This is a genomic window from uncultured Campylobacter sp., assembly GCF_963517995.1.
Classification (GTDB): domain Bacteria; phylum Campylobacterota; class Campylobacteria; order Campylobacterales; family Campylobacteraceae; genus Campylobacter_A.
This window is the reverse complement of the sequence record NZ_CAUQHQ010000002.1, coordinates 1-55785: the sequence shown is the minus strand read 5'-3', so window position 1 is coordinate 55785 and position 55785 is coordinate 1. Positions and strand designations below refer to the sequence as shown.

49 protein-coding genes, 1 tRNA gene and 1 pseudogene are annotated in these 55785 nt (G+C 46.7%); 8 read left to right on the top strand and 43 right to left on the bottom strand.

Annotated elements, in window-relative coordinates:
• The 31 genes and pseudogenes from RYL88_RS00625 to RYL88_RS00475 form a co-directional block, all read right to left on the bottom strand.
• Nucleotides 1-1260: hypothetical protein (locus RYL88_RS00625; RefSeq protein ID WP_314988516.1), on the bottom strand; the 1260-nt coding region annotated here is incomplete at its 3' end.
• A 97-nt stretch (nucleotides 1261-1357) separates the two neighbouring features.
• Nucleotides 1358-1633 (bottom strand): annotated as a pseudogene (locus RYL88_RS00620) (DNA-deoxyinosine glycosylase); the annotation flags it as partial.
• Between the two features lie 136 nt (nucleotides 1634-1769).
• Nucleotides 1770-2522, bottom strand: coding sequence for a DUF4198 domain-containing protein (locus RYL88_RS00615; protein WP_314988515.1), 753 nt, complete (start codon nucleotides 2520-2522; stop codon nucleotides 1770-1772).
• Nucleotides 2523-2874: 352 nt separating this feature from the next.
• Complete coding sequence (locus RYL88_RS00610; protein WP_314988514.1) at nucleotides 2875-3375, bottom strand: DNA-deoxyinosine glycosylase; 501 nt, start codon at nucleotides 3373-3375, stop codon at nucleotides 2875-2877.
• Nucleotides 3376-3508: 133 nt separating this feature from the next.
• Entirely contained in the window at nucleotides 3509-7111 is a 3603-nt protein-coding gene (gene nifJ / locus RYL88_RS00605; RefSeq protein WP_314988513.1) for a pyruvate:ferredoxin (flavodoxin) oxidoreductase, read from the bottom strand.
• Nucleotides 7112-7867: 756 nt separating this feature from the next.
• The gene (locus RYL88_RS00600; protein WP_314988512.1) at nucleotides 7868-8512 is read right to left on the bottom strand and encodes an HAD family hydrolase; all 645 of its coding nucleotides are present in this window, start codon (nucleotides 8510-8512) and stop codon (nucleotides 7868-7870) included.
• Between the two features lie 379 nt (nucleotides 8513-8891).
• Nucleotides 8892-9641 carry a mechanosensitive ion channel domain-containing protein gene (locus RYL88_RS00595; protein ID WP_314988517.1) on the bottom strand — a complete coding sequence of 250 codons (750 nt, stop codon included), beginning with the start codon at nucleotides 9639-9641 and terminating at the stop codon, nucleotides 8892-8894.
• 98 nt (nucleotides 9642-9739) lie between these two features.
• Nucleotides 9740-10741, bottom strand: coding sequence for an OmpA family protein (locus RYL88_RS00590; RefSeq protein ID WP_314988511.1), 1002 nt, complete (start codon nucleotides 10739-10741; stop codon nucleotides 9740-9742).
• 164 nt (nucleotides 10742-10905) lie between these two features.
• On the bottom strand, nucleotides 10906-11295 hold the full coding sequence (rpsI, locus tag RYL88_RS00585; protein ID WP_314398094.1) for a 30S ribosomal protein S9: 390 nt from the start codon (nucleotides 11293-11295) through the stop codon (nucleotides 10906-10908).
• A gap of 2 nt (nucleotides 11296-11297) precedes the next feature.
• Complete coding sequence (gene rplM, locus RYL88_RS00580) at nucleotides 11298-11726, bottom strand: 50S ribosomal protein L13 (protein WP_124851570.1); 429 nt, start codon at nucleotides 11724-11726, stop codon at nucleotides 11298-11300.
• Nucleotides 11727-11801: 75 nt separating this feature from the next.
• A complete protein-coding gene (locus tag RYL88_RS00575) occupies nucleotides 11802-14597 on the bottom strand; it encodes a RecB-like helicase (RefSeq protein WP_314988510.1) in 2796 nt (931 codons plus the stop codon).
• Nucleotides 14594-17188 carry a PD-(D/E)XK nuclease family protein gene (locus RYL88_RS00570; RefSeq protein ID WP_314988509.1) on the bottom strand — a complete coding sequence of 865 codons (2595 nt, stop codon included), beginning with the start codon at nucleotides 17186-17188 and terminating at the stop codon, nucleotides 14594-14596. Before RYL88_RS00570 ends, RYL88_RS00575 begins: the two co-directional genes overlap by 4 nt.
• 58 nt (nucleotides 17189-17246) lie before the next feature.
• Nucleotides 17247-17717, bottom strand: coding sequence for a FixH family protein (locus RYL88_RS00565; protein WP_314988508.1), 471 nt, complete (start codon nucleotides 17715-17717; stop codon nucleotides 17247-17249).
• Complete coding sequence (locus RYL88_RS00560; RefSeq protein WP_314988507.1) at nucleotides 17710-18375, bottom strand: hypothetical protein; 666 nt, start codon at nucleotides 18373-18375, stop codon at nucleotides 17710-17712. Before RYL88_RS00560 ends, RYL88_RS00565 begins: the two co-directional genes overlap by 8 nt.
• 175 nt (nucleotides 18376-18550) lie before the next feature.
• A complete protein-coding gene (locus RYL88_RS00555) occupies nucleotides 18551-18652 on the bottom strand; it encodes a hypothetical protein (RefSeq protein WP_231679342.1) in 102 nt (33 codons plus the stop codon).
• Between the two features lie 2 nt (nucleotides 18653-18654).
• Entirely contained in the window at nucleotides 18655-18864 is a 210-nt protein-coding gene (locus tag RYL88_RS00550) for a DUF4006 family protein (protein WP_314988506.1), read from the bottom strand.
• Complete coding sequence (locus RYL88_RS00545; RefSeq protein WP_314988505.1) at nucleotides 18865-19725, bottom strand: c-type cytochrome; 861 nt, start codon at nucleotides 19723-19725, stop codon at nucleotides 18865-18867.
• Nucleotides 19725-19946 carry a cytochrome c oxidase, cbb3-type, CcoQ subunit gene (locus RYL88_RS00540; RefSeq protein ID WP_002949110.1) on the bottom strand — a complete coding sequence of 74 codons (222 nt, stop codon included), beginning with the start codon at nucleotides 19944-19946 and terminating at the stop codon, nucleotides 19725-19727. The genes RYL88_RS00545 and RYL88_RS00540 overlap by 1 nt, the downstream gene beginning before the upstream one ends.
• Nucleotides 19947-19954: 8 nt before the next feature.
• A complete protein-coding gene (ccoO, locus tag RYL88_RS00535; protein WP_314988504.1) occupies nucleotides 19955-20620 on the bottom strand; it encodes a cytochrome-c oxidase, cbb3-type subunit II in 666 nt (221 codons plus the stop codon).
• Nucleotides 20613-22094, bottom strand: coding sequence for a cytochrome-c oxidase, cbb3-type subunit I (gene ccoN / locus RYL88_RS00530; protein ID WP_314988503.1), 1482 nt, complete (start codon nucleotides 22092-22094; stop codon nucleotides 20613-20615). The genes ccoO and ccoN overlap by 8 nt, the downstream gene beginning before the upstream one ends.
• Before the next feature lie 95 nt (nucleotides 22095-22189).
• Complete coding sequence (locus RYL88_RS00525) at nucleotides 22190-22867, bottom strand: response regulator transcription factor (protein WP_314988502.1); 678 nt, start codon at nucleotides 22865-22867, stop codon at nucleotides 22190-22192.
• Complete coding sequence (locus tag RYL88_RS00520) at nucleotides 22864-24081, bottom strand: PAS domain S-box protein (protein WP_314988501.1); 1218 nt, start codon at nucleotides 24079-24081, stop codon at nucleotides 22864-22866. The genes RYL88_RS00525 and RYL88_RS00520 overlap by 4 nt, the downstream gene beginning before the upstream one ends.
• Nucleotides 24074-24805, bottom strand: a complete 732-nt coding sequence (locus RYL88_RS00515) for a sulfite exporter TauE/SafE family protein (RefSeq protein WP_314988500.1) — start codon at nucleotides 24803-24805, stop codon at nucleotides 24074-24076. Before RYL88_RS00515 ends, RYL88_RS00520 begins: the two co-directional genes overlap by 8 nt.
• Nucleotides 24806-24851: 46 nt before the next feature.
• Nucleotides 24852-25970, bottom strand: coding sequence for a glutamine-hydrolyzing carbamoyl-phosphate synthase small subunit (carA, locus tag RYL88_RS00510; protein ID WP_314988499.1), 1119 nt, complete (start codon nucleotides 25968-25970; stop codon nucleotides 24852-24854).
• Complete coding sequence (locus tag RYL88_RS00505) at nucleotides 25967-26518, bottom strand: DUF507 family protein (RefSeq protein ID WP_295143973.1); 552 nt, start codon at nucleotides 26516-26518, stop codon at nucleotides 25967-25969. The genes carA and RYL88_RS00505 overlap by 4 nt, the downstream gene beginning before the upstream one ends.
• 260 nt (nucleotides 26519-26778) lie before the next feature.
• Nucleotides 26779-27408, bottom strand: coding sequence for a MotE family protein (locus RYL88_RS00500; RefSeq protein ID WP_314988498.1), 630 nt, complete (start codon nucleotides 27406-27408; stop codon nucleotides 26779-26781).
• Complete coding sequence (locus RYL88_RS00495) at nucleotides 27405-27833, bottom strand: flagellar export protein FliJ (protein WP_314988497.1); 429 nt, start codon at nucleotides 27831-27833, stop codon at nucleotides 27405-27407. Before RYL88_RS00495 ends, RYL88_RS00500 begins: the two co-directional genes overlap by 4 nt.
• Nucleotide 27834: 1 nt before the next feature.
• Complete coding sequence (locus RYL88_RS00490; protein WP_314988496.1) at nucleotides 27835-29085, bottom strand: adenylosuccinate synthase; 1251 nt, start codon at nucleotides 29083-29085, stop codon at nucleotides 27835-27837.
• On the bottom strand, nucleotides 29082-29951 hold the full coding sequence (locus RYL88_RS00485) for an ATP phosphoribosyltransferase regulatory subunit (protein WP_314988495.1): 870 nt from the start codon (nucleotides 29949-29951) through the stop codon (nucleotides 29082-29084). Before RYL88_RS00485 ends, RYL88_RS00490 begins: the two co-directional genes overlap by 4 nt.
• Entirely contained in the window at nucleotides 29938-32187 is a 2250-nt protein-coding gene (locus tag RYL88_RS00480) for a PAS domain S-box protein (RefSeq protein ID WP_314988494.1), read from the bottom strand. Before RYL88_RS00480 ends, RYL88_RS00485 begins: the two co-directional genes overlap by 14 nt.
• 82 nt (nucleotides 32188-32269) lie before the next feature.
• A tRNA-Sec gene (locus tag RYL88_RS00475) sits at nucleotides 32270-32367 on the bottom strand.
• Between the two features lie 92 nt (nucleotides 32368-32459).
• Here RYL88_RS00475 and RYL88_RS00470 point away from each other — a divergent pair.
• The gene (locus RYL88_RS00470; protein WP_295143985.1) at nucleotides 32460-33071 is read left to right on the top strand and encodes a BON domain-containing protein; all 612 of its coding nucleotides are present in this window, start codon (nucleotides 32460-32462) and stop codon (nucleotides 33069-33071) included.
• A gap of 752 nt (nucleotides 33072-33823) precedes the next feature.
• On the opposite strand, the gene RYL88_RS00465 is transcribed toward RYL88_RS00470, so the two are convergent.
• The 12 genes from RYL88_RS00465 to RYL88_RS00410 form a co-directional block, all read right to left on the bottom strand.
• Nucleotides 33824-33997: a hypothetical protein gene (locus RYL88_RS00465; protein ID WP_314988493.1), complete on the bottom strand. Its 174-nt coding sequence runs from the start codon at nucleotides 33995-33997 to the stop codon at nucleotides 33824-33826.
• Nucleotides 33998-34122: 125 nt separating this feature from the next.
• The gene (locus RYL88_RS00460; protein WP_295145292.1) at nucleotides 34123-34986 is read right to left on the bottom strand and encodes a formate/nitrite transporter family protein; all 864 of its coding nucleotides are present in this window, start codon (nucleotides 34984-34986) and stop codon (nucleotides 34123-34125) included.
• Nucleotides 34987-34995: 9 nt separating this feature from the next.
• Nucleotides 34996-35439, bottom strand: a complete 444-nt coding sequence (locus RYL88_RS00455; protein ID WP_314988492.1) for a hydrogenase 3 maturation endopeptidase HyCI — start codon at nucleotides 35437-35439, stop codon at nucleotides 34996-34998.
• A gap of 111 nt (nucleotides 35440-35550) precedes the next feature.
• Nucleotides 35551-35895 carry a formate hydrogenlyase maturation HycH family protein gene (locus RYL88_RS00450; protein WP_314398314.1) on the bottom strand — a complete coding sequence of 115 codons (345 nt, stop codon included), beginning with the start codon at nucleotides 35893-35895 and terminating at the stop codon, nucleotides 35551-35553.
• On the bottom strand, nucleotides 35892-36722 hold the full coding sequence (locus tag RYL88_RS00445; RefSeq protein WP_004322348.1) for an NADH-quinone oxidoreductase subunit B family protein: 831 nt from the start codon (nucleotides 36720-36722) through the stop codon (nucleotides 35892-35894). Before RYL88_RS00445 ends, RYL88_RS00450 begins: the two co-directional genes overlap by 4 nt.
• On the bottom strand, nucleotides 36719-37258 hold the full coding sequence (locus RYL88_RS00440) for a formate hydrogenlyase complex iron-sulfur subunit (protein WP_295145296.1): 540 nt from the start codon (nucleotides 37256-37258) through the stop codon (nucleotides 36719-36721). The genes RYL88_RS00445 and RYL88_RS00440 overlap by 4 nt, the downstream gene beginning before the upstream one ends.
• Complete coding sequence (locus tag RYL88_RS00435; RefSeq protein WP_298945274.1) at nucleotides 37255-38991, bottom strand: NADH-quinone oxidoreductase subunit C; 1737 nt, start codon at nucleotides 38989-38991, stop codon at nucleotides 37255-37257. Before RYL88_RS00435 ends, RYL88_RS00440 begins: the two co-directional genes overlap by 4 nt.
• Entirely contained in the window at nucleotides 38988-40469 is a 1482-nt protein-coding gene (locus RYL88_RS00430; RefSeq protein WP_314988490.1) for a hydrogenase 4 subunit F, read from the bottom strand. Before RYL88_RS00430 ends, RYL88_RS00435 begins: the two co-directional genes overlap by 4 nt.
• Nucleotides 40470-40471: 2 nt before the next feature.
• A complete protein-coding gene (gene hyfE, locus RYL88_RS00425; protein ID WP_295145302.1) occupies nucleotides 40472-41116 on the bottom strand; it encodes a hydrogenase 4 membrane subunit in 645 nt (214 codons plus the stop codon).
• A gap of 1 nt (nucleotide 41117) precedes the next feature.
• On the bottom strand, nucleotides 41118-42047 hold the full coding sequence (locus RYL88_RS00420) for a respiratory chain complex I subunit 1 family protein (protein WP_295145304.1): 930 nt from the start codon (nucleotides 42045-42047) through the stop codon (nucleotides 41118-41120).
• A 10-nt stretch (nucleotides 42048-42057) separates the two neighbouring features.
• On the bottom strand, nucleotides 42058-44025 hold the full coding sequence (locus tag RYL88_RS00415) for a proton-conducting transporter membrane subunit (protein WP_314988489.1): 1968 nt from the start codon (nucleotides 44023-44025) through the stop codon (nucleotides 42058-42060).
• On the bottom strand, nucleotides 44019-44765 hold the full coding sequence (locus RYL88_RS00410; protein ID WP_314988487.1) for a 4Fe-4S dicluster domain-containing protein: 747 nt from the start codon (nucleotides 44763-44765) through the stop codon (nucleotides 44019-44021). Before RYL88_RS00410 ends, RYL88_RS00415 begins: the two co-directional genes overlap by 7 nt.
• Nucleotides 44766-45267: 502 nt before the next feature.
• On the opposite strand from RYL88_RS00410, the gene mnmG reads away from it, so the two are divergent.
• From mnmG to RYL88_RS00375, 7 genes are all read left to right on the top strand, one after another.
• A complete protein-coding gene (mnmG, locus tag RYL88_RS00405; RefSeq protein ID WP_314988486.1) occupies nucleotides 45268-47130 on the top strand; it encodes a tRNA uridine-5-carboxymethylaminomethyl(34) synthesis enzyme MnmG in 1863 nt (620 codons plus the stop codon).
• A 719-nt stretch (nucleotides 47131-47849) separates the two neighbouring features.
• Nucleotides 47850-48353 (top strand): Rieske 2Fe-2S domain-containing protein, encoded by a 504-nt coding sequence (locus RYL88_RS00400; protein WP_295144623.1) that lies wholly within the window; start codon nucleotides 47850-47852, stop codon nucleotides 48351-48353.
• Between the two features lie 10 nt (nucleotides 48354-48363).
• On the top strand, nucleotides 48364-49626 hold the full coding sequence (locus RYL88_RS00395) for a cytochrome bc complex cytochrome b subunit (protein WP_314988485.1): 1263 nt from the start codon (nucleotides 48364-48366) through the stop codon (nucleotides 49624-49626).
• Nucleotides 49623-50651 (top strand): c-type cytochrome, encoded by a 1029-nt coding sequence (locus tag RYL88_RS00390; protein WP_314988484.1) that lies wholly within the window; start codon nucleotides 49623-49625, stop codon nucleotides 50649-50651. The genes RYL88_RS00395 and RYL88_RS00390 overlap by 4 nt, the downstream gene beginning before the upstream one ends.
• Before the next feature lie 217 nt (nucleotides 50652-50868).
• Nucleotides 50869-51831, top strand: coding sequence for a hypothetical protein (locus RYL88_RS00385; RefSeq protein WP_314988483.1), 963 nt, complete (start codon nucleotides 50869-50871; stop codon nucleotides 51829-51831).
• Nucleotides 51832-52144: 313 nt separating this feature from the next.
• Nucleotides 52145-53611 (top strand): hypothetical protein, encoded by a 1467-nt coding sequence (locus RYL88_RS00380; protein ID WP_314988482.1) that lies wholly within the window; start codon nucleotides 52145-52147, stop codon nucleotides 53609-53611.
• Nucleotides 53612-53694: 83 nt separating this feature from the next.
• Nucleotides 53695-55185: a hypothetical protein gene (locus RYL88_RS00375; RefSeq protein WP_314988481.1), complete on the top strand. Its 1491-nt coding sequence runs from the start codon at nucleotides 53695-53697 to the stop codon at nucleotides 55183-55185.
• Nucleotides 55186-55785: the final 600 nt, after the last annotated feature.

Sequence of the window (55785 nt, the reverse complement as noted above, 5' to 3'; positions counted from 1 at the left end):
CATTAATTTTGTAAGCAACTCTTGATTTTCCTCATTTAAATTTTTAATTTGCTCTTTATAGCTTTCATATGAGCTTGTAACTGCAACTTTATGAGTATATTCCTGCAAGAGTTTCATAGCTTCTTTTCGTCTATTCGAACAAAAAATAGCAAGCCAAATAAGAGGTAGCCCCATAGTTATTTTTGAAAAAAATCCGAAAAAGATAATATAAATTTTATTGCTTAGTAGAGTAGAAATATAGGGTGTGTTTATCGCATCCTTTGATTGTTCGAGTTGTGAAATTGCAGTTTTTACATCAAAGTTTAAAATTTCTTTTAAATCATAAAAAGACCAAAGTGCTACTAAAAATATAAATAAAATACATACGATAAAGGAAAAATTCCAAAATATAATCGTTTCGCTTATTGATTTTTTCTCTCTATCATAAGAAGCAGAAAGGCTTGCATTTGTAGCCTTTTCGTTTAAATCTTTAATGATTTTATCGTATTCATCAAAGCGTTGTTTCATGGTATTTTCATATTCATCTAAACTATTAAACATATTATCAAGTTTTTGTTCCAAACCTCCATTGCGAACATTATCATTTAGTTCACCGAAAATCTTTATATGAAATTTTCCTATTTCTTCTAATTTTTGCGAATTTTCGATAATTTTTTCTTTAGTTGCTTCCAGATCCTGGGTTATCTTATTTCTTGCATTTTCTATTTCTTGCTGTATTGATGTATCTTTATTTTCTTGTTTAACTACCAAATTGGTTCTAAAATTTTCTATCTCATTAAAGTATCCATAAATTTCATCTTTATCCTCGATAAACTTATTGTTAGCAATATTGAATTTTTGTATAGAATTTTCGACATCTGCTGTTTTATTTTTTATCTCATCTAATTTTAAATCATCCAGTGATGTCTTTATGGCCTCGTTGTATCCCGCAATCATCTCCATAATGATTGGTTTTGCCTGATTTTTTGGAATGTATATGGTTGAATATCTGGCTAATATTGTTAAAGCGTTGTCGATAATGGCAGTCAAATGCCACATACTTCTATCCCAATTGACAAAGCAGTTTTGAAAATCTCCGAAAAAGGCATTCGGCAGTAGATTTTCATCCAATAAATTTACATAGTTTTCTATATAAATTAACGCTTCTTTATTTCTGGCGAATTCCTGGGTTTCGTTTTCTGGTATAGATTTAATATCTAATGTATTAACCGCTTCTTTTAACTGCTCGAAACTATTTAAAGAATTACTGATTTTTGACATTTATTTTCCTTGTGATAATAGTTAAACTTAAAATTTTAGCACCATTTTAATTATACATCTCTTTTGGGACTGTACAAACTTAATAAATTTGCCAAAATTAAGTCATTTTTAATGCCTCCGCGACGACCTTCCACTCTTGCACGAGCCTTTCAAGGCTAAAATTTGCGTTTGCAGGGCTAGTCGAGGGTAGTTTGAGGGGCGGTTTGCCCGTTGCGTTTAAAATTTGAGTTTTTAGATATTTTTCGCAGATTTCGTGCGCCTTGCCGCCGTTTGAAAATACCTGCGCTATGCACGCGCTGTTAAAAATCGGCTCTAAATTTGCTGGCTTGACGGCAGTCATTTTAGCATCGCTCGAGCCCTTTATCTCGCACGATGTCGCCAGTATATTTGCGGATTTGCGTAGTAAAAACTAAATTTACTGGGGAAAATTTAATTTAAAATGCAAAGTAGTAGGGCGCATCTTGCTGCGCCCTTTAAGAAATTTGAGATGCAATCTTGCAAATTTTGATCTATTTTAGCTCAAACGCAAGCGTTGCCGCGATCGTCTCGTCATCGCAAATTTTCGAGTCGGCAAACGGCATTTTATGCACCACTTGTAGTAGCCACTTTCCAGGTTTAAGGGCTAACACCTCTATCGTGCCGTCTGGCTCAGTTTCGCCATGAAATGCACTTTTTTCTTTCAAAAAGCCGTCAAATGTTCCATTGAGCGTAGCGCTTTCTAGCGGTTTGCCTTCAAATAGAATTTTAACTTTAAACGGTACGCCAACTTTGAAATTTGCCGGATTTTCAAGCGGAACTATCTCTAAACGCTGATTGGAAGGCTTTGTTACAGAGTCGTCCTTCGCGTTTTTGTTTATGACGCCTTTTGCGCTCATGCTCGCTTTTTTGCAGTATTTGGCGTCTTTGATATCTCCTTTGGTTTTGCCCATGTGCCATGTGCCATCGCTAGCTTTTGTCCAAAATGTAGGCTTGTACTCGCCAGCTATAAGGTAAGAGCCGTCATCAAGCTTGCCTCTTTCGTAGTGGTAGTTTTCACCGCTTTGTTTTAGGCTAAGCTTTTCGCCATTTTTGGCTATGATGTACGGGGCTTCAAATAGTCCGGTCTTGTTGTCTGGTATCTTTTCAACTGTCGGAAAATCGTCCGCATAGCCGATTTCAACGCTAGTTACGTCTTTGCTGCTTCCAAATAGCCAAAACTCGTGAGCCAAAGAATGGCTGCTAAATGCCGCCAAAGCCAAAAGTGCAAATAAATGCTTGTTCATTACCTATCCTTTAGATTAAAATGTCTATTTTTTATGTTTCTAAATATATGTCGCAAAAATATTTTTAAATTTCTACATAACTAAATTTTGCTATTGCTTTAGCAAAATTTAGTAATCAAAACTGATTTTGTTCATTTAAATTTATAAAATAATACAAGTACTAAAAATACTTTAACCAGTGAAAAATTTAAATCAGTGGTGCAATTATATCAAAATAATAACCAATGTCAATATAAAAATAGTTTTTTATTTTTAAAAAATAGCATAGTTAGTTAAGTTACTCAAGAAGATAAATTTTACTAAAAGATTAATAGCATAGAAACGAAAGACGAAGCTGTTTTGAGTTTTTGACCTACTTTAAGGCCTCAGCTATCACCGACCATTCGCTTGCAAGTTTATCTATACTAAATTTGGCATTTGCAGGGCTGGTCGATGGTAGCTTTATCACCGCATTTTTGGTCGCTTTTAAAATCTCGTCTTCTAAATATTTTTTACAAATTTCATAAGCCTTGCCGCCGTTTGAAAATACCTGCGCTATGCGCGCTCCGCTAAAGATCGGCTCTAAATTTGCTGGCACGACGGCGGTCATTTTGGCATCACTCGAACCCTTTATCTCGCACGAGATCGCAGCGTCGTAGATAGCGATACGGTGAGCGAGTAGAAAATCTATCTTTTCATCCGTGCTTCCTGGTAACGGAGCGTTTAAAATCCCGGCCAGCACGCGCCAAAAGCGATTTTGCGGATTTGCGTAGTAAAAGCCAAATTTACGAGAAACTACGGAAGGAAAGGATCCGAGGATTAAAATTTTAGAGTTTTTATCAAAAATAGGTTTAAAAGGATGGGTTTGGCTCATTTTGCGCCTTTTAAATTTGCCGCGTTAAATTTAAAATTTCAAATTTGAAAGCAAATTTAACCGCCCAAACGAGCGGCTAAATTTACGGATATTTTCCCTCGCCCGTCAAATTTGAGCGAGAGAAATTTGCGCCTTATTCGGCTACGCTGCCGGCAGAGGCATCCTCGGCGCTCTCAGGCGCGCCAGACTCGATCTCATCGCTAAAGTCAGCCAAGCTTAGGCGTTTTAGTTGGCGGTAGCGTCTTTGCGCGTCGGCCTTGTTTTTAGCCAGCAGCTCGTCGGCGTGCTGCGGATTCGTCTTTTTGAGCGAGTTGTAGCGAACTTCGTTTAGCAAAAACTCCTCGTAAAGCGACCAATCCGGCTCTTTTGAGGTCATTTTGAGCGGGTTTTTGCCCTCTTTGATTAGGCGCGGGTCGTAGACGTAGGTCGGCCAGTAGCCGCACTTGGTCGCTAGCTCGCCTTGACCGCCGGAGTAGGCCATGCCGCCTTTTATACCATGCGCGATACACGGCGAATACGCTATCACGAGGCTAGGTCCGTCGTAGGCTTCGGCTGCGGCGATGGCTTTTATTGTGTTTGCTTGGCTCGCGTTTGAGTTGATCTGCGCGACGAAGATGTTTCCGTAGGTCATCGCGATGTAGCCTAGATCTTTTTTCTGCATAGGCTTGCCGCTAGCGGTAAACTGCGCTATGGAGCCAGCGCGGCTTGATTTTGAGCTTTGACCGCCGGTGTTTGAGTAGACCTCGGTGTCAAGCACCAGTACGTTTACGTTCTCTCCGCTAGCTAGCACGTGATCAAGTCCGCCAAAGCCGATGTCGTAGGCCCAGCCGTCTCCGCCGATGATCCACTGTGATTTTTTGACGAGGTATCTTTTTAGCTCTAAAATTTCTTTTACGCCCTCTACGTCTAAATTTTGCTCCAAAATCGGCGTTAAAATTTTAGTGATTTGCGTCGTTTTCTCGCCGTCGTTTTTATGCGCGATCCAGTCGGAGTATAGCGCGGCTAGGGCATTTGGCGCGGCGTCTTTGGTGCGTAGCATTACATCCTCGATGCGGTGGCGCAGCGTCTCTACCGCGACGTTCATACCCATGCCAAACTCCGCGTTATCTTCAAACAGCGAGTTCGCCCACGCTACGCCCTTGCCCTCTTTGTTCGTCGTATAAGGCGTCGAAGGCGCGCTGCCGCCGTAGATCGAGCTACATCCGGTGGCGTTTGCCACGATCATGCGGTCGCCAAACAGTCTTGTAACAAGCCCGATATAAGGCGTCTCGCCGCATCCCGGGCATGCGCCGTGAAACTCAAATAACGGCTGTGCAAATCCCACGCCCTTGACGCTATCTTTGCTCATTAGATCGTCTTTGTAGGTTACTTTTTTAAATAAATAATCGGCGTTTTCCTGCTCGTTTTTCTCCATCTCCTCGCCCAAAGGCACCATGACGAGCGATTTTTCCTTGCTCGGGCAAATTTGAGCGCACAGCTCGCAGCCCGTGCAGTCAAGCGGGCTAACTTGGATTTTGTATTTTAGCCCTTTTACCTCTTTGCCTTTGGCGTCTAGGACGTGATCTTGCACCGTTTGCGGCGCGGCGGCGAGCTCGTTTTCGTCGATGAGGAACGGCCTGATGACCGCGTGCGGGCAGACGAAGGCGCACTGGTTGCACTGGATGCAGTTGCCCTCGATCCACTTCGGCACCATCACGCCGATGCCGCGTTTTTCGTAGGCCGTGGTGCCTGATTTAAAGTGTCCGTCCTCAAAGCCAACAAAGGCCGAAACTGGCAAGCTATCGCCCCTGGCGGCGTTGATAGGCTTGACGATTTTTTCTATAAATTCGTCGCCGACGTATTTTTCCTCCGCGCTCGCGTCATCCGTCAAATTTGCCCAAGACGGATCAACCGCGACCTTAACCAGCCCGTCCGCTCCCATATCGATGGCCTTGTAGTTCATCTCCACGATCGCTTCGCCCTTTTTGGCGTAGGCTTTGTGCGCGTATTCTTTCATGTATTTTTGCGCGTCGGCAAATGGGATGATGTCTGCTAGCTTAAAAAACGCCGACTGCATGATGGTGTTCGTGCGGTTTTTTAGCCCGATCTCGCGAGCTAGCTTAGTGGCGTTGATGATGTAGAAATTTACCTTTTTAGCGGCCAAAATTTTCTTTACTTTATTCGGCAGTTTAGCGACCGTCTGCTCGGCGTCCCAGATCGAGTTTAGCAGGAACGTCCCGCCCTCGCGGATACCGTCTATCACGTCGTAAATTTCAAGATACGCCGCGACCGAGCAGGCTACGAAGTGCGGATTTGAGACGAGATAGGTCGAGCGGATCGGGTTTTTACCGAAACGCAGGTGCGAGCGCGTATAGCCGCCGGATTTTTTGCTGTCGTAGGCAAAATACGCCTGCGCGTAAAGATCGGTTTTGTCGCCGATGATTTTGATGGAGTTTTTATTCGCTCCCACGGTACCGTCCGCGCCAAGGCCGTAAAATAGGCACTCTTTCACGCTTGCGTCGCTTAGCGAAATTTTCTCGCCGACTTTTAGCGAGGTGAAGGTCACGTCGTCCTCGATACCGACGGTAAAGCCGTTTTTTGGCCCCTCTAAATTTAAATTTTCAAAGACGGCTAACATTTGCGCAGGATCGACGTCTTTTGAGCTTAGACCGTAGCGGCCGCCCACGATCACGGGCTGATTTTTGCGTCCGTAAAACGCCGCCTTGACGTCCAAATATAGCGGCTCGCCGAGGCTTCCGGGCTCTTTCGTGCGGTCTAGCACGGCGATCTTTTCTACCGTCTCAGGCATCACGTCAAAGAGGTATTTTAGGCTAAACGGACGATATAGATGTACCTTTAGCACGCCTACTTTTTCGCCTTTTGCGCGCAGGTGATCGACTACCTCTTCGAGAGTTTGCGTGACAGAGCCCATCGCGACCACGACGCGCGTAGCGTGCGGATCGCCGTAATAATTAAACGGTTTATAATCGCGTCCCGTGATTTTTGAAATTTCTTTTAGATACTCGGCCACGATATCAGGCACGGCGTCGTAGTAGCGGTTAGCTAGCTCGCGCGTCTGGAAGTAGATGTCGTCGTTTTGCGCCGTACCGCGAGTTTTCGGGTTTTCGGGGTTTAGCGCCTCGTCTCTAAATTTTTGTAGCGCCTCGCGGTCAAGAAGCCTATCAAAGTGCGCGTAGTCAAGCACCTCGATCTTTTGTATCTCGTGGCTCGTGCGAAATCCGTCAAAAAAGTGCAAAAACGGCACGCGACCCTTGATCGCCGCTAGATGCGCGACGCCCGCGATATCCATGACCTCTTGCACGGAGCCGCTTGCTAGCATAGCAAATCCCGTCTGGCGACAGGCATAAATGTCCTGATGATCGCCAAAGATAGAAAGCGCCTGGGCCGCGATAGAGCGCGCACTCACGTGGATGACGCCGGGTAGTAGCTGGCCTGCGATTTTGTACATGTTTGGGATTTTTAGCAAAAGTCCTTGCGAAGCCGTGTATGTGGTAGTCAGCGCGCCTACTTGCAGCGAACCGTGCACGGTGCCGGCGGCTCCGCCTTCGCTTTGCATTTCGACGACTTTAACGGGCATACCGAATAAATTTTTCTTGCCCTGAGCCGCCCACATATCGGTGTAATCGGCCATCGGCGAGCTAGGAGTGATCGGGTAGATGCCTGCAACCTCCGTAAATGCGTAAGCCGCGTGCGCCGCAGCCTCGTTTCCGTCCATAGTTTTCATTATTTTAGCCATTTTTCCGCCTTAAATTTTCTTACGATTTTTAAAAATCTTTTATTATAGAGCTAGTTTCCAAAATATCTAATTAATCAGCTAAGTTACATTTTCAAAAAAGCTCAAATTTAATAATCTAAAGCCCCAAATTTGACCTGGCGGCCGATTTTAAAAACTACTCAAATTTAGCAGATAAATTTAAAAAACGAAGAAGACGTGCGTCAGGTTTTTATCCGCGTTAGCCGCGATTTTCGTCTTATGCTTTTATGCCACAACGAATGAAAAATCACGAACGAAGCAAAATTTGCGGCAAGCAAGCGTAAGAAGACGGCCACCTATCATAGCCGTCTCGCGACATGATTTTATAATCATCGCCCAGAAGGCTTAAGGCTACTTCTAAAGACGGGTCAACAGAAAATGAGCCGCCGTTAGCTACATACGGGTAATCTCGGTCACGTACTCCGAATTGCTGTTTTACGGCCATTTGGGCGACGAGTCGCATAAAAATCTTGGGCGCGGGTTTTGACAGCCTTTATCTTAATGCAAACGATGCGTTGAGCCCTTTGAGAAAAAGGGAGCGCATCGGCAAGTCAAATTTGCCTCTTTGCCATGGTTCTTGCGACAAATTTGATTTAAATTTGACTCGCTATACTTGTCGCGGCGTTTTATAGATGGTTAAATTTAACAACTCAAACAAACACTTAAAATAGCCGTTTATCAAGCTAGCTATAGGTTTTTGATCGCTGCTAAAATCTAAATTTATCGGCAGCCTCATCTCTACGCTATAAATTTAACCGCCTCAAATGCGTTTTTAAAGATCAAATTTGAATGCTCGCGCAAATCAGCCTCATTGCCGTAGCCGCAAACCAGCCCGATACCCGCGATGCCCGCACGCTTCGCCGCCTCCAGATCCATCGTCGTATCGCCGATCATAAAGGCGCTCACCCTATCTTGCGCGTTTGTCTTGCCTAGGCGCTCAAGAGCCGCGTTTATGGGCTCGGGGTCGGGCTTTGGGCTTACGACGTCGTCTCTGCCGATCACGGTTTTGATAAATTTCATAACGCCCAAGTGCTCAAGCAAGATGACCGAAAATTTCGACGTTTTCGTCGTCACGACGCCCACGTCCGCAACCTCGCTAGCAAGCGCCAACGCGCCCGCCGCGCCCTCAAGCAAAGACGTTTGCTCCAAAAAAATCTGCTCGTAACGCGCCTTATATGCGGCGATATAATCAGGCACGAGCTGCGTCGGCGCGCCAAGTTCGGCAAACATGACGTCAAGGGGATGACCGACTAGGGTCTTGACCGCCTCGGGCTTTGGAGCAGGCTCGCCGTGAGCGCGAAACGCCGCGCCAAATCCATCAAGGATCGCGGGCGTCGAGTCGATAAGCGTACCATCTAGGTCAAAAAGTATGGTTTTTTTCATTTTGTTTCTTTCTTTTTTGATTGCGCTACCGCAAATTTGACGGCATTTTCGCGTCAAATTTATGTTTTAAAATACTTTGATTTTACTTTTTGTATTTTAAAACTTGCCTTAAGTCGGCTTTTTTAAATTTTAAATTTTCATCGTTTTGGGTTTTGATTTCGTTTTACCTTATTGTAGGCCAGGTACTAAAATCACGGTTTTCTTAAAATACCATGATGTCAAATTTAACTTTTATGTAAGGATACTGTTTAAAATATTGCAGGCAAAATTTCTAGCGCTTGTGCATTTATGCAAATTTATCAAAACTAGCTTGCGGATTAAATTTGACTTATCAACTATGCGAGCGCATAAATATAAAATACGCAAAAAAAACGCGTGATCAAATTTGCTCATCTTGCTTTTTATCTTGATATCGGATGCTAAGCTGCGGCGACGGTATAGAGATACCTTTAGCGTCAAATGCAAGCTTGACGCTTTCTAACATAGCAAACTGTACATCCGAAAAATCATCGCTCGCACACCAAAATCTAGCGGTCAAATTTACGCTATTTTCACCCAGGCTCCCGACCCCGACGAATGGCTTTGGCTCTTTTAGGATCTTTTTGTTTTCGTCAGCTAGGTTTAAAATGATCTCTTTTGCAAGCTTTAAATCATCTTTGTAATCTATGGAAAATGCGAGTTCGACTCGCCTGGTGCCCTCTTTTGAGAAGTTTATTATATTGCTACTTATGATACGTCCGTTTGGGATAATGATAGTTTTGTGATCGGTCGTTCGCAAAACGGTACTAAACATATTGATCTCTTTGACTGCGCCCTGTACGCCTGCGACTTCTATGTGGTCTTTGAGTTTAAACGGTCTAAAAAATATTATCAAAAACCCTGCGCCGATATTTGAAAAAGTATCCTTAAACGCCATACCGATAGCAAGGCCGATAGCGCCTAGCGCAGCAACAAACATAGAGGTCTCGACGCCCAAATTTGCGATAGCGGCTATGATTATGAAAGCCATAAGAAGCGTTTTGATGATATTTAGTAAAAAACTCGAAAGAGTTTCGTCAAGTCTAGAAGAAGTAACTAATTTTGATATAAGATTTGAGATTTTAGCTACTAGCCATTTGCCGATAAGCAAGATGGCGATAGAGCCTAAGATTTTTAAGGAATAGGACGAGATTAATGACCAAATAAGTTCAAATTTAATCTCGTCCATGCATTATTAAGCTAGGCTAATTATTTGTTAAATCTAGCTTCAACGCGTCTATTCTCAGCGCGTCCTTCTTTTGTTTTGTTTGAAGCGACAGGTTTAAGCTCGCCATATCCTACAGTTGTGATCTTGTCTGCACTTACGCCAAGTTCTTCAAGAGCTTTAGCAACTGCGTTTGCTCTTTTTTCAGATAGTTTTTGGTTATAAGCCTCAGCGCCAATGCTGTCTGTATGTCCGCTTAGAACTACACGGTAGCCTGGATTTTCACCCATGAAGTTAGCTACTTTTTTGATCTCTTCAAGATATTTTGGAGTTATTTTGTAGCTATCAAATGCGAAGTTTACGCCAATATCTCTAAGAACGATAACCTTCTCGCATCCAGTCTCGTCAACTACTACGCCTGCCGGTGTATTTGGGCATTGATCGACATCGTTTAAAACGCCGTCATTATCATCGTCAAGGCTTACAGGAGCTGAAACAGGCTCAGCTTTTGGCGCCTCCGCAACTACAGGAGCATTTTTAGCACCGAAGCCAACTGCAAAACCTAGCGTATAGAATAGGTTGTGATCTGCATGTTCAAATTTAATAGCATCTACGGCTTCAGCGCGTAGAGCAAAGTTATCGGTAATTTGATATCTCAAACCAAGGCCGTATTGACCGAAGCCGCCGTCATCGTTTTTGACGAATTTTTTTGAGACATCCTCATAACCTGCACCAAGCAAGCCGTAAAGAGATAGTTTTTCAGTTAGATCGAAGTCTTTAATAGCATTAACGAAATATCTAGTAGCCTTTCCGTCTACGCCATACTCTCTTATCTTGTTAGTGTGGCTAAGACCGAGTTCTACGTGATCTATAAAGAAATTTTCAAGGTTTCTTCCGATTCTTAAACCGATAGCCGATTGTTCATTTGTTCCCAAATTTCCTTCAGGATGAACGCCGCCTATTGTCGGAGTTAGTTCGTAATTGTAAGCTGAATCAGCGGCAAAAAGCGCAGTAGCAGCAACTAAAGCAAGAGCAATCTTTTTCATAAGTTATCCTTTCTTTTGTCCCGTTTTTTCACGAGACTATTTTTTGATTTTATCACTAATTTATAAATCTAAATTTAACATACAACTTGAGACATATCAGTCTTTCCAAACTATATACCTCATCTCCAAAATCTAAAAGCCGACGAAACGGCTTTAGCAAACTATTAGCGTTTAGAGAATTGCGGGCTTCTTCTAGCTTTTCTTCTACCGAATTTCTTACGCTCGACGACGCGCGAGTCGCGAGTTAGTAGGCCTTTTGGTTTTAGGGTTGCCCTAAAGTCGGCGTCAAATAGAGCCAATGCTCTTGATATACCGTGTCTTAGCGCCTCAGCCTGAGCAGAGTATCCGCCGCCTAGAGTAGTTGCGGTTACGTCTACAGAACCCTCTTGTTTTGTTAAAAGTAGAGGTTGAACCACTTTTAGCTTGATAGCCTCGTGTCCGCCTAGCCAAGTGTTTAGATCAAGTCCGTTTACTAAAATTTTACCGCTGCCTGGTTTTATCCAGACTTTTGCTACGGCAGTTTTTCTTTTACCGGTTGCATAAACTTTCGCCATGATTATTTTCCTTCTTTTTTAGCTATTTGAGCCGTGTGCGGATGCTCGCTGCCGGCGTAAACTTTTAGTTTTTTTATCATCTCTCTACCGAGTTTTGTTTTCGGAAGCATTCCGCGAACGGCTAGCTTGAACAGTTTTTCAGGTTTGCCCGCTAAAAGCTCGCCGAATTTCTCGCTCTTAGTGCTACCGAAATACCCTGAATGGCGGTGATAAAGCTTTTGCTCAGCTTTATTGTTGCCCGTAAATTCGGCTTTAGAAGCGTTGATTATGATAACGTAATCGCCGCAATCGACATTCGGAGTGAAATTTGGTTTATGCTTACCGCGAAGCAGCGTAGCCACCTCGGTTAGCAATCTACCAAAACGCTTGCCTGCCGCGTCAAGCACGATCCACTCGCGCTCCACTTCGTTTGGTTTTGTTATTTTCGTCATTTCTTACCCTTTAGATAATTTTAAGTCGTGATTGTATTCAAATGCACCTTACAAGTAGCTTAATTTAAGCTATATTTAAATATTAATACTTCGAATTTCGTCCCGCAAAGCGTAAAATATCGCCGCACTAACGCTCAAATTCGGATAAATTTGAGCCAATATTTTTTTGTACTCCTCAACCTGTGCGATATTTTCATCTATATTTTTATCGCTCGTTTTGTAGTCGATCACGCAGATTTCGGTTTCATCCAAGCAGAGCAGATCAAGCTGTTTTAGCGCGCCCTCAAAGCGCAAAGGTTGTTCTTTAAACACCCTCTTTGCCTGCGTCATTTGCTTAAATTTAGGCTCGTTTATCAAATTTAGCCCGCGCGCGTATATTTCATCCAGCTCGCCCTCGTCTAAAAATTTATGAAACGCGTTTCGCATCGAAATTTGCGCCGTTTTTAGCGAGTCCTCGTCAAATTTTTCCGCCATTTCTAGCAGATAGTGTAGCGCCAAGCCGAAATAAATCGCCTTTTGATTTTTGCCCTCGGTTTTAGGCGTTTCATCCACGATTTGCTTTGAAATTTGAGCTAATTTAATAGGCTCAAATTTGCCAACCGACGTCAAATTTCGCGCCTTGCTAGGAGTCGGTTCGCCGAAGCTAAAATCAACCAAATCAAGATACTCTATAACCTCGCCGTTACTCTCATACGCCCCAAAAAAGCTCGGGTTTCTGCCGTTTGCGCCCGTTTTTTTTACAATGATTAGCCCGCTGATCGCCCGCGTTAGCGCGACGTATAGCTTGTTCATATCCTCTTCGCGCTCGAGCCGCGCCGCCTTTTCTTTTAGCCTTGCAAAATCCTCGTCGATGCACTGTTTTTTGACGTTGTGTCGCACCTGCCAGGAGCCCGTACCCGAGTCGTATTCAGCGATGAAATTTGAGCCGCCCTGCCGTCCGGTGCTCATTTTATCGCACACGATCACGTTTTCAAACTCGAGCCCCTTTGACTTGTGGACGGTCATTATTTTCACGCCCTCGCCGATTTTTGCGCTCGCTTTTGCCTCAAATCTATCAAGATTATAGATAAACTCGGTCAAATTTGAATAAGGCTGCGCCAGTTCCAGCAGCCGCAAAACGTCCGCGTCGCTCATATCTACGCCAAGCTTGCCCGCCAGATAGTGCAGGCTCTCAAGCGCCGATTTTTGCGGATTTACGCTCAGTTTTACGGCGTTTACGTCTAGGATCGCCTCGGTATTTAGCTTGTAAATTTGCTCGTCAAATAGGCAAAATTTAGCGTATTCCGCTACTGCGCGCACGTTTTTGCTCGCTAGTAGCGCCGTCACGCCCTCGCTCACGCTTTTTACGCCCGCCTCGCTCAGCAAATTTGAGATTTTATTTATATCGTCGTTTTTCCAGCAAAGCACGGTGATATCGTCCTTGCTGACCCCTTTTTGCAGGAGAAATTTAACCTGCTGCACCGCCTCTACCGCCACATCATCGCCGCTAATTACCCGCACGAAGCCAAGATCGTCCTCCTGTGCCTCAAAGTACGGCATCTGCCCTACCAAATTTACTCGCTCGCCCTCTTTTTGGGGCGTTCTTTGCGGTTTAAAATTTTCGATTTTACCCGCAAATACGGCGTTCGTAAATCTAACCAGCGCCTTTTTGCTGCGGTAATTTACCTCCAAATTTTGCGCTTTGATCTGCGGAAAATCGCGCATCAGTTTGCCGAAAAGCTCCTTTTTACCACCGCGAAAACGATAAATACTCTGCTTTACGTCGCCGACGTAAAAAAAGCTGCCAAGCCCGTTTTGTCCGTATCCCGAGACGATTTCTTCGATGAGCGGTCGCATGATCTCGTACTGCGCGACGTTGGTGTCTTGAAACTCGTCGATGAGCAGGTGATTTATACGTCCGTCAAGCCTAAAATAAAGCATCTGCGCGTCCGTCTCGCCGCCCCTTAAAAGCTCGTAAACTAGGCGCGTCACGTCGCTAAAGGCGAGCGAATTTAGCCTTTTGTTTAACGAGATTTTGCACTCTTTATAGATTTTTAAAAATCTAGCGAGCTCGGCGATTTTATACTCCTCAAGCGCGTCAAAATAGCGCTTTAGCTGCGCTTTTAACTCAAAAAACATCCCATCAAGCTCCGGCGTATAAATTTTAGAAAACGTACGATAATCAAGGCTCGCGCGCGACATAAAAGAGCGAGCTAAAATTTCGCTTGGAGTCCCTTCTTTTACGGCGCTTTGCGCGTCTTTGCCGCCGCCTCTAGCTAGGACGTACTCACGCATATTTTTTAGCGCTTCCGCAACGCCGCTTTCGTTTGGAAACGCCGCATTTTCGCTGCTTTTTAGCTCGCCGAAATTTTCGTAAAACATCTCCAAGCTCTCAAAAAAGCTACTCTGACTGCGCTCGGCCGTCGCTATCAAATTTGCAAGCGCCTTTAGCAGTCGCATATCCTTACTCACGCTATCGACAAACTCGCCTCGCTGCAGCTCGTTTAAATTTTCGCTCACTTCAAAATCCGCGCTTAGCCCCAAATTTAAGCAAAAGCTGCGCAAGATACCGACGAAAAACGAGTCAAACGTGCCGATTTTTAGATCGCTTTCTAAAAAATGAGTCGCCCGCGCGTCGCGCAAGGCTAAAATTTCATCCCTGCCCGCGCCCAAAATTTGCTCCAGCTCGGCTAGCTCGGCGCCCTTTTCCTCGAGCCGCAAAAAGGTCTGTACGATGCGCTCTTTCATCTCGTTGGCGGCCTTTTTGGTAAAGGTTAGCGCCGTGATCTCGCGCGCGTCGGCGCCTGATAGCAAAATCGCGATAAAACGTACGCTAAGCGCAAAGGTCTTGCCGCTGCCCGCACTCGCCTCGAGGGCCAAAAACGGCTTCATAGTTTGCCTTTCACTAAAATTTTATAGTCTTCATATTCGCTCATCGCGCCCTTGGCCTCCCCAAAATTTATCGGCGTGTTGTTGATGGATTTTAGCTGCTCGATCGCCTCGCCCAGCGCGTCAGTACTAGCCTCGCCAGCTACCAAATTCATATTATCTTTGAGGTCATAGAAATACCCCTCGCAAGGCCTACCAACGAGCGCCTCGTAAAACGGCAGTTGCAAGGATTTGGCGTCAAATTTTCCGCTTTTATAGTCAATCACCGCTAGCTCGCCGCCGCACACGTCTATGCGGTCGATTTTGCCCGTTATGCGCACGCCTGCAAACACGCTTTCAAGCTCTTTTTCAAGCCCATGCACGCGCCATCCCGCCTCATATCTCGCGTCCTCTGCGGCCTTAAATTTTTCCATCTTTATCATCGTTATCTCGCGCTCTAGCGGCGGAGTGTTTAGCTCCCTTAGCACCGTTTCAAATTTAGCGAGGTCAAACCTCTCAAATTTGGAGTAATACTCAAAAAGCGCCCTGTGTAGCGAGTTACCGAAGTCCGCCGCGGACGCCGTTTGCGGCATCACGGGCGGCTTTACGTTCAAAATATATCTGTAATAATACCGCCGCGGACACTGCAAATAGGTGTTTAGCCTGCTAAAAGAGAGCGGGATGGCGAAAAAATCGTGCTTGACGATGATATCCTGCTCGAAAATTTTAGGTTTTGCGGGCGTTTTTCGAGTAAATTTTATAAAATTTAGCGCTCGCGGGTTTTGGCTCGGCGTTTTGTTCTGCGCGGCGTTTTCGTCAAATTTACTAACTAAATTTGCGTCCGAATTTAGCTCGCCCCCTGCTTCGTCAAATTCAAACAAACTCCGCTCTTTGGCGGTTTTTGCTTGTTTAGGTTTAGCCTCGCTCCTTTCGTCAAGATGCGGGTTCATCTCGGCCTCAAATTTCTGCTCGTCCGCAAAACCGGCCTTTGCGTCAAATTCGCCGTTAAACAGCGCTGCATAGCTCTCGTCGCTAAATCTCGCGTCCTCCACGGCGTTAAATTCGCCGAGAAATCTCGACGCGATTTTCTCCTCGTTTGCCGCGTAGCATATCGCCGCTTTTTTCGCGCCGCCGATTAGGCTCTCGTAGTAAAATCTCTGCAAATTTTCGCGGTCTACGTAGCCGATGAGCCCTGCCTTTTGGCGCACGCGCGAGCTTAAAAACATCTCGTTTACGCTGCGCTTTGGCACCAAATCGTCGTTAAAATCAAGCACTATGACGCCCTCAAATTTAAGCCCGCGACTCTCCAAAACGCCCATGACGCCGATCTTGCCGCCGCCTACGTGATCAAGCCTTAAGCGCGCTAGCTTTATCAAAAATATCTCGCAAATTTGACGCAGCGTAAAGCTAAAATACCTAGCCAAACTCTGCGCGTAAAATAGCTCCTCTCGCGCTTTTTGCGCGGCGGCGGGGTCGCTCTCAAGCGCCAAAATCTCCTCCATAAGCGCCCTAAAATCCTCAAACGAGCAAGGCGCTTCAAAACCGTTTTTAAATTTAGCAAATAGCTCGGAGCGGACGCCAAATTCGCGCAGATTAAACTCGAATTCGTTAAAATTCGCGTAGTTATCCTCGCTCAAATTTACGCGGATTTTGTCGTTTATCGCGGTTACTATGCACTTTAAAATTTGAAAAAAACGAGTTCGCGTGAAGCTCTCGCCCATCGCGAAGTTAAACATCTTGCCGCGGTCGTGCAGGCGCAATATCTCGGCAAAGCTCTCATCGGGCAGGATAACGGCGATATTTTCGGGTTTGATGCCATCAGCCACAAACTCGCTAGCCTTTGCCATCGCGTAGGCCGCCTGCAGGCTTCTAGCGCTAAAGCTTCTTTTTAAAACGAGCGGATTTTTGCGCAAGACGCCCGTTTTTTTTAGCTCGCGCGAGCTCAAATTTAGCTCAAATTCGCCGTATAGGCTAAACTCGCTCGCGTCAATGCCAGAGATTTCGGCTAGTTTTAGGATCAGTTTTTTGTTAAATTTACTGGTTTGAAAGATGATTTTTAGCGTCGTTAGCTTGGCGATCTCGCTAAACAACTCCCACTCAAATTCGCTCAAAAAGCCGTCTACTTCAAGATAAATCTCGCGAAATTCTCTGACGAATCCGCCGTTTAGCTCGTAAATTTCAGGCAGCGCGATGCCGTCGTATAGATTTTCGGCCGCGAGCAGCTCCTTATATCGCGCAAGCACCGCCTCGAGGATACCCAGATGCTCCTCGTAATCGGCGTAAATATCGCTAAATTTCAGATCCGCCACGCTCTTTTTGCTGATAGCAAGCTCCTTAAAAAAGCTAAAAAGATAGTCGTTGTTTTTCAAAAATGCAAAAAACTCGGACGGGATACGCAGCCTCTCGGAGGCCTCCCTCACGCTCGCGCAGGCTCGCTGCATCAGCACCAGCGCGTACGCCTCGTCCGCCTCAAAGCGCCCGGGCACTAGCACGGCCTTTTGCTCAAACTGCGCTATCGTCATGGCCTTTGGCACGAGTTCGTTTTGAAATTTCGCGTTAAATTCGCGGATCTTTCGCGAGTTGGTAAAGATATAAAGTTTGTCTAAATTTTGCATAGAAGCTCTTTGTTTTTTGGCAAAATGATAGCCCAGAGCGGCTGAAAATCAAAGAAAACTAGCGCGCCTCAAAGCTAAATTTATAAAAGCCCGTGTCATTTGCGTCGGATATTTTTAGCAAAATTTGCCATTTGCCTTTTTTGGGGAGCGTTACGGGCTGCGTTTTTAAAATTTGTCCGTCGAATTTGGCGTTTAAATTTTGATTTTGCTCGTTCGTCGCGGGTCTGGTTAGTAAAATATCGTACGTGAAATTTGGTGCTACCGAACCGTTTTTTGGTGCTACGGCGATCTTAAAATATCCGTTTAATCCGTCAAATTCCGGCTCAAATTTAAGAGCGTACTTGGCGTCAAATCTGCGCTGGTTAGCCTCGATCTCGTTTATATTTTCATCGACGTTTTGGTAGCACTCGAAGTAAAACTCGTCCATCTCCACGGGGTTTTTCACGGCCAGAATGATGGTCGCTACGCAGGAGGCGACTATCAAAATAAGCGAGCCGACGATAGCGTGAGGCCAGTAGTTTTTAGCCATTTTTCCTCCTAAATTTTCTAAACGCGGCGACGCAAACGACAAGCACGATAGAGCCGTAGATAAAAATCCTAAACGCATCTAGCGTCAGGCGGTTTTGGCTGCCGATAGCGTTTTGCAAGCTCACGCCCTTGCTCGCGGCGATCTGTTCGGCAAGATCCGCGTAGCCGTTTAGCACGGCGGCGTTAAAGATATCTTTGCCGTTTTTGGACGCTAAAATCGGCAAAATAGAGCCGGAGCTTGGATACGGGCTTAAAATTTTCTCTTTATCAAAAAGCTTAAGCGTCTCGGGGTCGGCGAAAATTTCCACCTTATGCTCCGCTTTAGCAAGCATCAAAAGCGCGTAAGGCGGAGTCAAATTTAGCTGCGCGGCCGCTTCTTTTAGCGTTTTGCCCCCTAGGCTCTCATAAACCGCAACTCCGGCAAACACACCGCTTTTGCTCGCTAGCTCCTCGCCTAAAACCGCGATTTTCTCGCTTACTGCGGGGCTTAATATATTTTGATTTACCAAGACTATCTCGCGAGGCAAATTTGAACCCTGCAAAGTCGCCGCGCCGTAAAAAATAAAAAGCAAAAAGATAAAAAAAGCGCGAGTTAAATTTGCAAATTTAAGCGCAGAAAAACGACGAAGTGCGCTCAAATTTAAATTTAGAAAGTTCATTGTAAATTTAACGCCTCGCAAAAAAGCGAGCGTAGTCAAATTTGAGCGAGTAGAATTTATAAGCTTCATCGGCCTAGTCGCGCTTTTTCGCGCAACAAGCAAGGTGCGCCGACCAAATTTAGGCATAAAATTTGAAAAGAGGCGGCCGAGTTTGCGCCTCTTGATTTATCAAATTTCATCCCACGAAAAGGTGATTTGGCGTTAGCACCGCCCACGCCGTAAATGCCGCCGCCGCGATGAGTCCCGCGACGATAAATTTCTCCAAAATCGCTTGCATATTTACTCCTTTACGCGCACTTGTTTGGCGTTATCCGCGCTTTTCATCTTTAGCTCGGAGACGTTTAGCGAGTAAGGCTTTTGCGCGACTTCTTGCTGCAGCTTGATCGCGTAGTACGTGAGCGCCGCCAGGATCGCTAGCAGTAGCCCGGTCGCGATGAGTAGCCCCGTCACGCCGTGTAGACCGAAAACGTTTCGATTCGTGTTTTCCATTTATTCTCCTTTAGAAAGCGAGATGACGTACTCGCCGACGGCTTTTTGTTGCAAGGCGTTTAGCCTGCCGTCGCTAAATTTAGGCATCGTACCGATAGCGCCCTTTTTACCGTGCTGTAATACGTCCTCAACAAACTCGGCCGTGCCGTATTTAGATAGATCGGGAGAGTTGCCATCCATACCCTTGCCGTCCTCGCCGTGGCAGGCTGCGCAGGTAGCAAAAAGCTCCTTGCCCGTTTCTACCAAATTTTCGTTTTTGGTCTTTTTTATACCGGAAATTTCTTTAGCGATGTAGGCCGCGATCGCCTTTGCGCCCTCCTCGTCCGCCATACCCGCAGGCATCTCGCCCATCGGGTACTCAAGGCCTTTTGAGCCGTTCATTATCGTATCAAATATCCCCTCTTCGCTACCCCATTTAGAAAGGTCTGCGGCTTTGCCGTTTATACCGTCGCCGGTTATGCCGTGGCAGGAGGAACACTGCACTAAAAACACGCTCTCGCCCATCGCGTGAAGCGTCTTAGCGTCCACATTTGCGAAGCGTTTTTCAAATTTAGCGTTTGCGGCGGCGACTTCTTCGTTGTATTCGCCGATTTGCGAGTAGGAGTTTACCGGATAGCCGGCGATCATATACCACAAGGCCCAGATGATGCATATAGCATAAACTATCGCCCAGCCCAGCGGTACGGGATTTTTGTACTCGCCTATGCCGTCCCAGCTATGCTCGCTAAGCTCGGCCTTAGGTTTTGCTACCTTCATCTGCCCGACCAAGCGACTCACGACGAAAACCGTGGCTAAAACGATAGCAATAGCTCCGATAAGCCCCAGTAAATTTACGTTATCTTCTAAATTAAACCATTGCATTATTTTTCCTTTTTAGCGTTTTGCTCTATGGACGCAGACTCTAAAATTTCCTCGTCGATACCGTCTTTTAGGGCAAGATCGGAGTATCTTTCGTAGTTTCGCCTGCCGCTCTTTTCGGATCTATAAAGATGAAAATAGTATCCGTAAAGAAGCGCGGCGCACACGGCTAGAAAGATAAAAGCTCCGTATCCTTGGATATCTCTTAGAGTCTGCGCATCCATAAATTTGCCTATTTTAAGCTATTTAGATAGGCGATGAGCGCCACTATCTCGCGGATCTCTCCGCGCTCGAAGGCCTTTTTAACCTCTTCGTCCTTCATCTCTTCAACTATAGCGGCGGCTTCTTCTTTGGCGGCTACTTGCGCCTCCTCGTAGGTGCCGAGTTTTGGCATGCCCTCTACGTCGTACGGTACGCCAAATACCTTTTTCGTCGTTACCGCCTCGCCGTATGCCGTCTCGATGTCGGCGTTGTTGCTAAAGTGATGCTTATAAGCAGGCATTATAGAACCGGGCACCACGGAGGTCGGCTCTTTCATATGATTTTCGTGCCAGTCGGTGGTGCGGTAGTTACCCACGCGCCAAAGATCCGGGCCGGTTCTCTTTGATCCCCAAAGATGCGGGCGGTCAAACGCATACTCGCCGCTAAGCGAATACATGCCGTATCTATCGGTCTCGGCCTTAAAAGGGCGAATTTGCTGCGTGTGGCAGGCGTTACAGCTATCTTTCATATATACGTGTTTGCCAGCAAGCTGTAAAACCGTCGGCGGCTTGGTTCCCTCAAGCGGCCTAGCTCTGTTGGCAAAATCAGGCAAAATCTCGATCACGCCCGCATAGGCGATAAATATAAAAACCATAACCGCGAAAAAGAAGGGATTTTTCTCTAACCAACTAAACATTAGCAACCTCCTTTACGCCCGCAGGACTCGCGCTTAGCGGCTCTTTTTCGAGCGCTTTGGCACCAAAACTCTTGTAGATATTATAAACAAATATAAAAAATCCAAGCAGATAGAGTAGTCCGCCTACGGCTCTGATCCAGTAGTACGGTACGATATTTATCACCGTATCGATAAACGAGTAGGCTAAATTTCCGTATTCGTCCGTCGCTCTCCACATCATACCCTGAGTGATGCCCGCGATCCACATCGACGAAAAGTAAAGCACTATGCCGATAGTCTGTATCCAAAACTGGATTTCCATCAAGGATTTTGAGTAAATTTCGCGTTTAAATACGCGAGGCGTCATGTGATAAAGCGCCGCCATCGTCATAAAGCCGACCCAGCCTAGCGTACCGTCGTGCACGTGACCCGGCACCCAGTCGGTAAAGTGGGCTAGAGCATTTACGGACTTGATCGCTAAAATCGGCCCTTCAAGGGTAGAAAACATATAAAACGTCGAGCCTAAAATCATAAATTTGATAAGAGGATTTTCTCTAAGCTGCTGCCACTCGCCGCGCATCGTTAGAAGCATATTTATCGCAGATCCCCAGGACGGTAGTATCAAAACCACCGAAAATACAGAACCCATCGTCTGCATCCAGTCAGGCACCGCAGAGTAGATCAGATGGTGTCCGCCCGCCCAAAGATAAAGGAACATGAGGCTCCAAAACGAGAAAATAGAAAGCTTGTAAGAAAATATCGGCTGACCGCTCTCTTTAGGGAGGAAGTAGTAAATTTGAGCGATTATCGGAACGGTAAATACAAACGCCACGGCGTTATGCCCGTACCACCACTGCACTAGCGCGTCGTTGGCTCCGGCATACATCGAGACCGAGTGCCACCAGTTGCCGTATCCCGAAACCAGCTTGGTCGGCACGGCCATGTTGTTAAACAAATAAAGCATCGCGATGCCAAGAAACGTCGCTATAAAATACCAAACCGAGATGTAAAGCGTCCTCTCGCGGCGGATACCGATAAGGCCGAATATACTAACGCCCCAAAGCACCCAAAGCACGACCACGCCGATATCTAGAGGCCACTCTAGCTCGGCGTACTCTTTTGACGTGCTAACGCCGGCAAGTAGGCTAAATACGCCGCCTGCCATAACCAGCATATATATCCAAAAGTGCAGCTTGCCTACCGTCATCAAAAACGGCGACTCGCTCATCGAGACCTTTAAAACCCTCTGTCCGATGTAGTACCATGTCGCAAATACGCCCGAAAGCATAAATCCAAATATCACGCCCGCCGTGTGTAGCGGTCTTAGGCGGCTAAAGGTGCCGTATTCGCCCGCGAGATAGTTTAAGTCCGGATACGCCATCTGAAACGCTATGAAAACGCCGACGCTCATACCGACTATCCCAAACAGTATCGTCGCGAACATAAAATACTTGGCGACCGTGTAGTCGTAGCTTAGCGCCCTGTCTAGTCGCATCGATATCCTCCTTTGTTTATTTTGTTATTAGATTGTTATTTTATTAGATTTTTAGTGTAAAATCGCTTAACCGGTCTAAATTTGCGTTTCAAATTTTACTTTTTCAGCTCGATTTTATAGCCAAGACCCGGCGAGTTTTTGATGAGTCCGGCGCCCACTTTATCGCGTATTCGCTTGATAAATGTTCTAACGGCGGGATCGTTTACCTTTTCGCCAAACCACACCACGTTTCTGATCTCCTCGGTTAAAACAAGCGTACCTATGCGTTTAACTAAAAGCGAGATAAAGGCCAGCTCTTTTTTTGTTAGCGCGATCTCGACGCCGTTTTTTACGAGCACTTTTTTGGTTTGATTAAACGAATATCCGCCCGAAATCTCGATGATATCGGCGCCTATGATTTTGGTTTTTACGATCTGCTCTAGCAGGGTGAAAAGCTCGTCCATGTCGATAGGCTTGATCACGTATTTATCGATGCCCACGTCGATAGCTTTTAACAGTTTTTCCTTTTCGCTATATGCGCTTAGGATCACTACTGGCGTGTTTTTTGAGAACTCTTTTATCTGCCTTGACATCTCAAGTCCGTCCATGATAGGCATCATGATATCGGCTATCACGATATCGGGGCTAAATTTTTTAAATTTCTTAAGACCTTCGTCGCCGTTTGAGGCCGAAATAACTTTTTGAAATACGCCGCCGAAAACCTCTTGCATCGACTCCCTTATACTATCCTCGTCCTCGACTAGCAGTAGCGTTAGCTCTTTAAAATTTTTCATTTTTCATCCTTTAGCGGCAGCTTTATCTCAAATTCCGCTCCAAATTTTACGTTTTTAGCGCCGGCGCTTCCGCCGTGATTTTTAGCTATGCTTTTTAGCATGTATAATCCGATGCCCGTGCCTAAGCTCGGGTGCTTGGTAGTAAAATACGGCTCAAAAATCTTGTCCATTATCTCCTCTTTTATGCCGCCTGCGTTATCCGTTACTCTTATGATAACAAATTTATCCTTTGTTTCTAGGCTTAGCGTTACTTTTTTATCGCTTTTTTTATTTGCCAGCGCATCTTTGGCGTTAGAAAGCAGTATGATCACTGCCTGACAAAGCTGCGACTCAAAACCGTAAATTCGCCCCTCGCTTCTTAGCTCCAAATTTACGTCTATGCCCTCTTTTTCGTAGGTTCCCTGCACCATCTTTAGCGCGTTTTCTATCGCGGCCGAGGGCAAGAAAGTCTCCTTCTCGCGCTCGACGTTAAAAAAGTTCCTAAAATCCTCGATCGTCTGCGACATGCCCTTTATCACGCGCTTTGCGTGCTCGTAGCCAGCCTCGAATTTCTCGTTTGTTTTGACGCCCTCTTTTAGTTTAAAAAGCGTGATACTAAGCTCGTTTAGCGGTTGGCGCCACTGGTGAGCGATGTTTGCGATCATCTCGCCCATCGAGGCTAGACGCGACTGTAAAAAGAGCATTTTAGTTTTTTCCTCGTTTTTTTTAATCTCGGCTTTTACCAAATTTTCTAGATTTTGGTTTAAATTTACGAGCTTGGCCGTCTGCTCGGCGACTCTGTTTTCGAGATTTTCATTTAAATTTAACAGCTCTTTTTTCGTCTTTTCAAGCTCATTGTTTAGGTTTATCACGTCCGTCACGTCATGCCTGATCGCAAGAAACTCCTCGATCTGCCCGCTTAAATTTAAAATCGGGATGATGGTCGTGTTTAGATAGACGTCGCGGCCGTCTTTGGTGCGGTTTCTTATCGTGCCTTTGTGCACTTTTTTAGCTAAAATCGTCTCCCAAAGCCGCGCATAAACGTCCTTTGGCACCTCGGGATGGCGCACGATGTTGTGATTTGCGCCGATTAACTCTTCGCGCATAAAGCCCGACATCTTACAAAACTCGTCGTTTACGAAGGTAATAGTGCCGTTAGTATCGGTCTTTGAGACGATGTTGCTAGCCTCGATAGCCTCTTGATACTGTCTAAATCTTGCTTTGATGTTATCCATTGCTCGCCGTAAATCCTATAAAAGCCAGGTAAATTCCATAAATTATTATCGCCGCGCCGCTTAAATTTAGCGCGTGTTTTTTAAATTTTTCGCTGGCGGCTTTTAAAACCAGCGCGTAAAAACTCATCGCAAAAAAGCTAACCGCACCAAAAGTCGCTGCAATGGCTGCGCCCTTTGCCCCGCTGCCGCTAGCTACAGCCAAAGCTAAAAAATAATAAACCACTCCGCACGGCAGCAGTCCGTTTAAAAACCCGAGCGTCAAAAACCCAAGCACGCTATTTTTCGCGATCGCGGCTTTCATTTTTTCGTTTAAAATTTTGGATAAAAATGCGTTTTTCTCGATGAAATTAAGTAGCGCTCCGCGCCTAATGAGCGCCACGCCCAAAACCGCCATAAAAACGCCGACGGCGAAAAACAAGTAGCCTCGCGCCGCAAGAGATAGCGTAAATACGCCACCAAACGACCCGAAAATAAAGCCAAGTAGCATATAAGCGCAAATTCTAGCCAGGTTATATCCCGCTATCATCGCTGCGCTAAAAAATTTACCTTTGCCGCTCAAAAACCGCGCGAGCAAGATAGCAAAACCGCCGCACATACCCACGCAGTGGCCTACCGAGCTAAGTGCCGCGACGCTCAATACCCCAACAAACTCCGCGCCGCTCATCAAATTTGACCGTAAAATTTCATTTGCGAATTTTAGCCGTGCTAGAGTTAAATTTGACACGCAAATTTAACTCTAAATTTTGCTCAAATTTAACCGCGACTAGCAACTATAAAATTTCTAAAAATTGTTTAAAGATATATTTGCTCTCGCTCGGCCCGCCGCTAGCTTCGGGGTGATGCTGCACCGAAAATACCGGATAATCCTTGTATCTCACGCCCTCGATCGTGCCGTCGAAAAGATTTCTGTGCGTGATCTCGGCGACCTGCGCGATCTCCTCAGGAACGTTGTAGTTGTGGTTTTGCGCCGTTATCTCGACTGCTTTGGTTTGCAAATTTAAAACCGGGTGATTTGCGCCGTGCTGACCGAATTTTAGTTTGTACGTCTCAAAGCCGAATGCATTGCTAAGCAGCTGATGGCCGAGGCAAATGCCAAAAATCGGCACTCTAGCCTCGATCAGTTTTTTTATCTGCGCGATCTCGTTTTTTAGGGCTTTGGGTTCGCCAGGGCCGTTTGAGAGAAACACGCCGTTTATCTCGCCTTTGTTAAATTTAGCGATGAGCTCGTCTGCTTGCACGTCGTGAGGATAAATTTGCGTCTCAAGGCCGGTTTCGCAAAGCTCGTTTAGGATGTTTCGCTTCACGCCGTAGTCGATGACGGCGATCCTTTTGCCGTTTGGTTTTAGCGCGGAGTAGGCTTTGCTCGCGTGATCCCAGGCGCCGTTTTCGTGAGCGTAAATTTGCTCCGTACTTACCTTTGCGACGTAGTTTATCTCTGAGATTTTGGGCGAGTTTTCGAGTAGTTTTTTTAGCTCTTTTTCGTCTAAAATTTCAGTCGAGATAACTGCGTGAAGCGCGCCGTTATCGCGTAGCATCTTGGTTAAAAATCTAGTGTCGATATCGTAAACGCCAAATTTCCCTTGCTCTTTGAAAAATTCTTCCAAGCTTTTTTGCGAGCGGAAATTTGACGGTGTAGAGTTAAAATCCCTCATCAAAACGCCGCTAGCGTGGATTTTGGCGCTCTCCATATCGTCTTCGTTTATGCCTACTATGCCGATTTCTGGCATCGTAAAGACGATAAACTGCCCCGCATAACTAGGATCGCTCATGATCTCCTGATAGCCGGTTAGACTCGTGTTAAAGACCATTTCGCCGCTAGCCGTACCGCCCGCGCCAAAGGCCTTCGCCTGCAAAAAAACGCCGTTTTCAAGGTAGATATAAGCTCTCACAGCATGCCTCGTTTTCTTAGCTCGTCCTCGTAGAGCCGCTCAAATACGATGTCGTACTCCTCGGTGCCCGGGATCAGCTTGCGCTTGTAGCCGTCGATCTTGTCGATGACCACGTCTTGTAAAATTTCATACGTTTTTAGATACTCTTCGATCGAGCCGTAGATGATGTTTTTGATACGGTTTTCGGAGACCGAGTAGTCGATGAGTCCCTTTTTCCAAGCATTTTGTAGCACGAGATGAGCAACATTGCTAAAGCGGTCTTCGTAAGAAAGGATGACGCCGTACTCTTTGGCCAGCTTTTTTTTCACGAGCCAAAACATATTTTTTCTATCGACCTGCATGCTCTCCATATCGTCTTCGTTTTGGGCTAGCACCTCGTTTACGCGCTCTTCAAGCGCTTTTTCTTTTTGTAAATCGTCATCTAAAATTTCTTTCGCGCATGCCGCTACCGGCTCCACTCCGCGCGTTAAATTTACGAATCCGGACTTTAATAAATCAATAGCGATTTTGTGCGCGATGTAGGGTGTGTGTGGGAGTTTTATACGCATTTTTACCTCTCTTTTTGGGCTTGATTTTAACCAAAATTTGGTAAGAAATACCTAAAATCTCACGGCGTTTTTGTTTTGGCGGGCGTTTGTTTTTAGTAAAACTTAAATCCAAATTTGATGTGCGGATAAAAGCGATTTTGACGTTTTTAAGACCGGATGTTAGTTAAATTTAGGCTTTAGCGTTAAATTTGACCGCAGTAAATTTGAGGTCAAATTTAGACGCGAACTAAGATAAATTTAGAGCGGCTAAGGCTCTAAATTTACAAATTTAGCAGATTTCCCGCAGGGCCGTCTGGCGAGGTCGGAGAGACCTCTTGCGTTACGTTTTTTTCAGCCTTTATAAAGGGCGGTCCTTGCTTGATCAAAAGCGTGATTTCAGACGCTGCGGTAGGCTCCATTTTAGCCATTATCGCAGAGATTTTTTTAGGGCTTAGCGAGTACATGATGCTAGCCGCGTCCGCCCTATCCATCGCGCTTAGCACGTCGGCGGCGGCTTGGTCTTTCATCTTGCCGTAGGTCTCGCCGACCTTGTCGCTAGTCATCGTTTTTAGCTCTTTTAGGATCTCGTCGTTTTTCTTTATCAGCTGCTCGGTCTGCTTTTTTTCCTCTTGCGCGCGGGCTAGAGTCGCGTTTATCTCGGCCTCTTTGGCGGCTAGTTTGGCGTTTCGCTCCTCAAAAAGCGCCGCCGAACTCGCCCTAAAAGCCTCCAAAGCCTGCCTTGCCTCGTCTATTTTGGCAAGCTCTCTTTTTAGCTCGTCTTTTTTGGTTTCGAATATCGAAACGCAGTCCACCGGGATCTTAAAGCCACTTTGCGCCGGGCTTTGAACATTTGTACCGATTGAGCCCCAAACGCATAAATTTAAAGTTAGTAAAATCAAAAATTTTTTCAAGCCTTCGCCTCTTTTTGCCTAGTAAAATTCATCGTCGCAAACTCGTCCAGAGCCGCCGCTTCGGCCTTTTTTATCTTTTCTATTTGCGCGCTAAAGTCCTGCGTTTGCAGGTATTTCATCTTTTCGTACTCTAGATTGGCCGCTTTGTACTGCCGCTCGAGGTGCGCGATGTTTTTTTTCGTTAGCTCCAGCCGCTCGGTTAGCAGATTTTTCTCTCGCCGCATAGCGCCCAGAAGCTCCAGCGAACCGCGCAGATCGGCCGCAGAGCCGCTTGATGGCATTTCAAATTTTGAAATTTGCTCGGCAGCCTGCGCTATGAAGCCCTCTATCATCGCCGCTTCGTTTCTAGCTCTTGCCAAATTTAGCTCGATTTTGTCTAAATTTCGCTTTTTTATATTTACGATTTGCGTAAATTTGCTTTTCATCTTAACGAACTATCGTGTCTTCGCGCTCCGGGCTAGTAGATACTATGCCGACCTTTACGCCCGTGATCTCCTCGATGCGTTTGATAAAGGCCTTTGCATTTGCGGGTAGATCGTCAAATTTACGCGCCCCTTCTACCTTATCCCAGCCGTCAAGCTCCTCATAGACCGGCTTTACGCCCTCCAAATCGCTTGGGAAATACTCGATTATCTTGCCGTTTTTCTCGTAGGCTTTGCAGATTTTTACCTTTTTAAAGCCGTCTAAAACGTCAAGCTTCATCAGCGCAAATTTATCCACGCCGTCAAGCCTCGCCGCATATCTCACGCCGACTGCGTCAAACCAGCCTGTGCGGCGCGGCCTGCCCGTCGTAGCGCCGTATTCGCGTCCGATATCGCGTATCTTTTCGCCGTCTTCGCCCATATCTTCGGTCGGGAAAGCGCCGTTACCGACTCTAGTCGTGTAGGCCTTGATGATGCCGATTACCTCGCCGACGTTTTTAGGACTTAGCCCGATACCGCTGCAGCTGCCTGCGGTTACGGTGTTTGAGCTAGTTACGAAAGGATACGTACCGTGATCGATGTCTAGCAGCGTTCCCTGTGCGCCCTCGAGCAAGATTTTCTTATCCGCGTCTATCGCATCCCACACCATATGCGTGGTATCTACGATAAATTTACCCAGCGCAGCCTCGTAGCTCTTTAGCTCGCCCAAAAGCTCCTCGCGAGCAGGCGCTTTTACGCCTAAAACGTCTAAAAACGCTTTATTTGCCGCAAAATCCGCCAAAATCGCGTCGCAAAGCTTTTCGGGATTTTTTAGCTCCCCTACGCGGTGTCCGCTGCGGCTGATTTTGTCGCTATACGCAGGCCCTATGCCCTTGCCAGTCGTGCCGATAGCGTGTGCGCCTTTGGCCTTTTCTTTGGCTTGGTCTATTTGCGCGTGATAGGGCAAATTTAAATGCGCCTTGTCGCTGATAAATAGCCGCCCCCAAACGTCTCCAAACTGCTTTAGTTCTTCGATTATCTCGGCCGGGCAGAGCACGACGCCGTTGCCGATGATGTTGATTATATTTTTATGAAGTATGCCCGAAGGAACCTGATGCAGCGCGATTTTCTTGCCTTCTACGACGATCGTGTGGCCCGCGTTGTGCCCGCCTTGACACCTACACACCATATCGTAACCGCCGCTTAGCAGATCTACGATCTTGCCCTTGCCTTCGTCTCCCCACTGCACGCCCACTATCACGTCAGCCTTGCTCATACTCTCTCCTTTTGATCTAAATTTTCGATTAACGCGTCGGTATATACGCCAAATCCGCTGCTTTTGATACCTTCCATCTCGTAGTTTCCGCCGCCGCTTAGCACGGCGTTGCCGTCTAAAAATCTAAAAAACAGCTTATCGTAATACCTCATCTTTGAATAATATAACGGAACAATTCTTAAATTTTCATATTTTACCGCCTGCGCCAGCTCTTTTATCTCAAGTAGCGCGGTTTTTATCTCGTTTGGAACCAGCGGCAAAATCTCGTCGATGTCGCCCACCGTATTTACGAAGGCTAGCCTTTTTAGCCACTCTTCGTTTTGATTTAGGATTTTTTCGATCTCGCCGTGCTCAAATATCGAAATAGGCAAATTTAAGAGCCTGCACACGATCTGCGGGATCGCGATGTGGCTGATTTGTAGCACGGGCGCTAGATCAAACGACTCAAAAAGCTCCTTTGCGATCTTGACGCTAGTAGCCAGATCGCTCTCGCCGATTAGCTCGGCGCCGATTTGATAAATTTCGGCGCTGGGGTACTTAAAAACGGGCTGGATGTAAAACCAGCGTTTAGGCTCGGTGTCTTTTAGGCGCCTAAGCACGATACGCACGACGTCCACGGTACTATCGGCGCGCAGACTGATTTGATGATTTTCGTGATCGCTAAAGCGCACCAGAGCCGTGGGCTGCACGCTTAGATGCTGATGATACGAGAAAAACGGCGTCACGATCTCGTGAAATCCATTTTTTTCTAAAATTTCGCTCGCCGCGCGCTCGATCTTTCTTTTTAGTTTCGCGCTTTGCCCGAAATACAGCCTCGTGCCGCTCGGTATCTCGTGCTCATAAACGTTTGCGTCAAATTCGCTCACTCTTGCTCCTTTGCTTTTGATTCGTTTCGGTCGTTCCAGGCTCTCTCCACGGTAGCTCGTGAAACGCCGCGACGAAATACGCGGGCTTGCCGCCCTCAAAAATCGTAACGATGCTAAGCCGCTCTAGATAAATTTCGCCGTTTTTGCGCTTATTATAAACCTCTCCGCTATAAAAGCCGTTTTTTAGCAGGCTTTGCCACATATTTTCGTAAAATTTAGCGTCGTGTACGCCGGACTTTAATAAATTCGACGGCTTGCCGACGGCCTCGCTCTTCTCGTATCCGGATACTTTACAAAAAGCGTCGTTTACGCCGGCAAAAGTCCCGTCTAGCAAGACCGTAGCCACGCCCTCGCTAGAGTTTGCCAAAAGGCGCAAAATCGCCTCGCCGCGCAAGCCTTGTCCGCTTGATAAACTAGACGCCGCGCCTTGTAGCGAGATTAGATTTCGCGACAACTCGCATTCGATAAAATATCCGATCGCCTCGTCGATATTTTTGCCGTCTTGCGAGATAAATTTGACGAAAATATCGCACTTTACGCTCTCTAAATTTTTCCTCATCAGCCTGCAAGGCTGCAAGCTCTCAAACTCCTTTTTGCGCAAATTCGCGCCGTAGAGCCTAAATTTGATATTAAATTCGTTTAAAAATTTATCCAAATCATCCGGATGAATGATGTTTTTAAAGTCAAAATCCGCAGCAAGCATCTCTGCTGGTTTATAGCCCAAAACGCGCTTGACGCTATGCGAGACGCCCGATACCGCGCCTACTAGCCCGCCTTTCCACGCGACGCTAAATGCCGGCGAATGCTCGCTCATCAAATCTTCCTTCACCGCGTTTTTCTTTAAAGCGTCGCTTTGCGTGATATCTTCTATCACGCAAAAGCCGATCTTTTCGCCGCAGCTAAGCTCGTAGTTTTGTTTGCGGATGCGTATTTGTCTAGTCTGGCCGTCCGCCGCGATACGGCTCGTTTCGTAAATTTGCGCGCCGTCTTCTTGCAAAATTTTAATTTGAGCTAAATCCGGCGCGTTTAGCAGGGTTAAATTTTTACCCTTTATCTCCTCCGCGCTAAGTCCGTAAAATTCGCAAGCCTTCGCGCTAGCTTCCAGTATCTCGCCGCTTTTTGCGTCGATTAAAAGCAAGATAAAAGGCCCTTTTTCAAACAAAAATCCAAACTTACTCGAGTATCTCTCAAGAGCCGCCTTGCTCGCCTCGCGCTCGTCAAAAAGGCTCTTTACGTCGCTTGCTATCTGCTCAAAATCATCTATCTCGCCGAATTTTAAATACCCGCTTATCTCCTCGCCGCGCCTTGCTTTTCGCGTTAGATTTTTGATGACGTAGATGGGCTTTACGACGTTTTGTTTCATAAATTTAGCGTAAAATAGCGTAAAGAGCGAACCAGCACCCAAAAATACGCCGCAAACTAGCAGAAAAATTAAATTTTCGCGCACGAGCTTGCTTAACGGATAATAAGACACGGCCGCAACGCCTTCGTTAGGCACTTTTGCCGCGAGATAAACGTCTTTTTGCGGCGAATTTAGCGCAAATTTTATCCCTCCGTCCAGGTAATCAGCAGGCGCGCCATATACGTCAAATATCTTTTTACGCTCCAAAACCAGCTCAGTATCACCGTGAAAAAGTATCTCGCCGTCGTCTGAGACGACGAAGGATTTCGCGCCGCCAAAGCCGCGGTTGTTGGTTAATTCATCATAAATGAAAGAATAATTTATCAGTACTGCTAAAATCTCTCCGCCACTCATCTTTATCGCGGTAAATCTCGATGCGGAGTCGCTTTTATCAAGGGCGAATTTAGAGCGAAGCGTCTCGCCAGCTTCCGCGTCCGCCCAAGGCTTAGACGCGAAAAAACCTTTATATTTCGCGCCTAGTTTCTCATCGGTCGTAAATTTTATCTCGCCGTTTTTATCGGCTATAAAAAACGCGACGTATTCCGGGCTATTATTTAAAGAAAATTCAAATACCGTCTTAACGTCGGCGGCATTTGCGGCGAGGTATTTTTCTATCAGCCTTAGCTCCGAATCGGCAGCCGCGAAACGCTCGGACAAAAAGTTGCTAAAATAGGCGTTCTGGGCGTAAATTTCGCCTTTTACGTCTTCAAATTTCAAATTTACGCCAAAGCCGGCCACGCAAATTAATGCGGCGATAACGATAAAATTTACCATATATATCTTGCTTAAAACGGCGTAAGAAAGGGCGTTTTTATCGAGATTAGACTTAGCCAAAAGAAAAACCTTAAATTAATTTTACATAAACGGCTTATTGTAGCTGAATTTTGCTTGTTTTAAGATAATAAACGTAGAAGTTTGGCGAGAGGATGAGAGAATCGAACTCCCCGCGAAGCGGTCAACCGCCCCGCCATCGGATTTGAAGTCCGCGGACGCCACCAGGTCGCCTTATCCTCCGCATTTTTAGATGACGAGCGCGATTATAGCCAAATTTATATAAATTTTAGTTTGATTTTTATAGTATTTAGGCAAAATTTTATAGGCTCGCGATGGATTTTAGGCTCTTTTTAAGGCAAATTTTACGTGCTCTCGCGTTTTTGGCTCCCGCTATTTTTTTGGGCGGATGCTTAGAGTATTTCACCACCGTGACGCCGCTAACGGGCATAAACGTATACGACGCCTATCAAGTGAGCCAAGACGAGCGGGGCATCTACTCCATAGCCAAAGATAAAATCGTAAAAACCAAAATTCAGACTAAAATTTTTGGCACGAGCGGCCTTAGCAACCTAAACGTGGACGTGGAGAGCTTTTACGGCGACGTCTACCTCATCGGCGTCGTACCGGACGCCGAGCACAAAGAAAAACTCGTGGAATTAGCCAAAAATACAAGCGGCGTAAATAAAATCTACACGTATATACGCTTCCCCAAAGACGGCGGCGAATGCGAAGGCAACCTCGCCATAATGCTAAATTTAAAAAATAATCTTTTTAAAGACAGCATAATAAGCGGTACGAGCGTGAGAGTGAGCGTTGTGCAGTGCAACGTCGTATTTACGGGCATCATAACCGACATCGAGCAGGAAAAACACGCGATATGGTACGCCAAGCACATTAATGGCGTGCGCGACGTTTACTCATTTTTGAAGATTTTTAAGGATTAAATTCGCCGCTTTAAAGCGCTAAATTTCGTATCTGCGGGCGCAGGCGAAGTTTGCGGGCGCAGATACGCTCTAAAGCTTAGCGAGCCGGCAAAGCCGCAAAAAGCGTTGTAAGCGGTAGATACGCGGTAAGGCTCTAGCAAATACTGCACACTCTTGACACCCGGCAAATTTTGCGCGCTAATTCGCCCGTTTTAACCGCGGTTTTTGGCTGCGGCGGCTAAATTTAGACAGCCGTTTAGTTATCAAACCAAGCTAGACTAAATTTGCTTTTAAATTTAAAGGTTTTAACTCGCGCGCCGTAAGCATAAAATTTGACGTTTAAATTTAAGTTTTAAACAGCCAAAATAAGCAACCGACTCGCGCGTACGTTTAATAAATTTTAGCCGAATTTGCCTAGCTAAACTAGGCTAGAGGCAAACGAGAAGCCGAGCAGAAGCGCTACGGCGCGGTTGATGAGCAGCCGAAAACCGCAGAGTCTGGCGGGCTAAATTTATTTTACGAGGCAAGACAAATCTTTATGGCGTCAAATTCGGTTTTTAAATTTGACGCCATGCATTTAAATTTCTTTAAACGAAATCATTGCTTGAAATCATCTTGCTTTTTTGTTAAAGGGGAAGGGGCTTGAATACGCTCTGCTAGCAGCTCTCAAAGAGAGTGCGTCCTAACAGTAGCAAACGAAGTGCGGCTAAGTACAAGGCGAGGCAAAGTCGAAGCAAAAGAGCCCCTTTTTTTCGGGAGAGGAAGGGGGGGTTCTACTTACGAAGCGTCGCCCCTTCCTCTCCCAAGCCCTCTCCAACCCCACTGCACGTGAGAGGTGGCGACACTGCTTTGCTAACGCAAAGCGTCGCAAATTTAAATTTAGTGTTTTCAGGGTACGGGTCTTGGCAAGTAAAATTTACGAATTTATCAAGATATGAGATAAACATTCCAGACGGATTGTATGTAGTTTAAATAGTTTGCGGCGGATACGACGGGAGCGGACCGGTCGTCCGTGACCCGAGTATCCTAGCCGAAAATTATTTGAAATCCAGCCGAGCCGGGGAATTAAAAATTACTTCTTTTTCATATCAAATTTATTCGCCATAAATCCAACTAGTCCCACAAAGAAAAGTCCGCCGCAGATATTGCCTAGCGTAACGGGAACTAGGTTTTTACCGATGAAATTTCCCCAGTTTAGCATTTCTAGTTTTTCAGCCGTGATGCCGTGCCCTAGAGCCGTAGCCGCAGCGGTGATATCTCCGCCGTTTGCCGCGATATAGTGAGCTTTAGCGATGATGGCTTCTGTTATGATAAACATATTTGCCACGCAGTGCTCCATCGAGCATGCGACAAACGCGCCGATCATCCACATAATGGCAAAAAATTTGCCCGCTAAATTGCTCTCGCTGGTCGCAGTCCAGATAGACATACAAACAAACACGTTACAAAAGATACCGCGAATAAATAGCTCGTGAAACGGCGCGGTAACCTTGCCTATACCTGAGGGTATAAAGTGCTGCAAGATATAGCCGTCGTATTTTAGCGGTAAGCCGGAGTAGTAATACATATAAGCAATTAGCGCGCCGCCGACGAAGTTAAAAACCCAAACGATCGCCCAGTAGCTAAAGGTTTTGCCTAAATTTAGCTTGCCTTCATACGCACTAACGCCGCTTAAAACCGAGCTCGTAAATAGATGTCCGCCGTAGAAAACGACCATCATAAGTCCGCAGCTAAAGGTGATGCCGCCGATAAAATTTGCAAGACCGATGGACTGTTTTTCAGCCATGCCCACGGTCGAGTGCGCCCAGAAAATATCGCCCATAGCAATCGCCGCACCCGCCATGATAGCTAGAAAAATAATGCTTACTAACGGAGTATGCGCCTTATGCTCCATCGAATTTGACACCGCTTGCGCGGTTTCTGCAGGATTTAACATGTCCTTCTCCTATTTTAAATTTTTATCTATCTCCAAAATGCGCTCGTAAGCTTTTTGCGCGCTTTTTTTCGCATTTTCGCTTAAGCCCTCTTTAAAATCAAGCACGTTTTCAAGCAAAACGCTAATGCCTAAAAATAGCGTTTTGGGGCAAATTTTACGCAGGTAGCTTAAAAGTACGGGCGTGGGCAAGTTGTGCGTCGAGTAGATATAGTCGCGCTCGTTGCTCAGATCAAAAAACTCGATCGCGCCGTCTTTAAACCCGCTCATGGCATCTACCACGACGATGATACCAGGCGCAAATTCGCGAAGCGCGCCAAACTCGTTTTCAGGTACGTCCTGTCCGTAAAATACCCGCCAATCTTTCAAATTCGCCTCGACGATCCGCCCCGTTTCGTTGCCTACATCATCGTCGCCGCGCATGGGATTGCCGATGCAAAGTAAAGCCTTTTTCATCTCTTTTCCTTTCTCTTTTGAGCGCCTTTAAATGAGCTTGAAAATTTTAGCCTGCGATGGACTACATGTCCTATCTCGGCTAAAATTTTCTGCACAACATTTAAATTCATCTCAAAAGTCCTTCCTAAGCACCAGATATCCCTCGCGCAGATTTTCAAGCTCTTTTTTTAGCTCGCATTCGCAAAGCTCGGGGATGAGCTTTGCCGCATGCTCTCTAAATATCTCCACTTCAAAATACTTGCTTAAATTTCCCAGCTTAAATTTGACGTATTCGCCGCCGCTAGCTACGATACGCTCAAACTCCTCGTCGGGTATTTCAAGCGTTTTTTCGCTAAAGTCCACCGTCCCCACGCCGTGTCCGACGCAGACGGAAAATAGCTTGATATCTTTTAGCTCTTTTGGCATCTTTTCGTTTTCGTCCATGTGGCGACGGGCGAGTTTATAGACTCGTATCATCGTTTATCCCAAATTTCTTTTTTAACGTCGATGGCGTTTTGCGTATCGCGTTTTGCTTTGGCGTATTTTAGATAGACGTCGTTGTAAAGTAGCCCCATACACTCGGCGTATCTAGGGTCTTCTTCTTTATGGATAGCCTCTAGCATTACTTTTTTAGTAGCCGCTACGTCGTGGATATTAGGAGAAGTTTTGGCCGCGTCCATATATTTAGCAAACAGCGTCCTGCCGAAGATATAGCTCATCAGCCTCTTTGCCTCGGCCTCCAAATCGCGCTCGAAAAGTATATCGCCTATGATAGACTCTTTTACGGCGGGGGCTTTGCAGTCGTCTTGTTCGAAGCTTCTTTTTTGCAGCTTTTGATCTATGATGCCAAGAGCCATACCAAGGCCGTATATGACGCTAGCAGGATGCGGAGGACAGCCCGGGATATAGACGTCTACGGGGATAATCTTATCTATGCCGCCCCAAACGCTATAAGCGTCGTAAAAGATACCGCCCGTGCTGCCGCATGCGCCAAAGGCCACCACGATCTTTGGATCTGGCGCGGCCTCGTAGGCGCGAAGCAACGGATAATACATCTGGCGCGTAACCGGGCCGGTGCAGAGCAAAATGTCTGCGTGGCGAGGATTGGCTACGAGCTTAAAACCGAAGCGCTCAGGGTCCCACATCGGCGTGATGGCGGCGAAAATTTCTATCTCGCAGCCGTTGCAGCTGCCGCAGTCGATGCGGTAAACGCTAAAGCTTCGTTTGATATTTTTTAGATGTTCTAACTTTGCGGTTAGGTCGTTTGCCGTTTTTATATTTTCGGGAACTTGATAAAGGCTCATTTTATCCCCTCCTCTACGTCTTTAGTTATGCGCTCTACGGCTTGGGCTTTTTTGCACTCCGGGCAGATATATAGATAGTCTTTGGCCTCTTCTAGTCTGCCGGGGAGTAAATTTGCCGTGCTAAGCTTTGAAAAAGTATAGTTGATAAGGCGAACGGGCGTATAGGGTTTGCCGCAGCATTTGCACTTTTGCATCTCTAGCTCGCCGCGCTGGATTAGCGCGCTTTTGTCGAATTTAACCGCAAGCTCGAAACCCTGGCTTAAACGCACGCCGCCCGTCGGACAAACCTCGTCGCAGCGTCCGCAAAATATGCATCGTCCGCAGTCAAACTGCCATACGAGCTTGTCTTGCTTTTCGTTCATCTTTAGCTCTATGGCGTTGCTAGGGCACGCTACGCCGCACGCCGCGCAGCCTATGCAAAGCTCGTAGGTGTAAAACGGCTGCCCGCGGAAATTTTCGGGCACCTTATAAGGCTCAAACGGATAGGCGTAGGTCGCCTTTCCGTATTTTTCGGTTACGTCAAATAACTTCATCATCTTAAATCCTTTTTGCTAATTTTGCCCGTTTGGCAAAATTTCTTAAGGTCTTTTTCGGTTAAAATTTTGCTCTTTTTGGTATTTACGTCCACTACGGTAACGCGGTCGGTGCAAGAGTAGCACGGATCTAGCGAGCAGACGATAAGCGCCGCGTCTGAAATGTTGTTTCCGCGGAACTGATAGCGAAGGCTAGGCCAGTTGTTATACGTAGCCGCGCGGCATCTCCAGCGGAAAACCTTTTGCGCGCTACCTTGCATGATCCAGTGGACGTTTTCGCCGCGAGGAGCTTCTACGTGTCCGAGGGCGAAATTTTCAGGCTTTATCATCGTTTTTGGATCGATTGATATCGGCGTTTGAGGCATTAGCTCCAAACACTGCCTGATGATATGTATGGACTCTTTTAGCTCGTTATATCTAACGACTTCGCGACTAAATACGTCTCCGCCGTGTTCTACGTAGACTTTAAATTCGATATTTTTAAAGAAATCGTAAGGGTGGTCGTAGCGGTTGTCGCGCTTTAGACCAGAGCCTCGCATATTAGGACCTACGGGGCTAAAGTCTCTTGCTACTTGCTTATCTAGCACGCCTACGCCTTTCCAGCGCGCGATTTGGCGTTTATCGTCCATAACCGCGTCCCAAATTTCAGAAATTTGAACGTCGAGCTTGTTTATCATCTCGATGCCCTTTTTTATCTCGTTATCGGTCATATCGCGGCGAAGTCCGCCCATGATGACGTTGCCGTAGGTTTTACGGCCGCCCGTTACTAGCTGGGCTAACTCCATAGAGTACTCGCGCACCCTAAAGATATGCATAAAAGCGTTATAGTTACCCGTTACCTCGCAAGCTAGACCGATGTTTAAAAGATGGCTGTGAAGGCGCTCGATCTCAAGGCAAATCACGCGGATAGCCTGCGCTCTTAGCGGAACTTCAAGCCTGATAGCTTTTTCGGCCGCTTCTATACAAGCAATCGCGTGAGCGTAGCCGCAAATTCCGCAGACGCGCTCTGCAAGGTAGCCCATCTGATCGTAGTTCATACGGTTTTCGGCTAGCTTTTCCATACCGCGGTGCTGATAAAAGAGGCGGTAGTCCGCATCTATAATCTCGTCGCCATCGCAAAATAACCTAAAGTGTCCCGGTTCGTCGCTAGTTACGTGCAAAGGCCCAAGCGGCACGTCGATGACGCTATCGCCTTTTGGAAATAAAAACTCGGTGTCGGGCTCATCTTGGTGAGCGACGGGATCTGGGCGGTAGCGGTAGTCCATCGCGTCTTTTCTAAGCGGATAAAGGCCGTCCGGCCAATCGTCGCTTAGCACCAATCTACGCTTATCTGGCAAGCCCTCGGCTACTAGGCCGAACATATCGTAGGCTTCTCTTTCGTACCAAACGCAAGCAGGCACTAGCGGCGTAACGGACGGAAAAGTCGGATCGACGCCGGGGATTAGCGTTTTAACGGTGATAAAGCACTTATCCTCAGCGGCAAAGTCGTCTTCTTCCGTCATCTTGCCGCCCTCCATAGACAAAGCGTAGTAAAGCGCAAAACAGCCGTTTATAGTCCTCTCGTCGCTAGGTATCATCGTAGAGATGAAACCGCCGATATCGTAGTAAAGGGTCTTAACCGCAAGCGGAAGGTCGTTTCTATCGACTAAAACCGTGATTTGGTCGTCGGCTTGGCGGGTTACTTCTAGAACCTTTACCTTTGTTTTTAAAATTTCAACGAATTTATCGCCTCTCATAATAGTTCTCCAGTTATTATCTTAACGCCGTTTTCAACCAGCGTATAAAAGTTATCCACGTGCCAAACGCCAAAGATTATAATCAAAGCGCAAAGCAGGATAAGCGGTAAATTTTCTAATATACTCATCTCTTTATTGTGAACGACCGCGGCTTTAGGTTCGCCAAAGCTTGCTAAGTTAAAGTGCGAGAAGTCTGCGATAAAGATGATGGCAAGAGCTATCGCAAATAAAGCGACGCTAAAGTATTGACCGCTATTTACGGCACCGACGAAGACGTTAAATTCGCTAACGAATATCGCAAACGCAGGCACGCCTACCAGCGAGCAAACCGCAGCGCCAAACATCATCGTAGTTACGGGAGCTATCTTTATCATACCGCCCATTTTGCTCATATCTTTGTGTCCGTAAATTCTAGCGATATTGCCCGTCGAGCAAAACGCGAGAGCCTTGGTAAAGCTGTGAGCTAGGCAGTGGAAAATAGCCGCAAATAGCCCGAAAAATCCACCTACTCCCAAAGCAAAAGCTATAACGCCCATATGCACGATAGAGTGGTAGGCGAACATCCTTTTTACGTCGTGTTGCCTGATTAGGAAAATTCCGCCCACAAATAGCGTAATAAGACCAGAAACTATCATCACGCTTTGAACGAACTCCATACCCGTAGCTTGAGCCGCGATAGCGTAGTATCTAAATAAAGCTAACATCGCGCACTTTAGCAAAACGCCAGAAAGCAGAGCCGAAATAGGCGCAGGACCTTGGGCGTGAACGTCGGGAAGCCAGGTGTGCGTAGGAGCAAGGCCGGCTTTCGTACCAAATCCGATAAGCGCAAAGACAAAGATTAGCTTTGCGACGTCGGGGCTTAAATTTTTAGCGTTTGCCATTATGCCAGTCCATAGCATCGCGGTTTCGCCGTCTTTTATCTCCGCAAAGGTCGCAGAGTAAAGAAGCACGGTCGCATAAAGCGCGAACGCTAGGCCGATAGAGCAAAGGACTATGTATTTATAACCGCTCTCGGTTGATTTTTGATCTTTCAGGATCGCGACTAGAAACACCGATGAAAGCGTAGTAGCCTCGATCGCGGCCCACATGAAGGCGACGTTGTTACAGATGACGCTTAAGCTCATCGTAAAGATAAACACGTGGCTAAGCGCGTAGTATTTTTTAAGCGCGCTTAAATTTATATGTCCCTCTTCAAGCTCCCATCTCATATAGTGGGTCGCGTATAAATTTACTAGTAGGCCCGTAACCGCGATAAGTATCAAAAATACGCAGCCAAGGCTGTCTAAAAACAAAAATTTATCGTGCGCGTAAAACGTACCGCCCGTTAAAACCTTGCTTACGTTAAATAGCAAGGCTAAAGACGTAACCGCGCTAACTGCTACGTGAAGCAAACTCAAAAAAGCGTAATTTTTCGGAGAGAAAAATAGCAATATCGCTCCAAGAAGCGGTAAAATTAATATCAAAGTTAAACTATCCATCTCTATCCCCTTAAATTCGTAGCCTTAGATGTATCAAGGCTGCCGTATGCTTTATAAAATCTAATCGCTAAAACGCTCATAATGATAACCGCAAAAATCGCGTCGGTTAAAATTCCAAGCTCGACGAGCTCGTTTGAGTTGTAAGCCATGAGCGCTAGGCTTAGATGTATGCCGTTTTCAAAAAGGCAATAAGCTAAAATTTGCTTGATAAACGAGTTTCTAAGCATAAAGCCGAAAACCCCCATCATAAATACGCAAACCGCGGCTAGTAGCATTATCTTTTCTTTAATAAGCGAAAACTCCAAAAATATTGGATTAATACTCATCGCCAAAGCCAAACTAAAACCCATAGCTATAACTGGGCTAACGAAAAAGCCGCCTACAGGCTCGTCTTCGTGTACGACGCCAAGATTTTTAATAAGCCAAAGCAAGATAGCCGGCACGAATAAAACCTTCGTAAAAAACGCCACGACCGCCCACGTAGATAGTTGCTCGGCGTTAAATTTAGACGACAACGTAAAAAATATCCCGACTAATAGTAGCGTCTGGACTCCGTAAACTATGACGGATAGCTTTAGGCTTCTTAGCCCGAAAACCGCCAAAGACGTTACCATCATACAGATAGCTAAAGTATCTAAAATATTCATCTCACACCCCCACGACGTAAAGCGTCAAAGCCGCAAAAGATATAGCTAGAGCAGCTAGAGCGTTTTTACGTAAGCTCGAAGTCATCTGGAATCTAGGTCCAAAGTTATCTATAAACACGGCCGCTACGTAAAACACTCCCGTTTTTAAGACGAAGATTATCACGGCTAAAAACGGATTGCTAAAATTCCACGGCTCGAAAATCGAAAGGAAAAGTCCGATCATCGCAAATTGTTTTAAGATAAGCGAAGCTTGAACTAGGCCTAAATCAGAGCCCGCGTATTCGCCCAGCAAGCCTTCTTGCAACTCTTGCTCGGCTTCTGCTAGGTCAAAAGGCTTTCTGCCAGTTTCAACGTATATGCACCACAAAAACGCTATCGAAGCAACCGCAAAGCTTGGGATCTGATATCCGATTTGGCCGCTTTTTACCATTGATTGGATTTCTACTAAATTTGACGTTCCGGCTGCAAGCATAACGACGATTAGGCACATTATCATAACGGGCTCTACGTAGACGGCTAGCATCTGCTCTCTACCGCCGCCGGTGGCCGCAAACGGGTTGCCGCTATCCATAGAAGCAGCGCCGAAAACAAAGCGAAGTAGCGCGCCTAGGTAAAGAATCACGAATATATCCGAATACGCTCCAAAAATCGTGCTTTTACTATAAGTGATAGGAATAGCCGCCAGTATCGCCGCCGAAGTAGCAAACAAGAAAAACGGAGCCTGCCTAAATACCCAATGAGAGCATGCAGGCACGGTTCTACCGCGTCTAAAAAGCTTTATGATGTCGCGATACGTCTGGAAAAAATCGCTACCTTGTTTTGATTGCAGTTTGGCTCTTAGTTTCCTAGCCATACCGTCAAACAAGGGCGCAACCAAGACGATGACGACTACTTGAAATATCATCAAAAGTATAGTCTGTAAAATTTCCATCTCACGCCCCCTATATCAAAAAGTAGCTAACCGCTAGTATCGCGCAAAGATATATGAGGATATATAGCGCGTAAACATTGGTGTAGCCGCTTTGCATTATGCCTATTTTTTCAGCGACCTTTTCGGTAAATTTAATCACCGGCTCATAAAATAGCCCCCACCAGATATCTTTTGGATGGTTGTGATACTCAACCGGGTTAAAATAGCCTTTAGTCACGACCTTTCTCTCGCCTTTAAATAGCCAGTTCATTATGCGTCTTAGATCGCCCGTAAAAGGACCGCCCGTCATTTGCATGCGAGAGCTGTACTTAAATCCGCAAGCCCAAGGATCGGTCTCGCGAGGTTTCTCGCGGTTTGCTTTCATCACGGCTAAAATCGCAAAAGGCAAAACCATAGTAGAACACAAGATGATAGCTATAAGCGGAGTGGAAACCACGCTGCCTAAATTTGAGGTTAAATTTATACCGTGGCTAGCTACGTAACCGCCCGCGCCGCCTATGGAATTTACGGCCGTTTGGATGTAGCCGACGACTACGTTAGCTCCGATACCAAAGCCTATACAGCCGATCATTAGCACTATCATGCCAAGCACCATAAATATCGGGCTTTCTTTGGCGTTTTCCCAAATTTTCTGATCTCTTGGAGTTCCCGCAAAGATTACGGCGTAAAGCTTAAGGTGCATGCCGACTAACACGCCCGTAAGCGCTAGCGCAACGACTGAAAGCGTAAAGGCGTATCTAGTAAAGATGCCCTGCTCTAGCGCGCCTTGAAGCATACCTTGATATGTAAACCACTCGGATACGAAGCCGTTAACTGGAGGCAATGCCGCGATACCCATGATACCGATAAACATACCAACGGAAGTCCAAGGCATCTTTTTAGCTAGGCCGCCTAGCACGTCCATATCGCGAGTGTGCGTAGCGTGCAAAACCGAACCCGCGCAAAGAAACAATAGTCCTTTAAATATCGCGTGGTTAACCACGTGGTAGCATCCTGCTAAAAATCCGATCGCGGCAAGAGTCGTATTTCCGGCGGCTAGTCCGTATAGGCCGGTGCCAAGACCGAGCAAGATGATGCCGATGTTTTCAACTGAGTGATAGGCAAGAAGCGCTTTGTAGTCGTGCTGACAAAGAGCGTAAAGAACGCCAAAAAGCGAGCTAGCGGCACCCAAAATCAAAACCGTCAAGCCAAAGTAAATGCTTAAAGGCAAGAAAAGCGTAAATTTAACTAGAGTAAATAACGCAACCTTTATCATTACGCCGCTCATTAAAGCAGAGACGTTTGAAGGAGCGGCCGGGTGAGCCATCGGTAGCCATACGTGAAACGGCCACATACCCGCTTTACTACCAAATCCTACTAAGAATAATATAAACACGACGACGCTAGCCGCAGTCGGCATATTTAGGTGGGCAAATTTGCTAAACTCGGCGCTGCCGGCGTAGTGAGCCATTATTAGCAGTCCACAAGTGATACAAAATGCGCCGACTTGAGCTATGCCAAGATACACCATCACCGCTTTTAGCGTGCCTTTGCCGTCGTTTACGAGGATGAGGAAAGACGAAATAAGCGTCATAAGCTCCCACAAAACGACGAAGCAAAATACGTTATTTGCGCTGATAACTAGAAGCATCGAAAGGATGAAAAGGTTAAACAAACAGGCAAAAACGCCTACGCTTGCTTTTTTTATGTATTCCTCCGCATAGCTCATACCGTAGACGCTGCTGGCAAAGCCGATAAAGACGACTACGAAGCTAAAGAAATTTCCAAGCGGAGTTAGCTCGAATTTTGGCGTATACAAAAAATCGCCGCCAAGAGCGAAGCCCTGTATCGTCCCCATATGCGCCACAAAGTAGCAAAGCGCGTAAAAACAGCTGATCGCGCTTAATCCAAAGCCGATTTTTACGGCTGATTTTTGAGCGCCGTAGAGCAGGATGCTAACGGCGGCGCTAACTAAGAAAAGCAGATACACGCCTACCATCTCGCACCCCCTTTTGCGCCGCTATTTTCGTCGTTCATAGCGCGCGAATTCGACGCCGCTTGCTCTCTTGCCTGCTCGCTAGGAGTTTTGTCAAGCTCCTTGATGACGATGACGTCGCCCTCGCCGTCCACGTCCTGAGCGCCGATATCGGCTAAAACGTGAGGCTCTTTTAAATTTCCGCTTCCGCGTAAAATTTTATCGACGAAAGCCTGAGCGGCCTCTTGCTCGATCTTATTGCCGAGCTTGTGATGTCTGTGCAAAGGATCGACCATGATGATGGCGCTGGTCGGACAAACCTCGACGCACGCAGGGCCGTTTTCGCGCCCGAAGCACATATCGCACTTTATCGCGGTGTTTTTCGCGCCGGCCTGACTTTCGATTTCGAGGTAGTATTTGGGCTCTACCGCGTAGTTAACCGACGGCATGAGCTCGGCGCTCGAGCTTATCGCGCCGTAAGGGCAAGCGATAGTGCAGAGTTTGCAGCCTATACAAATCTCCTCGTGAAGCTCGATGTAGTTATCGTCAAACCTTAGCGCCCCGGTAGGGCACACGTTCGCGCAAGGACCGTCATCGCACTGGCGACACTGCGTCGGCATGACGCCCTTTGCCTGGCGCAATACAGTTAACCTAGCCTTTGAGAGCTTGCCGCGCTCATAGGCGCTACGGAAACATGCCGCCATGCAAGTAGCGCAACCGATACAACGTTTGTAATCGGCGATCACAAATTTATGTCGTTTCATAAATTCTCCCTTCTACTTGTTTTTTGATTCTTGATTACTCTTAAATCTTGAAGCAATTTTATTACTTTTAAAAATTTATTTCCGTCATCTATCTGACGAATTTTGTATTTTTTAGATTAATTTTTATGAATTATTTATTTTTAAGTTTATTTTTAAATTTACGGTAATATAGGCTTTCTTTTAAACTTATGCGAATATAAAAATATTACGCACGAACTATCAGGTACTAAAAGAGAGCATTTTAGTCTTAAAATATTTTAAAAAGCTTAAGTAAAAATTTAAGTATAAATTTTAAAAGTTTGGCTCTTACGAATTTGAACTCGTAATAACTAATACTAAATTTACGCCTCTTAGGTTTGCGGTCCGAATTGATTAAATTTACGTTCGGCCAAGCCGGCCCAAAACGCGCGGCCTAAGATAAATTCGCTATTTTAATCGGCAAATTTGCGTGATTTTTATCTGTTTTTAGATAAAATCCGCCAAAAATTTAAAGGTAAATTTAATGCAAGAATATGACATCATCGTCGTCGGAGGCGGTCACGCGGGTATCGAAGCTAGCCTAGCTCCCGCAAGAATGGGCAAAAAAACCCTGCTAATCACCATCCTAGCCGAGCAAATCGGTGCGACTAGCTGTAATCCCGCAGTGGGCGGCCTAGCCAAAGGCCATCTGGTAAAAGAACTCGACGCGCTGGGCGGGCAAATGGGGCTAACGACCGATGCCGTGGGCATACAGTTTCGCGTGCTAAACGAGAGCAAGGGCCCCGCCGTTCGCGGCAGCCGCGCTCAAATTGATATGGATAGATACCGCGTCTATATGCGAAATTTACTGCTAAATACGCCAAATCTTGACGTCACGCAAGAAATCGCGACGCAAATTTTAACGAAAAACGGGCAAATATCTGGCGTAAAAGCCCACCTCGGCAACGAGTATAAAACTAGCAAACTCATCATCACGACGGGCACTTTTTTAAACGGGCTAATTCACGTCGGATTTAATAAGCTGCAAGCCGGCCGCGTGGGTGAATTTAGCTCGGTAAATTTAAGCCAAAGCCTAAGAGATCACGGCTTTACGCTAGGACGGCTAAAAACGGGAACCTGCCCCCGCGTGGATGCTAAAAGCATAGATTTTAGCGCGCTTGAAGTCCAAGACGGAGACGCAAATCCCGTCCCGTTTAGCTTCCGTACGCAGAACTTCGCGCCTACGCAGCTGCCCTGCTACATCGCCTACACGAACGAGACTACGCACGAGATTATCCGCTCGAATTTCGACAAAGCGCCGCTTTTTACAGGGCAGATAGAAGGTGTAGGCCCTCGCTACTGCCCGAGTATCGAGGATAAGATAAATAGATTCGGCGACCGCGACAGGCATCATCTTTTTATCGAGCCGCAGACGGCTAGCGCGACGGAGTACTATATCAACGGCTTTTCTACTAGCCTGCCTTACGACGTGCAAGTAGCGATGCTACGCTCGGTCAAGGGCTTTGAAAACGCGCGCATCGTGCGCCACGGCTATGCGATCGAGTACGACTACGCGCCGCCTACGCAGCTAAAACACAGCCTAGAAACCAAGCTCGTCGGCGGGCTTTATTTCGCAGGGCAGATAAACGGCACCACGGGCTACGAGGAGGCCGCGGCGCAGGGGCTGATGGCGGGCATAAACGCCGCTCTCGCGCTTGAGGGCAAAGAGCCGCTCGTGCTGCGCCGCGACGAGGCGTACATCGGCGTTTTGATCGACGATCTAGTCACCAAAGGCACGAAAGAGCCCTACCGCATGTTTACCTCGCGCGCCGAGTATAGATTGCTGCTGCGCGAGGATAACGCCGTGCTGCGCCTTAGCGGCTACGGACGAGAGCTTGGGCTAATAGACGCTAAAACGCATGAGAGAGTCGAGAAAATCCGCGAAAATTTAGCGCGCGGGCTAGCGTATCTAAACCAGACCGTAATCACGCCCTCAAAGCAAAATTTAGCCCTTTTAGAAAGCCTGGGCGAGGACATAATCAGCCAAAACGCAAGCCTACAAAAAATCGTAGCGCGCAAGAGCTTCACGCGCGAAAAGCTGCAAAATTTAGACGAAATTTTCGCCGGCATGGACGAGGCGAGCTTGGAGCAAATTTTAGTCGAAGCGAAGTATCAGCACTATATCGCCGAGCAAAAAAGCCAAATAGAGCGCATGAAAGATATGCTGCAAGTGCGTATCCCAGAGGGTTTTAGCTTCCGCGGTATCAGCGGGCTAAGCAACGAAGTGGTCGAAAAGCTGGAAACCTTTAATCCGCCTACGCTTTTTGCCGCCAGCGAGATTAGCGGTATCACGCCCGCAGCGATAGATATTTTGCACATTTATATAAAGATGAACGAGCGCGGGTAAATTTAGCGCCCCTTGGCAAAGCAAAACGCTAGCCTAAATTTAAGCTTGACAAGGGGTAAATTTGAGCGGCGCAGACGAAATTCAAACGCCCGCAGCGATTGCCAAAGTTCAAATTTAGTAAATCTCGTCGCGATAAGATTTGCGAGAGATTACGACAAGGGCCGTTAATCGTTAAAGATTATGCTTTACATGCGGCGTTTATCTTGTCGTCCATCATGCTTATTTTTGCGTTCAGCGTTATTTTTAATCGTTTTTGGCGAAATTATGCTAGTTTAAGCATTGCCGCCTGCTCGTTTTGCTCATTGATAACTATAAATTCGTCATCAAACGCCTTCGTAAATAAAAATTTCATTTGAGGCGCGAGACGAATTATTGAATAAAGACCGTCTTTAAACCAAATTTAACCAATCATCATCCGCTAAAAACGGAAAATTTGACGGCGTAAATTTAAAGCCGCTCGGCGTTAAATTTTGCGGAGCGGGTAAATCAAAAAGAATAAAACCGAATTTAAATTTAGCCGACCCGCAAAGCATAAAATTTAATTGTCAAAGCCAGGTTACTCCAGAATTTTACCCGCAAAAGCCTCAAAAAGGCAAAATAGTAAATGATTATTTAAAAAATAATTTAAATATCTAAACTATTTGCAGGAAAAATAAAATTTTAATTTTCATAAGAGTATAATGGCGAGTATTTTTTAAAAAACTGCTGAAAGGAAGGTAATGTCCGTAAAACAAGAAAGACGAGATTTTATCGGTTTGGCGTTCGGGGCGGTGGCCGCAGTCGGCGGCGCGGCGACCCTCGTAGCCGTCAAAAAGACCTGGGATCCGCTTCCTAGCGTTAAGGCGGCGGGATTTACGACCGTAGATCTCAGCCCGATGAAAGAGGGCGAGATGCGCCAAATAGAGTGGCGTAAAAAGCCGATATTTATCCTAAAAAAAGACGCTTCGATGGCGCCTAACGACAAGCGCGACGTCGTGGTAGACGGCGCTAGATATATGGTGGCGATCGGGCTTTGCACGCATCTTGGCTGCATCCCGGAGTGGAAACCGGGCAAGCAACTTTTCGTTTGCGCCTGTCACGGAGGCGAATTTAACGCAGACGGCGTAAATACCTTCGGCCCTCCTCCGCGCCCGCTAGACATACCGCCGTTTAAGATAGACGGCACGAAACTCGTTTTGGGCGAGACCAGCCCCGAATACGAAAAACTAACGGCTCAAGCGTAAGGAGGGGAAGATGCACATCAGAAAATCAACGGGTGTTTTAGACTGGCTGGATCAAAGGATCGCGCTAAATAAGCTAATGAAAGTCCTCGTCAGCGAATACTGGATACCGAAAAATATAAATTTCCTCTGGGCGATGGGCGTTATACTCACGACGCTTTTTGCGTTGCTTATTTTTACCGGATTTATGCTAGTTATGTACTATAAACCGGATATAAATTTAGCCTTTGACAGCGTAAATTTGACCATAATGAAAGAGGTCGAGTACGGCTGGCTATGGCGTCACATACATGCGGTTGCGGCTTCGGTCGTGTTTCTCATAATTTACATCCACACCTTTACGGCGATTTACTACGGCTCTTATAAAAAAGGTCGCGAGATGATTTGGGTAAGCGGTATGTTGCTCTTCATCCTGTTTTCAGCCGAGGCGTTTAGCGGATATATGTTGCCTTGGGGTCAGATGAGCTACTGGGCGGCGATGGTTATTACGAATTTATTCGGCGGCATCCCGGTTATCGGCGATGCGGTAGTCGAGTGGATCAGAGGCGACTACGCCGTTAGCGATCCGACTTTGACGAGATTTTTTATGCTTCACGTCTGCTTGCTGCCGATCGTGCTTATAGCAGTCGTCGCGATACACTTTTACACGCTTCGCGTTCCGCACGTAAATAACGAAACGGGCGAGGAGATAGACTTTGAAGTAGAAGCCGAAAAATACCTAAGCGGCGACACGAAAAACGCGAAAGTAATTCCGTTTTGGCCGGGCTTTTTGGCAAAAGACTTCATGTATATCGGCTTTTTCATGATTTTCTTTTTCTATCTCGTGTGCTTTCATTTCGACTTTGCGATGGATCCGATAAATTTCGAGCCGGGCAACCCGCTAAAAACGCCTCCGCACATCTATCCTGAGTGGTACTTCTTATGGCAGTATGAAATTTTACGCGGATTTTTCTTCGATATTCTCGGATTTAAAGCCTACAATATCGGCCTTATAGCATTTGCGATCGCGGGCGTGGCGCTATTTTTCATGCCTCTTTACGACAGAAGCGACGTCGTGGCTCCGGCTCACGAGAGAAAGGGCTTTTTCGTATGGTTTTGGCTATTAATCGTTGATATGATTATCCTCACGATTTTTGGCAAATTGCCTGCCGACGGCGTAACGCTAGGCATTTCAAACGCTTGGATAGGCTTTTTCTCGACGATAGCGTTTTTTATCCTACTTTTCGTAGTCTTGCCTATCATAACGACGCTTGAGAAAAAAGGAGCGATGAAATGAAAGAACTAAAAATTTTTATAATCATAGTCGCGCTTGCTGGCGTAGCGTACTGGGGCATAGAGCCCTACGCACATAGCGTCATGCATCCGCACGTAGCCGCAGCTGACTACGACCTGGGCGCAGAGGACGTAGCTCAAGCTAAATCCGTAGTAGAAGCCAGACAAAAAGCTCTCGAAGCCGCGCAAGCTCTAAACGACGAAAAGAAAATCGCCGGAGCGAAAAAAGATTTAGAAGAAGCAAAAAAATCTCTTGAGGACTACACGGCGTTTTGGAACGAAGTAAAAACTATAAATTTAGCCAAAGGAGACGCCGCTAAAGGCGCTGAAACTTTTGCTAACGCGGGCTGCTCGGGCTGTCACGGCGTAGAGGCCGCAGGTATACCAAACGCTCTAAGCGCCGCCGAGCTTAGCGAAGCTCACGGCGTCGTACCGCCCGATCTTAGTACTGCAGGGGCGATATACGACGAGCATTTCCTAGCGGCTCTTATAAAAGACCCGACTAAAGCGCTAAAGCTAACGCATAAATTTAACGACGAAAAGCCTTATCCGATGCCGGCCTTTTTCGGAGCGGGCGGAGAAGATCCAAATGCCGAGATCGCCGATATAGTCGCGTATCTAAAGTCTATCGCGCCTAAAGAAGTCAGCGACGAGCAGGTATTTCGCGACGCATGCCAAAGATGCCACGACATGAAATACGAAAACAAATACGCGCTAAGCAACCGCGTAAATTTAGCCGCGTACATGGGCTCAAACCCGCCCGATTTATCGATGATGATTCGCTCAAAGGGCGATGAATATCTGCATAAATTTATAAACGATACGCAAAAGATGCTGCCAGGCACTGCGATGCCTCGCGTGGGGCTAAGCAAGGCTAGCGAGGATCAGATCGTAACCTACATACAAAAAGCCGGCGACGCTAAAAAGGCCGAGCGCGAAAGCCTAGGCATAAATGCGATGATCTACTTTTTGATTTTCGGCATTTTCGGATGGCTTTGGAAACGCAAAGTCTGGTCTAAACTGCATTAAAATAGGAGCCCGTTTTCCGGGCTCTTTTTAAATTTACCGCTTCGCTTCCTTCTTTTTGATTTTTAAATTTTCCCTGTTTTTAACTCGCAAACAGTTTTTAACCTATTTTATCGCTTGTCGCCTAACTCAAAGCCGAGTTTAGCCGCGTCGCTCGTCCAAATTTAAATATTTTTTAGATTCGTCCGCTAAAATGCGTTAAATCTTAAAAGGAAAAAAGATGAACAAAGCAGAATTTCAAAAGCTAAATTCCAACGAAAAACAAGACGCGATGCTAAAAATATCCGCCGCATATCGGCAATTTAAATTTCTAAATTTAAGCAAATTTGCGTGCGGCGAGCATAGCTTTGAGACGGGCATTTTTGATTTTGAGGGGAGCGAGTTCGTTTTTATCCCGGGGGACGAGCCCGAGCTTGGCTGGGATGATTTTGCCGTTTTAGATGAAATTTCGGCAAAAGAGATTAAAGAACAATGCGACTACTGCCCCGAGGATCAAAGCCTGCGCGAATTCGTAGCGAAACAAACCTCGCCGCTTCACCGCGTCAAAATCCCCGCTATGCTAGCCGAAAGAAAACCCGCCGAGCTTAGCTGGTACGAGGTAGATTTAAGCGACGAAAGGCTTAAAATTTACGCAAACGAGATAGAGAATTTTTCGCGCGGTAAAGACAAAGATATTTCTGAAATGACGGTTTGGAGCGCGATAAAATTGGTTCGCGAAGACGGCAAGATTCGCGCGTTTTTGTTTGACGATGTCGCGCACGAGGAGCTTGAAGCAAATTTACGCAAGAACGGCTTTAGCCTACCAAACCAGGACGAGTGGGAATACCTAGCCGGATGCGGAGCGCGCACGCTTTGGCGTTTCGGCGACGAGCCTGATCCCGACAAGGTAGCGCTACCGCACGTTAATCAGCCCGAAAGTCCGAAATTTTCGCTATTTGATCCCAATTTATTCGGGCTATTCATCGCCTTTGATCTTTACTCGGTCGAGCTTGTTAGCGAGCCGATATACTTTAAAGGCGGCGACGGTGGCAGCGCGTTTTGCGGCGGTGCGTCGCTGTTTGAGTGCCTGCTGCCCGTTTCGCCTTTTTACACTATGAGCGAGGAGATGCGAAATGATTATTTGGAGTTTTTGGACGACGGCGATATCGATAACGCGATTTACAGGCGTATTTTTAGACTTTAAAAAGCGCTTTAGCCGCTAAATTTAGCGCCGATTAAAGATATCTCGCCGCGCGTTTTAGCTCAAATTTATATCGCCCCGTAAAGGCTTAAGTTAGCCTAGATACCGAGATCTTGCGAAATATAAATTTAACCGCTTTGCAAAACGCTTTTACGCCGATTTACGACAACCGCGGGATAAAATAGGCGCAAAGCGATAAATTTGCCGCAAAAAGCCGAGCTTGCTTTCGTTTTTCGTTGATTAAATTCTCGTAGATTTATCCTTAGATGCTAAAATCAGCCACCGTTTTTCATAAAATTTACCGAAAAGGAAAATTATGGTTAAATCTAAAATTTTTGCCGCTCTTGCGGCGCTTTGCTTTGGCTTAAATTTAAGCGCTGGCGAGCTGGAGGGCAGGTGGGGCATCGTCTCGGCGAACATAGACGGGCAGGAGGTGCAAACGGCGGGGCAGAAGTGCTTTGAAGATTCGTTTTTCGAGGTTAGCGGTCGCGAGGCAAAGCTAGGCCTTAGCTCCGTAGGCGAGGACGGCGCGTGCAAAAGCGGCGCGGCAAGCTACGCCTTTAAAAGCATAGGCGCGGGCAAATACGCGCTGGGTCCTATCGGCGAGTTTTGGCTAGAAGAAGGCGCACTAAAGGTAAAACAGTCCTTAGACGGCGGCAAATTTATCGTTTTTTCATTCAAAAAAGACGCGGCCGCAAACAAAGTTGCGGTAACGGCAACTGGCTCAAATTTGAGCGCGGACGAGCTAGAGGGCAGATGGGAGATCGACTCTGTCACGGCACAGGAGCAGACGTTCAAAACGGCGGGCCAAAAGTGCTTTGAAGATTCGTTTTTTCAGATTGCGGGCGGCAAAGCGACTGTTAGCATCGTGGCGGCAAATTCCGACGGCTCGTGCAAGACGGGCGCGGGAAGCAGCGGCTATCAGAGCCTTGGCAGCGGCAGATACGCGCTCGATAAAGATGCGGGCGAATTTAGATTAAAGGGCGACGCGCTCGAATACAGGCAGGCGGACAATGACATCGTATTCACCTTCAAAAAACGTGCAGGCGGGGCAAGTTCAAGCGGCTCAGTGCAAGCCAGATCAAGCTCAAGCGCAAATCAAGCAGCAAACGCAAAAGACCCTGGCGTAAAACACAGCGACGCAAAAGCCACCCAAAAAGGCACGGGCGTGTTTGCGGGCAAGTGGTTCTTCATAAACACCAATACCGACATATCCTTTTATCTGCGCGACGACGGCACTTACGCGAGCCGTTTAGGAAAGCCCGACTGGCGCACGCGCATCGACGGCACGTATAAAAAAGACGGCAAAAAAATCGTACGAACCGCCAACGACGGCGAGCAAAGCATATATAGCTGCGAGAATGCGGATTGCACGTTTTTGTTGAGCGACGGCGGATACCATCTCTTTAACGCTCAAATCTTGAATGAGGTGCCAAAGGGCAGCTACTCATTCACCTCCGTTGGCTCCATGTCCCTTTACAACGCCTCGGGCGGCACAGATATCGTTGGCGGAGGCGTGAGCGGGCACTATGACTTCGACGGCAAAGGCCGCTTCAGGGACGGCAGTTGGGCCTACTCCTCCGCCGCCATGAGCAATGTGGGCGGCGGCGGAACAAGATCTAGCAGTAGCACGGGCTCATATACGCTGGATGGCGGTGAACTCACGCTCAGATACGACGACGGACGGACGCAGCGACATAGCTTTTTTTACATTCCGCCTACCAGCGAAGGAAAAGCGGGCGGAGTGGTCGTCGACGGCGTGATATATTTTTTAGACGAGTAGCAAAACCAGGGCAAATTTGCCGCATTCGGTAAATTTGCAGATGGGTTCGCGCAAACCAAGACTAAATTTATGAAAGGAAAAACATGGCTAAATTTAAATTTTTCGCAATCCTCGCGGCGCTTTGCCTCGGGTTAAATTTAAGCGCTAGCGAGCTGGACGGCAGGTGGAGCATCGTTTCGGTTACGGCGCAGGGACAGACGTTTAAAACGGCAGGCCAAAAGTGCCTCGAAGACTCTTTTATCGAGGTTAGCGGCGATAACGCGCGCCTAAGCCTAAGTAGCGCGGGCGACAGCTCATGCGAAAAAGCCGAACAAAACTTCGCTCTAAAAAGCCTAGGCGGCGGCAGATACTCGCTTGGCGGCGGCAAGCTACGGCTAAATAACGGCTCGATAGAATACAAACAAGGCACGGACAGCGGCGAAATCGTATTTACCTTTAAAAAAGACGAGGTAAATTTAGCCGGCATCGTAAACGGTGCCGTAAATCAAGCCGGCCTCGGCGGGTCAAATTTAAGCGATTTAGAAGGCAGATGGGAGCTAGTCTCGCTAAAGGCGCAGGGGCAGAGCTTTAAAGTCGCGGGGCAAAAGTGCTTCGGCGACTCGTTTTTTGAGATCGGCGGCGATGAAGCGACGGTAGGCATCGTGGGCGTAAACCCGGACGGTTCGTGCAACAATAGCGCGGGCAAAAGCGGCTACGAAAGTTTAGGCGGCGGCAAATACGCGCTTAGCGCTAAAGGGCTGGGCGAGTTTTGGCTAAAAGAGGGCATGCTCGAATACAAACAAGTCGCGGACGGGCAAGAGGTCTTGTTCGTCTTTAAGAAAAGCGCAAATAGCGCGCAGGCAAAAGCAAACAAGTCAAACTCAAATTCGGGCGAGTCCGCAGAACCCGCAAAGGACTCTAGCGTCAAACACAGTAGCGCCGGGGCGAGCAAAAAAGGCTCGGGGGTATTTGGCGGTACGAAATTTAACATGCTTTTAAACACGAGCGAGGATTATTCCTTTTACCTACGCGACGACGGCACCTACGCGAGCCGCCTAGAAAAGCCCGACTGGCGCACGCGCATCGACGGCACGTATAAGATCAAAGACGGCATCCTAACGATAACCAGCAACGACGACTACGACACGAGCTACTACTGCGAGAACGACGACTGCACCTTTTTGTGGAACTCAATCGGTACGGGGTACTATATGTTTCAGGCACAAATTTCAAGCCAAATGCCAAAAGAGTGCTTCTCGTTTCGCAAGGACAGCTCGTCGTCCCTGTACGGCTGGTCGGGTGGCAGCGATACGGTGAGCGTAGGCGTGAGCGGATACTACTGCTTTGACGGCAAAGGGCGCTTTAGCTCGGGCGGATCGTCGTATGCTATGGCAACCTCGGGTACCCCAGGCGGCAGCATAGACGGGGGCAGCTCAAAATCGCGCAGCGATGAGGGCTCATACACGCTCGATCAAGGCGAGCTAACGCTAAAATACGACGACGGTACGGTCGTTCGTCACAGCTTTTTCTACGCTCCGCCGCTGGGCAAGGACAATAAAACTATGGCGATCATCGACGGTGAGGTTTATCGGTAGCTTTTGTTTTAGTCCGCCTTTACGCTTGGCGGACTGCTTTTTAGCTCGCCATTTTGCGTTTTAGCTTTTTAGCGCATTTTGATCAAAGGGCTTTTTGGAAGCAAGAAAATTTACCCTAGGATTCACGCGCAGGCCTTTGCTTTTTAGCCTACTTCTTAGCTAGCCGAATTCGTCTTTAGTTTTTGCTCACTAGGCGAAGGCTTTTGTCTTAAGCTAAGAGTTGCTTTTATGACCTTAGGCGAAATTTTAAGCTCGGGGCTTAATTTTTCAAGCCGCCGCCGTTTTATCCGGTATATCGCTAAGCCGCATAAACAGTATCTACTTTTAGCTTGCCCAACCAAGATCTTAAGATAATACGCCTCATCTACTATGAGAAACTGTCAAATCGACACCCCTCGCGCTCCAACCGCGATAATCCAGAAATTTTATTTGCATCCTAAGCTAAATTTAGCAAATACTCGGCAAGGCAAATATAGTGCAATCACCTAATCTAGAGCTGGAAATATTGCCGCATTCCTAAAAGTCGCAAACCCAACATACTCCTAATAAATCGCGGTTAAACCGCTTTTCTATAAATGCTGACGATTTTGCTCGTATTCT

Excerpts from the sequence above, each read along its gene's own strand:
- RYL88_RS00390 (WP_314988484.1), top strand. The coding sequence starts at position 49,623 with ATGAAAGAACTAAAAATTTTTATAATCATAGTCGCGCTTGCTGGCGTA.
- RYL88_RS00395 (WP_314988485.1), top strand. The coding sequence starts at position 48,364 with ATGCACATCAGAAAATCAACGGGTGTTTTAGACTGGCTGGATCAAAGG.
- RYL88_RS00590 (WP_314988511.1), bottom strand. The coding sequence starts at position 10,741 with ATGAAAAAGATTGCTCTTGCTTTAGTTGCTGCTACTGCGCTTTTTGCC.
- RYL88_RS00385 (WP_314988483.1), top strand. The coding sequence starts at position 50,869 with ATGAACAAAGCAGAATTTCAAAAGCTAAATTCCAACGAAAAACAAGAC.
- RYL88_RS00455 (WP_314988492.1), bottom strand. The coding sequence starts at position 35,439 with ATGAAAAAGGCTTTACTTTGCATCGGCAATCCCATGCGCGGCGACGAT.
- mnmG (WP_314988486.1), top strand. The coding sequence starts at position 45,268 with ATGCAAGAATATGACATCATCGTCGTCGGAGGCGGTCACGCGGGTATC.
- RYL88_RS00435 (WP_298945274.1), bottom strand. The coding sequence starts at position 38,991 with ATGAGAGGCGATAAATTCGTTGAAATTTTAAAAACAAAGGTAAAGGTT.
- RYL88_RS00430 (WP_314988490.1), bottom strand. The coding sequence starts at position 40,469 with ATGGATAGTTTAACTTTGATATTAATTTTACCGCTTCTTGGAGCGATA.
- RYL88_RS00555 (WP_231679342.1), bottom strand. The coding sequence starts at position 18,652 with ATGCAAGCGATTTTGGAGAAATTTATCGTCGCGGGACTCATCGCGGCG.
- RYL88_RS00575 (WP_314988510.1), bottom strand. The coding sequence starts at position 14,597 with ATGAAGCCGTTTTTGGCCCTCGAGGCGAGTGCGGGCAGCGGCAAGACC.
- RYL88_RS00410 (WP_314988487.1), bottom strand. The coding sequence starts at position 44,765 with ATGAAACGACATAAATTTGTGATCGCCGATTACAAACGTTGTATCGGT.
- RYL88_RS00540 (WP_002949110.1), bottom strand. The coding sequence starts at position 19,946 with ATGGATGCGCAGACTCTAAGAGATATCCAAGGATACGGAGCTTTTATC.
- RYL88_RS00445 (WP_004322348.1), bottom strand. The coding sequence starts at position 36,722 with ATGAGCCTTTATCAAGTTCCCGAAAATATAAAAACGGCAAACGACCTA.
- RYL88_RS00375 (WP_314988481.1), top strand. The coding sequence starts at position 53,695 with ATGGCTAAATTTAAATTTTTCGCAATCCTCGCGGCGCTTTGCCTCGGG.
- RYL88_RS00600 (WP_314988512.1), bottom strand. The coding sequence starts at position 8,512 with ATGAAAAAAACCATACTTTTTGACCTAGATGGTACGCTTATCGACTCG.
- RYL88_RS00565 (WP_314988508.1), bottom strand. The coding sequence starts at position 17,717 with ATGGCTAAAAACTACTGGCCTCACGCTATCGTCGGCTCGCTTATTTTG.
- RYL88_RS00495 (WP_314988497.1), bottom strand. The coding sequence starts at position 27,833 with ATGAAAAGCAAATTTACGCAAATCGTAAATATAAAAAAGCGAAATTTA.
- rplM (WP_124851570.1), bottom strand. The coding sequence starts at position 11,726 with ATGACGAAAATAACAAAACCAAACGAAGTGGAGCGCGAGTGGATCGTG.
- RYL88_RS00415 (WP_314988489.1), bottom strand. The coding sequence starts at position 44,025 with ATGGTAGGCGTGTATCTGCTTTTCTTAGTTAGCGCCGCCGTTAGCATC.
- hyfE (WP_295145302.1), bottom strand. The coding sequence starts at position 41,116 with ATGAATATTTTAGATACTTTAGCTATCTGTATGATGGTAACGTCTTTG.
- RYL88_RS00400 (WP_295144623.1), top strand. The coding sequence starts at position 47,850 with ATGTCCGTAAAACAAGAAAGACGAGATTTTATCGGTTTGGCGTTCGGG.
- rpsI (WP_314398094.1), bottom strand. The coding sequence starts at position 11,295 with ATGGCGAAAGTTTATGCAACCGGTAAAAGAAAAACTGCCGTAGCAAAA.
- RYL88_RS00420 (WP_295145304.1), bottom strand. The coding sequence starts at position 42,047 with ATGGAAATTTTACAGACTATACTTTTGATGATATTTCAAGTAGTCGTC.
- RYL88_RS00545 (WP_314988505.1), bottom strand. The coding sequence starts at position 19,725 with ATGCAATGGTTTAATTTAGAAGATAACGTAAATTTACTGGGGCTTATC.
- nifJ (WP_314988513.1), bottom strand. The coding sequence starts at position 7,111 with ATGGCTAAAATAATGAAAACTATGGACGGAAACGAGGCTGCGGCGCAC.
- RYL88_RS00465 (WP_314988493.1), bottom strand. The coding sequence starts at position 33,997 with ATGTTTATCTCATATCTTGATAAATTCGTAAATTTTACTTGCCAAGAC.
- RYL88_RS00505 (WP_295143973.1), bottom strand. The coding sequence starts at position 26,518 with ATGCGTATAAAACTCCCACACACACCCTACATCGCGCACAAAATCGCT.
- ccoN (WP_314988503.1), bottom strand. The coding sequence starts at position 22,094 with ATGCGACTAGACAGGGCGCTAAGCTACGACTACACGGTCGCCAAGTAT.
- ccoO (WP_314988504.1), bottom strand. The coding sequence starts at position 20,620 with ATGTTTAGTTGGTTAGAGAAAAATCCCTTCTTTTTCGCGGTTATGGTT.
- RYL88_RS00525 (WP_314988502.1), bottom strand. The coding sequence starts at position 22,867 with ATGAAAAATTTTAAAGAGCTAACGCTACTGCTAGTCGAGGACGAGGAT.
- RYL88_RS00460 (WP_295145292.1), bottom strand. The coding sequence starts at position 34,986 with ATGTTAAATCCTGCAGAAACCGCGCAAGCGGTGTCAAATTCGATGGAG.
- RYL88_RS00550 (WP_314988506.1), bottom strand. The coding sequence starts at position 18,864 with ATGGAAAACACGAATCGAAACGTTTTCGGTCTACACGGCGTGACGGGG.
- RYL88_RS00520 (WP_314988501.1), bottom strand. The coding sequence starts at position 24,081 with ATGGATAACATCAAAGCAAGATTTAGACAGTATCAAGAGGCTATCGAG.
- RYL88_RS00570 (WP_314988509.1), bottom strand. The coding sequence starts at position 17,188 with ATGCAAAATTTAGACAAACTTTATATCTTTACCAACTCGCGAAAGATC.
- RYL88_RS00560 (WP_314988507.1), bottom strand. The coding sequence starts at position 18,375 with ATGAACTTTCTAAATTTAAATTTGAGCGCACTTCGTCGTTTTTCTGCG.
- RYL88_RS00440 (WP_295145296.1), bottom strand. The coding sequence starts at position 37,258 with ATGATGAAGTTATTTGACGTAACCGAAAAATACGGAAAGGCGACCTAC.
- RYL88_RS00450 (WP_314398314.1), bottom strand. The coding sequence starts at position 35,895 with ATGATACGAGTCTATAAACTCGCCCGTCGCCACATGGACGAAAACGAA.
- RYL88_RS00615 (WP_314988515.1), bottom strand. The coding sequence starts at position 2,522 with ATGAACAAGCATTTATTTGCACTTTTGGCTTTGGCGGCATTTAGCAGC.
- RYL88_RS00380 (WP_314988482.1), top strand. The coding sequence starts at position 52,145 with ATGGTTAAATCTAAAATTTTTGCCGCTCTTGCGGCGCTTTGCTTTGGC.
- RYL88_RS00610 (WP_314988514.1), bottom strand. The coding sequence starts at position 3,375 with ATGAGCCAAACCCATCCTTTTAAACCTATTTTTGATAAAAACTCTAAA.
- RYL88_RS00470 (WP_295143985.1), top strand. The coding sequence starts at position 32,460 with ATGGATTTTAGGCTCTTTTTAAGGCAAATTTTACGTGCTCTCGCGTTT.
- RYL88_RS00490 (WP_314988496.1), bottom strand. The coding sequence starts at position 29,085 with ATGAGCAAGGCTGACGTGATAGTGGGCGTGCAGTGGGGAGACGAAGGC.